The organism is Pseudonocardia sp. Ae717_Ps2 (assembly GCF_001932475.1).
Classification (GTDB): domain Bacteria; phylum Actinomycetota; class Actinomycetes; order Mycobacteriales; family Pseudonocardiaceae; genus Pseudonocardia.
Map to the genome: position 1 here is coordinate 5880933 of NZ_MCIS01000001.1, position 56726 is coordinate 5937658.

Consider the following 56726-nt stretch of genomic DNA (forward strand, 5'->3'; position numbering starts at 1 on the left):
TCATGCGCTACCGGGTACGCGAGGCGCCGTCGTCCTGACGGGGAACCCCGGAGGGGAGTACCCGATCACGCACGGCGACGTCTGGGGCAGGATGGTCCCGTGTCGCGTCCCTCCAACATGCTGGCGGACGGCGTCGTCGTCCTCAGCCCGCTCGGCTGGGACGACGTGACGGCCCACCTCGCGGGTGAGGACGCCGAGATCGTCCGCTGGCTTGGTGGCGCACCCGCGACCCCGGCGACCGCCCGCGCCCACGTCCGTCGTGCGATCGAACGCTGGGCCGACGACGGGCCGAAGCTGAGCTTCGGGATCCGGGTGGACGGCGGCGCCGTCCTCGCCGGGACCATCGACGTCGACCTCGACCCCGCGGGGGGCCGGGCCGGTCTGTCCTACGGCGTCTACGCGGCGTACCGCCGTCGCGGCCTCGCGACCCGCGCGGTCCGGCTCGCGGCCCGCTACCTGGGCGAACGTGGTGACGTGCGGTGGATCTCGATCGACGTCGACCCGCAGAACACCGCATCGGTCGGGGTCGCGCGGCGGGCCGGGTTCCGGTTCCTGCGCCACGTCGTCGACGACGAGGGATCCTTTGACCGCTACGAGCTCCTCGTCCGCGCGCCGGTGGTCCCGGCGCCGCCGCCGCGGCCGCGGCACAGCCGCCCCTGAGTCCGCACACGAGCGCCCGCCCGGTGCCCCGGTCGTCGGGGACACCGGACGGGCGTGGTCGCGGGTGCCGGTCGGGGGTCCGGCACCCGCGGACCGACGTCAGGAGCCGGTCGGCGCCTCGATGTGCATGACGGCCGGGACCTCGAACAGGGGCAGCGCGCCCGCGTCGTCGACCGACGGGAGGCCGGCGTCGCCCACCGAGGGGAGCTCGGGCAGGTCGTCCGTGGACGGCAGCTCGGGGGCGTCCTCGGCCGAGGGCAGCTCCGACGCGACGTCCGCGGCCTGCGGCGTGGCGGTGGGCAGGTCGTCGGTGCCGGGCAGCGACGGCGCGCTCGGCAGCGAGTCGGTCGAGGGCAGCTCCGGCAGACCGAGGGCATCGGCGTCCGGGACCTGCAGCTCGCCGAAGGGGAGGCTGTCCGCGGCGTCGGTCAGGGCGGAGGTGTCCGGGGCGGCCGGGAGCTCGGGCAGCTCGGGAAGTTCGGCGGCCGAGGCCTGGCCGACGAGACCGGCGCCGAGCGCGGCGATGCCGGCGCCGGTGAGGGACAGCCGCAGGGCGGTACGGGCGAGCGAGTTCATGCGCACGTCCTTCCAAGGGGGATCGGGGGAGCGGAGGGTCGACGGACGACCCTCGCCGGGGGACAACGAGATCCACATCAAGCGGTTGCGGTGCGCAGTCGATCGACGCTGATCTTCACCCGTACGAGTGGCAACCTGAGAGGGGTCTCGCACGTACGGGCGAGTGCTCGTCGCTCCTGAATGCCTCCGGTGGTCCACTCGCGGCGCTCGTACGCGGGGGAGCAGGATGAGTGCGTGCGCGCGCCGAGCCCCTCCGTCCGCCACTCCGTTCGTCCTTCGGTGCCCGTCGCGGGCGCGCTGGCCGGGGTCCTGGGCGGGGCGGGAGGCGCCGCCGCGGCCGTGATCGGCTGGCACTACTCGACGATCCTGCTGCACCCGTCGCCGCGCCCGGGGCTGCCCGAGCGGGTCGTCGCCACCGGGGACGGCACCGTCGAGCTGGCACGGACCCGGCTGTCCGCGCAGCCGGGTGTGTGGGGACTGCGCGGCCCGGCCGGGCTGGCCGTCGTCGGTCCGGTCCTCGACCGCGGGCGCCGCACGGTCGTCCGTGAGCTCCGCGCGGGCCCGGTCCCCGCGATCGGCCCCGCCGTGCTCGACGCCGGCCCGTTCGACCCGGACCCGTCCGCACGAGGGCTGCCCTTCGACGAGGTCGATGTGCCCACCGACCTCGGGCCGGCCCCGGCCTGGCGCATCCCCGCCCCGGCCGGAGGGCACCCGCACACCTGGGCGCTGTGCGTGCACGGCCGTGGCGGGACCCGACGCGAGGCACTGCGGATCCTGCCCGCGCTGCACGCGGCCGGCCTGACCCAGCTCGTCGTCAGCTACCGCGGGGACGGGACCGCCCCGGAGTCACCGGACGGGCGCTCGCACCTCGGCGACACCGAGTGGCGCGACGTCGACGCCGCCGCGGCCTACGCCCTGGTCCACGGCGCGCGCCGGCTGGTGCTGGTCGGCTGGTCGATGGGGGCCGCGGTGGGCGGGGCGTTCCTCGACCGGTCCCCGCACGCCGACCTCGTCGACGCCGTGGTCTGGGACGCGCCGCTGCTCGACTGGCGTCGCACGCTGCGCCGGCAGGCCCGCAACCGCGGTCTCCCCCCGACCCTGGCCGGGGTCGCGGCCCGGTTCACCGCACGCCGGATCGGGATCGACCTCGACTGGTTCGACCTGGTCCGGCGTCCGCCCGCGATCCGCCCCCCGACGCTCGTCCTGCACAGCGACGCCGACACCGCCGTCCCGGTCTCGTTGAGCCGGGACCTCGCCGCGACCGCCCCGGAGCACGGCTGGCCGGTCACCTACCGGGAGTTCTCCGGCACCGAGCACACCGGCAGCTGGAACGCCGATCCCGACGGCTACGAGGCCGCCGTGACCGGCTTCCTGCGGACGCTGCGCCCGTCCTGACCCGCCCGTTCCGGGACGGGCCCTGCGGTCAGTGGCCGTTCGTCTGCGACCTGCCCTGACCGATCGGCTTGCCGTGGATCTGGTCGTCGGACGGCGGGGTCGTCGGGACCGGGGTCCCGGGGTCCACCTCGCGCTCGCGCTTCAGGACCGTCGCCCAGCCCCACACCGCGGCCGCGGTCAGCAGCAGGACGGCCACGATCCACGGGGCCCGGCGCACCCGCACCGGGGTCGGCTCGACGATCTCGGCCAGCGCGTGGCGGGCGTCGTGCACCGAGCCGGACACCACGTCGGACAGGTCGGACAGACGCGTCGAGACCCCTCCGGCCACGGCGTCGGTGACCGCGCCACCGGTGATCCGGCCGGCGTCGGCGAAGGTGCGTACGGCCTCGGTCGCGTCCTTGCGGGCACGGGCCCGCTTCCTCTCGGCACTCATGTTCCGGACCTGCTTCCCACGGATGCGGCTGCTTACTGGCACGATGGTAGTCGTGACGGAACCAGAGAACGCCAAGACGACGGCCGCCCTGCACACCTCCGAGGGCGACATCCGCGTCGTGCTGTTCGGCGACCACGCGCCGAAGACGGTCGCGAACTTCGTCGGCCTCGCGGAGGGCAGCAAGGACTACACGGGCCCGAACGCCAGCGGCGGAGACTCCGGGCCGTTCTACGACGGTTCGATCTTCCACCGGGTGATCAGCGGCTTCATGATCCAGGGCGGCGACCCGACCGGTACCGGTCGCGGTGGCCCGGGCTACCAGTTCGGCGACGAGTTCCACCCGGACCTCAAGTTCGACCGGCCCTACCTGCTGGCCATGGCCAACGCCGGGCCGGGCACCAACGGCTCGCAGTTCTTCATCACGGTGGGCAACACCCCGCACCTGAACCGGCGCCACACCATCTTCGGTGAGGTCGCCGACGCCGAGTCGCGGGCCGTCGTGGACGCCATCGCCCAGACCACCACCGGCCAGGCCGACCGGCCGCTGACCGACGTGGTCATCGAGAAGATCGAGATCGAGCGGTCCTGACCCCGCAGGTCTCCGACCACCGAGTGGACCGGCCGTGGTGAACGGACGACCCGACAGCAGCGGATCCGGGGCATCCGGCGAGCCCGAGGGCGGGCCGGGATCCCCCGGCCCCGCGGGCACGCCGTACTACCCGGCGCCGCCCGGCTACCCGCAGCCCCAGTGGCCGCCGCCGGGCGGTCCCGGGCCGGCGCCGCACGGGCAGACGCCCTACGGGTCCGCGCCGTACGGACCTGCGCCGTACGGATCCGGGGAGACCGGCCCGGGCGGTGGGCCCGGCGCCCCGCCCGGCCCCGGCGGCGCGACGGTGTGCGTCCGGCACCCCGACCGCCCCACCGGGCTGGCCTGCTCGCGCTGCGACCGGCCCGCCTGCCCCGCCTGCCTGCAGCCGGCCCCGGTCGGTCAGCACTGCGTGGACTGCCTCGCCGAGGCCGCACGGACGACCCCGCGACGACGCACCGTCGCCGGGGCGAGCCGTACCGGGAAGCCGGTGGTCGTCCCCGGGCTGATCGTCGCGAACGTGGTGGTCTACGTGATCACCGCGGTCACGGCGGGCAGCGTGATGTCCAACTTCCGGTCGCCGCTGTTCGAGGCCGGCGGGCTCGTTCCGCTCCTGGTCGCCGACGGCGAGTACTGGCGGATCATCACCTCGGGCTTCCTGCACATCGGCCCGCTGCACCTGGCGTTCAACATGTACGCCCTGTGGATCATCGGCCGTGAGGTCGAGACGGTGCTGGGGCGGGCCCGGTTCGTCGCCGTCTACGGCGTGTCCATGCTCGGCGGCGCGGCCTCGGTCATGCTGTTCAGCGCTCCCAACGGGCTGACCGCGGGTGCCTCCGGTGCGGTCTTCGGGCTGATGGGGGCACTGTTCGTCCTGCTGCGGCGGTTGAAGCTGCCGACCGGGCAGGTCGTCGCCCTCATCGCGATCAACGCCGTGATCAGCTTCAGCATCCAGGGCATCTCCTGGCAGGGGCACCTCGGCGGGCTGGTCTTCGGCGCCGCGGTCACCGCGGCGCTGGTCCACCTCGGGACGGGGTCCCCGCAGCGCAGGCGGACCCAGGTGCTGGCGGTCTCCGGGCTGACCGCACTCGCGGTCGTGCTGATCGTGGTGCGCGCCGCGGGGCTGCTCGCGGTCGCCGGCGTCTGACCCCGACCCGCCGTCGCCAGGGGTGGGGCCCCGAGCTGCCGGCGCGGTCCGCACGCGGCGAGCGGCACCGTCGCGGGTCGTCCCCCGCCGCGGCGGTGCACCGGGCGAGCCGCGGTGTCCGTGGAGGCGCCGGGCGCGGGTCAGGGAACGGTCGGGCCGGCGTCGCCGGGGCGGTGTCCCGGACGCAGGGCGGACAGGTCGTCGAACACGTCGACCGGGTCCGCGCCCAGCTCGGCCCGGCCGAGGATGACGAGCCGCTCGTGGTCGTCGACGTCGCGCAGCTCCAGCTCCAGCAGCACCGACTCGCGGCCCAGCCTGCGGGTCCGCAGCAGGCGCAGGTCGTCCACCCGGCTCCAGGGCACGTGCCGGGTCCAGGTCAGCCTGCGGACCGTCAGCCCCTCGGGACCGGCTTCCAGCCGGGGCCGGGCACGGGTCCCCGAGGCCGCGGCCAGGGCGAGACCGAGCGCCGCGACACCCGCGACGAGCGCGCCGGCCGCCTCCGCCCCGGAGACGATCACCGCGACCGACCAGCCGGTCGCGGCGACCGCCAGCACCCAGAGTGCGACGACCGTGCCAACCGGCGTCGACCACCGAAGTCGATCACCCTGCGTGGTCATGCGACGTTGTCCACAGGCTCCATCCACATGGTGGACAACTCACATCCGTGTATTTCCGCTGGTCAACGCCACCGCATGGTCATGAGAAGGCCGATCACGATGAGTGAGAAACCGATGATGAAGTTCCAGTTCCCCAGCGCGAGCATGAACGGGATGGACGGACCCGCCAGATAGTTGATCACCAGCCAGGCGAGACCGAGGATCCACATCGCGACCATGACGGCGATGTAGGCGGGGTGCGTCGGCCCCGCGACCTTCTGCGGGGTGCGGCTGACCGGGGGAGGGGTGTAGGCCGCCTTCTTGCGGACCTTCGACTTCGGCATCTGACCTCATCGCCTGTCGGAGTCGGACACGGGTCCGGCCGGTGCGCCGGCCGGGGGCGGGACCTGCGACGGGGCGCCGTGGTCGGGGACGGGGCGACCCGGACAGATCCGCCACCACGGTAGCGCGGCCGCGTCGCCGTCCGGGGCATCCCGGGGGCACAGGCGTCACACGTCACGGGGACGTCGGGCGGTGCGGAGCGGCCGTCAGACCCCGGCGACCAGCCCGGCCATCTCGGCGGAGAGCCGAACGACCAGGTCCTCCGGTACGGAGTAGCCGGCCTGGCGCAGCCAGTTCGCCAACATCCGGTGTCCGCCCTCGGTCAGCACGGACTCCGGGTGGAACTGCACGCCGGAGATCGGGAGCTCCCGGTGCCGGACGGCCATGATCAGGCCGGTCTCGGTGTGCCCGGTCGCCTCCAGCTCCGACGGCAGACCGTCGGGCGGGATCGTCAGCGAGTGGTAGCGGGTGGCGGTGAACGGCGAGGGCAGCCCGGCGAGCACACCGGTGCCGTCGTGGAAGACCTCCGAGGTCTTGCCGTGCAGCAGCTCGGGCGCCCGCTCCACGACCCCGCCCCAGGCGGTGGCCAGTGCCTGGTGGCCGAGGCACACCCCCAGCAGCGGGGTGCCGCGCTCCGCGGCACGGTGGATGACCTCGACGCTGCGACCGGCCCGTTCCGGGGTGCCCGGACCGGGGCTGAGCAGGACGGCGCCGACGTCGTCGAGCTCGTCCAGCTCGACCTCGTCGTTGCGCCGGACCACCGGGTCGGCGCCGAGCTGGGCCAGGTAGTGGACCAGGTTGTAGACGAAGCTGTCGTAGTTGTCGACGACGAGGACGCGCACGGTTCCTCCCGGAAGGATGGTCAGTTGAACGGGAACCCGCTGTTGCCGCTGTTGTCCCCGTCGCTGCTGCTGCCACCGGAGTAGCGGCCCACGGTGAGGGTAACGGTCTGGCCGCTGGAGGCCTCGGATCCGCCGGACGGGCTCTGCTGCAGCACGACGCCGTTCTGGGAGGAGTCCGAGACGTCGACCTGACGGATCGACGGGCTCAGCCCCGCCTCCTGCAGCGTGCTGATCGCGCTGTCGACACGCTGGCCGACGACGTTGGGCACCTGGTTCTGGTTCCCGCGGCTGATCTGGATGGTGATGGTCTGGTCGGGTGCGACCCGGGTCCCGGCCGACGGGTTCGTGCCGACCGCCTGGCCGGCCGAACTGCTGCTGTCGACCTCGGTCGTGGAGATCGACTGGAAACCGGCGTTCTGCAGTGTCGTCCGGGCGGCGTCGGCCGACTGGCCCGCGACGTCGGGCACGGCGACCGTCTGCTGCCTGCGACCCACCACCAGCGACACCGCGGTGTTGCCCGAGACCTGCTGGCCCGGCCCCGGGTCGGAGGTGATCACCTTGCCGACCTGGCTGGAGTCACTGGTGTCGCGCTCGGTACGGCCGCCGACCTGCAGGCCGGCCGCCCGGAGCTTGGCCTCGGCCTCGTCCGGGGACAGGCCCTCGACGCTCGGCACCGTGACCTGCGCGGGCCCGCTGCCGACGTAGACCGTCACCCGGCTGTTCTCGGGGACCTGGTTGCCGCCGCCGGGGTCGGTCCGGACGACCTTGCCGACCTGCGCGACGTCCGACGGCTGGTCCTGCTGGGAGAACAGCAGTCCGGCCTGGGTGATGGTCTGCCGGGCCTGGTCCGGGGACTGGCCGAGTACGTCGGGCACCGAGACCTGGTCCGGGCCCGAGGAGGAGAACAACTGGAAGCCGACGAAGCCGAGCAGCCCGATCACCGCGAGCGCGACGACCCACAGGAGTGCCTTGCGGCCCCCTCCGCGACGCTCGTCGTCGCCGTAGTCGGGGTGGTGCGGCGGCATCGTGTGCCGGCCGGTGGCCGGGCCGCCCGCGTCGAGCCGGCGCGTCGCCATGGCCTGGGTCGCGCCGTCGTGGGCCATCATGTGCGTGCGCTCGTGCTCGCTCATGACCAGCGGCGCGTGCACCGGCTCGCCGTTGCGCACGCGGATCAGGTCCGCCCGCATCTCGGCGGCCGACTGGTAGCGGTTGGCCGGGTTCTTGCTGAGCGCCTTGAGCACCACCGCGTCGAGTGCCGGGGGCACCGACGGGTTCAGCTGGGACGGGGCCCGAGGGTCCTCCCGCACGTGCTGGTAGGCCACCGCGACCGGGGTGTCCCCGGTGAACGGCGGCTCGCCGGTCAGGAGCTCGAACAGCACACAGCCGGCGGCGTAGACGTCCGACCGGGCGTCCACGGCCTCGCCGCGGGCCTGCTCGGGGGACAGGTACTGCGCCGTGCCGATGACGGCCGCGGTCTGGGTGACGTTCTGGCCCTCGCCCAGTGCACGGGCGATGCCGAAGTCCATGACCTTGACCGCGCCGACGCCGTTGATCATCACGTTCGCGGGCTTCACGTCGCGGTGGATGATGTTGTGCCGGTGCGAGAAGTCGAGCGCGGCGCAGACGTCGGCCATCACCTCGACGACCCGCTGCTGGGTCATCGGGCCGGAGGTCTTGACGATCTCGCGCAGCGTCTGCCCGTCGACGAACTCCATGACGATGTAGGGCAGCGTCCCGAACTCGGACTCGACCTCGCCGGTGTCGTACACCGCGACGATCGCCGGGTGGTTCAGCGACGCCGAGTTCTGCGCCTCACGGCGGAAGCGGAGCTGGAACTGGGGGTCGCGGGCCAGGTCGGCCCGCAGGACCTTGACCGCCACGTCCCGGCCGAGCCGGGTGTCGAGGCCGCGGTGGACCTCGGACATGCCGCCGTAGCCGAGCGGGTCGCCCAGCTCGTAGCGCTCGGAGAGCAGTCGTGGTGTCGTCATCGGTTCAGGTTCCCGTACTCATCGAGTCCGTCGGAGGCGTGCTCATCATGCCGGTCGGCGCCCACTGCCGGTCCCGTACGGGCGGCATCTGCGCCGGAGCGGCCGTTCGGTGGGATCACCGGGACATCACCGGGCACCTCCGGTCGATCTTGGGCACGGGGGACGGCGAACGGCTCTGCCGGGACCGCCGGTCCCGTGGACCCGGCCGGGGGGCCGGCCGCGGTCGCCACGGTACCGGGCGCGACCCCCAGTGACCCGGGCCGCATGTCGTCGGGCGAGACACCCCTCAAGATCATCACTGCGAGCAGTACGGCGGCGAGCGTCAGGACCACGAACAGCACGGCCAGCCACGCCTTCGCCCGGCCGGACCGTTGCGGGCCCAGATCGAGCGGGCCGGACGGGTGCAGCTCGGGCATCCGGTCGGCGGAGGCGTTGCGGCGCACCGGTGGACGCGTCGGCGCCGAGCGCTGCTGCCCCGGGAACCCGGGCCCGGTGGGTGGCCCGCCCGGACGACGGCCGGCGGCCGGACCGCCGGCGTGCGGCCCGGTGTGCGGCGGACGCAGCGGGGCGCCGTAGGGCGGCGAGCCGGGGGGCACCGGGACCGGCCCGGATCCGGACGGCGTGCCGCCCGGGGTGCGCGGTCCCTGCGGCCGGCCCGGCCCGGCGCCGGGGTAGGGGCCGGTGACCGGGCGGGACACGCCCTGGTCCGGCCCGCTGCGGCGGGCGCCGTCGGGGCCGGGGTCGCCGGTGCGCGGGCCGCGGTCGGCGGTGTCGGGGCCGCCGGCGGACGGGCCGTCGCCGGTCCCCGGTCCGCTCTCCTGCAGGGAGTGGCGCGCGCCGCTGCCGTCGTCGCCGCGGAAGTCGGGCGCGTACCCGCCGGGGGCGGGGATGCCGGGCGGCGGCGGCCGGTGCCCACGCCGGACCGCGGCGACGGCGTCGGCGAACTCGGCGCCGTCGGTGTAGCGCTGCTCGGGGTCCTTGACCAGCACCGAGGAGATCAGCTCGCGGACCCGCTCGGGGATCTCGTCCGGCAGCGGCGGCGGGTCGTCGCGGACCTGCATCATCGCCACCGCGACGGCGCTCTCGGCGCGGAACGGCCGGACTCCGGCCAGGCACTCGTAGCCGACGATGCCCAGGGAGTACACGTCGCCGGACGGCCCGGCCTCCTCGCCGGAGGCCTGCTCCGGTGCGATGTAGTGGGCGGTGCCCATCACCATCCCGGAGCGGGTCACCGGGACGGCGTCGGCGGCCTTGGCGATGCCGAAGTCGGTCAGCTTCACGACGCCGTCGGTGCGCAGCAGGATGTTGCCGGGCTTGACGTCGCGGTGGACGAACCCGCGCTCGTGCGCGGCGAACAGTGCCCGGCCCGCCTGCTCGAGGATGTCGAGCGCCTCGTCGGCGGGGATGGGCCCGCGCCCGATCCGCGACGACAGCGGCTCGCCCCGGACGAGCTCCATCACCAGGTAGGCGGTGCGCCCGCCGCCGGTGGGGCTGTCGTCCTCGCCGTAGTCGTGCACGGCGGCGATCCCGGCGTGGTCCAGCGAGGCGACGGTACGGGCCTCGATGCGGAACCGGTGCAGGAACTCGGGGTCGTCGGAGAGCTCCGCCTTGAGGACCTTCACCGCGACGCTGCGCCCGAGCCGGGTGTCGGAGGCCTCCCAGACCTCGCCCATCCCGCCGACCGCGATCCGCCGGTCCAGCTGGTAGCGCTCGGAGATCAGCTGCCCGGCCGACAGGGCGCTCACGGGACCGCCGGGGACCTGCGCCGGGCCGGGTCCCGCGGGCTCACTGGGCGTCCCGCAGCGCCTCGGCGATCACGGCCCGCCCGATCGGGGCCGCGACGGAGCCACCGGTCGCCTCCAGCGCCCGGTCGCCGCCGTTCTCGACGAGCACCGCTACCGCGACCTTGGGGTTCTCCGCCGGGGCGAACGCCACGTACCAGGCGTGCGGCGGGGTGTTCTTCGGGTCGGTGCCGTGCTCGGCGGTACCGGTCTTCGACGCGATCTGGACGCCGGTGATCTTGCCGCCGCCCGAGGTCCGGTCCTCCGAGCCGACCATCAGGTCGGTCATGGTGCGGGCCACGTCGGCCGGCATCGACCGCGACATCCGGTCGGGCTCGGTGGTGTCGACGACATCCAGGGTCTGGCTCTGGATCTCCTTGACCAGGTGCGGGGCCATCGTCTGGCCGCCGTTGGCGATCGAGGCGCCGATCATCGCCAGCTGCATCGGGGTCAGCCGGACGTCGCGCTGCCCGATCGCGGACTGCTGGGTGGAGGGGGTGTCGGACATCGGGCCGACCTGCGACGCGGTGACCGGCATCGGGATCTGCAGGTCGGTGCGGCCGATGCCGAACGCCTCGGCCTGGGCACGGAGCTTGTCCGCGCCGAGCTCGCCGCCGAGCTGGGCGAACGCGGTGTTGCAGGAGCGCGCCAGCGCCTCGCGCAGCGACGCCGTCGCCCCGCCGCCGCAGGCCGAGCCGTTGTAGTTCTCCAGGGTCGTCGTGGAGTCGGCCAGCTGGATGCTGCGGGCGGCCGTGAGCTGGCTGTCCGGGGTGTAACCGTTCTGCAGGGCGGCCGCGGTGGTGACGAGCTTGAACGTCGAGCCGGGCGGCTCGATCTCGTTGATCGCCCGGTTGGTCCTCGGGTCCGGGTCCTCGGCGCCGTAGCGCTGCCAGGCCCGCTGCTGCTCGGCGGGGTCGGGCGAGGCCAGCGTGTTCGGGTCGAACGACGGAGTCGAGGCCATCGCCAGGATCTCGCCGGTCTGCGGCACCAGCGCGACGACGGCGCCGGTGTACCCGCGGGAGGCCAGCCCGTCGTAGGCGGCGCGCTGCACCTCGGGGTCGATGGTGGTCACCACGTTGCCGCCCGCCGGGTCCCGGCCGGTGATGAGGTCCGACAGCCTGCGCACGAACAGCCGGTCGTCGGTGCCGTTGAGCACCTCGTCGGCGGACCGCTCGAGCGCGGTCTTGCCGTACACGGTCGACAGGAAGCCGGTGACCGGCGCGAACATCTCGCCCTGCGGGTACTGGCGCGCGAAGCGCAGCCGCCCGTTCCCCTCGACGCTCTGCGCGAGGACCTGCCCGCCGGCGACGATCTGCCCGCGCTGACGCGAGTACTCGTCGATCTGCGAGCGCTGGTTGCGGGGGTCGTCCCGGTACTGGCCGGCCATGACGACCTGCACGTAGGTGATGTTGCCGAGCAGGACCACGATCATCACCATCACGGCGAGGGCCACGCGGCGGACCGGGCGGTTCACGTCTCGCTCCTCTGGGCGGCGTTGGCGGCGTTGGCGGCGTTGGCGGCACCGTCGGCGCGGTTGTCGTCACGGGTGTCGGACCGGCCCGCACCGGGACGCTGGACCAGTTCGGTGCTGGCCTCGGCGATCGGCGCCCGCGGCTTCGCGGGCCGGACGGGCAGCGGTGCCCTGGCCACGTGCGAGATCCGCAGCAGGATCGCCACCAGCACGTAGTTCGCCAGCAGCGACGAGCCACCGTAGGACAGGAACGGCAGCGTCAGGCCGGTCAGCGGGATCAGCTTCGTCACCCCGCCGATGACGACGAAGATCTGCAGCGCGACCGAGAACGACAGCCCGGTCGCGAGCAGCTTCCCGTAGGAGTCGCGCACGGCCAGTGCCGAGCGCAGTCCGCGGGTGATGAGCACCAGGTAGACGAGCATGATCGCGGCCAGCCCGATCAGCCCGAGCTCCTCGCCGAGCGAGGAGAAGATGAAGTCGGACTCGGCGAAGGGCACGATGTCCGGCCGGCCGGCACCCAGCCCGGTCCCGCCGACGCCGCCGGTGCCGAGCCCGAACAGCGCCTGCGCGAGCTGGTAGCCACCGCCGCTGAAGTCGGCGAACGGGTCCAGCCAGATCCGCACGCGGGTCTGCACGTGGCCGAACAGGTTGTAGGCGACGACGGCGCCGCCGGAGAACGCCAGCAGCCCGATCACCATCCACGACACGCGTTCGGTCGCGGTGTAGAGCAGCACCAGCACCAGGCCGAAGATCAACAGCGAGCTGCCGAGGTCGCGCTGCAGCACGAGCACGCCGACCGACAGCCCCCAGGCGACGAGCAGCGGCGCCAGGTCACGGGCACGGGGCAGCTCCATGCCCAGGAAGCGACGGCCTGCGGTGGAGAGCAGGTTGCGCTTCTGGACCAGGTAGGCCGCGAAGAAGATGATCAGCAGGATCTTGGAGAACTCGCCGGGCTGGATGCCGGGGCCGCCCGGGATGCGGATCCACAGCTTGGCGCCGTTGACCTCGGAGATCGACGACGGCAGCAGCGCCGGGATCGCCAGGAAGACCAGGCCGACGAAGCCCGCGGTGTAGCCGTAGCGGGCCAGGGTGCGGTGGTCCCGGACGAAGAACAGCACCAGCGCGAACAACGCCAGGCCGGCGACGGTCCAGGTGATCTGGGCGCTGATCAGCCCACTCGGCACCGGGCTCCCGGTGGCCTCGGCGCGGGCGGCCTTCGCCAGGTCGAGCCGGTGGATCATCACCAGGCCGATGCCGTTGAGCAGCGCGACCGACGGAAGGATCAGCGGATCGGCGTAGGGCGCCAGGAAGCGCACCGCCACGTGCGCCCCCGCGAACAGCACGAGGTACGCCAGGCCCACCCACAACAGGTCGGTCGTGAGCGACTGCTCCTGGTTCGCCTCGACCAGGACCAGCGCGCCGGTGGTGAGGACGGCGGCCAGGCCCAGCATCAACAGCTCGATGCCGCGGCCGGTGGGCGTGGTCGGCTCCGTGGCGGAGCTGCCCGTGGCCATCAGCCGTCGAGCCGGCAGTTCCGGCCCGGTTCCGGGGTCGCGGTCGGCAGCGGGGTCGTGGTCACCGGCGGGGCGCCGGGCACCTGGACGACCGGGGGCGGCTGCGGCGGGTTCAGTGTCGAGCAGAGCGGGAGCATGCGATCCCGGAGCCGGTCGACGGTCTGCCGGGCACCGGTCTCGCCGTCGTCGGAGACGATGCCGTCGGTGACCTGGCTGCGGACCGCCTGCGGCAGGTCGTCGAGGCCGATGTCGGTGGACTCGACCACCCGCTGCAATGGGACCCCGAGCACGTTGCCGCGCACGCCCTGGTAGATCGCGACCTGGTTCTGGTCGACGGCGACGTAGTACTGCTGCAGCACCAGGGCCCGGGCGACGAACACGCCCGCCACCAGTACCACGAGCACGCCCAGCAGGGCGAGCGCCGGACGCAGGCCGCGCCGGCGCCGCGGCTGCTCCGCGGCGGCGGGCTCCAGGCGCACCGGCTCGGTGCGGGGCAGCGTGGTGGCGGCGGCGCGCTGCGCCGAGGAGTGCGGGGTCCGCTCGTCGTGGCGGTAGTCGCCGTCGCCGGCGCGCGGGTTGCGGCCGGCGGAGCCCCCGATGATCGGGGCGTCGTCGGCGTAGTCGACGTCCACCACGTCGGCGACGATGCAGGTGATGTTGTCCGGCCCGCCGCCGCGCAGCGCCAGCTCGATCAGTCGGTCGGCGCACTCGCGCGGGTCGGCGTAGTCGGTCAGCGTGTCGTGCAGCGTCTCGTCGCTGACCGGGCCGGACAGGCCGTCGGAGCACAGCAGGAAGCGGTCACCGGCGCGGGCCTCGCGGATGGACAGCGACGGGTCGACGTCCTGCCCGGTGATGGCGCGCAGCAGCAGCGACCGCTGCGGGTGCGTGTGCGCCTCCTCCTCGGTGATCCGGCCCTCGTCGATCAGCGACTGGACGAACGTGTCGTCCTTGGTGATCTGGGTGAACTCGCCGTCACGCAGGAGGTAGCAGCGCGAGTCGCCGACGTGGACCATGCCCAGGCGCGAGCCCGCGAACAGGATCGCGGTCAGCGTGGTGCCCATGCCATCGAGGTCGGGGGCCTCGGCGACGTGGCGGGAGATCGCCTCGTTGCCGTCGTGGGTCGCGTCCCGCAGCTCGGCGAGCAGGTCGTCGCCGGGCACGTCGTCGTCGAGCGGCGCCAGTGCGGAGATCACCAGGGACGAGGCGACCTCGCCCGCGGCGTGGCCGCCCATGCCGTCGGCGAGGGCGAGCAGGCGGGGGCCCGCGTAGACGGCGTCCTGGTTGTTCTGCCGGACCAGTCCGCGGTCACTGCGGGCCGAGTAGCGCAGCACCAGTGTCACGGGGCGGCTCCGGCTTCGGTCGGGGCACGTCGGTCGGATCCCGCGCCGCGGGACCGGTCGGACGGCCGCGGCACCGGGGGAGCGGTCGGTCGCGTCGGGCTCACGGTCGGTACCTCATGGTCGGTCCGTGTCCGTCACGATCGCAGCTCGATCACCGTCTTGCCGATGCGGACCGGTGTCCCCAGCGGGACCCGGGTGGGCCCGGTGACCTTATTACGTTCCAGATAGGTGCCGTTCGTCGACCCGAGATCCTCGACGTACCAGTCGTCACCCTGCTGCGAGATGCGCGCGTGCCGGGTGGAGGCGTAGTCGTCGTCGAGCTTGAGGGTCGAGTCGTCGGCGCGGCCGATCAGGATCGGCCGGGAGTCGAGCGTGATGCGGCTGCCGGCCAGCGGACCCTGGGTGACGAGCAGCTGGCGGGCCACCTTGCCGCGGCCACCGCCGCGGACCCGGGTGGCCCGGCCCCCGCCGGCACGGCCGGGTGCGGCCGCCCGGAGACCGGACGCCGCGTAGAGGTCGGAGCGGACGACCTGGAGCGCGAGCAGGACGAACAGCCACAGGAGGGCCAGGAAGCCGCCCCGGGTCAGTTGCAGTACCAGTTCCGGCACGTCGTCCTACTCGCCCTTCTCGTGTTTCTGCACGTTCCGCCCGCCCGGTGGATCACCGGGCGGGCGGGGACGCACCGCTGTCGCTGCGCGGGTTCCGCTCCGCGGGTGGCTCAGCCCTGGGTGCGGAACACCAGGCTGGAGTGACCCACGCGGATCACGTCGCCGTCGGTCAGCTGGCAGGACTGCACCGGCGAGTTGTTCACCGTGGTGCCGTTGGTCGAGCCCAGGTCGTTCAGGGTCGCGACCTGGCCGTCCCAGGTGACCTCCAGGTGCCGGCGGGACACGCCGGTGTCCGGGAGCCGGAACTGGGAGTCCTGACCGCGGCCGATGACGTGGGTGCCCTCGGCCAGCTGGTAGTTGCGGTTCGAGCCGTCGTCCAGGATCAGCATGGCGGTCAGCTGCGCGGGAGCGCCCCAGCCGCCCTGGCCGCCGTAACCCTGGCCGTCGTAGCCCTGGTCGTAGCCACCCTGCTGCGGGTAGCCGGGCTGGGCGTAGCCCTGCTGCTGGCCGTAGCCGCCGTCGTAGCCCTGGTCGTAGCCACCCTGCTGCGGGTAGCCGGGCTGGGCGTAGCCCTGCGGCTGACCGTAGCCACCCTGCTGGGGCTGGCCGTAGCCGTCGTAGCCCTGCTCGTAGCCCTGCTGGGGGTAGCCGCCCTGCTGGGGCTGGCCGTAGCCCTGCTGGCCGTACTGGTCGTACCCGCCCTGCTGGGGCTGGCCGTAGCCCTGCTGGGGGTAGCCGCCCTGCTGCTGCCCGTACTGGTCGTAGCCGGGCTGCTGCTGGTCGTACCCGGGCTGCTGGCCGTAGCCCTGCTGGGGCTGCCCGTACTGGTCGTAGCCGGGCTGGCCGTAGCCGCCCTGCTGCTGCCCGTACTGGTCGTACCCGCCCTGCTGCTGCTGGCCGTAGCCGCCCTGCTGCTCCTGGTCGTACCCCTGAGGAGCGTAGGTCTGCTGGCCGTACCCGCCGGGTGCGCCCCGGTCGTATCCGTACTGCCCGTTCTCCTCGGGGTGGCCCGGTTGCTGGCTCATGGGTGCTTCTCCTGCGGTGCGTGCTCGGTTGGCGGCCCGACGGGAAGCGTCGGGGTCGACAGCGGAGCGGGTGCGGAATTGTCCCGTGTGCAGCGCCTCGGAGCGCTCCAGAAAGACTACGACCTCACCGTAGGTGTCCCAGCCCTGGTCGGTGAGTTCTTTCGCCACGTGCGACGAGAGGGATCGGACGACCCCGTCCTCGTCGCCCGCCATCCGGTCGAGATCGCTGGGGCTGAGCAGAACGGTGTACCGGTTGGGCGCCAGCTGGCGACCTCCGGCGAGCTGCTCGACGTTGTCCTCGGCTTCCCTCAGCAGTGCCTGTGCGACTTCCTGTGGGACGACACTGCCTCCGAAGACCCGCGCGAAGGCGTCGCCCACGAACCCCTGAAGTCGGCGCTCGAAGCGGTCCACGCGGCCCAAAAGATCTCCTCCATCCGCATCGGCGTGTCGGTGATGTGCGACCGATCGTATCTGTGTTATCCGCCGGGCCCGGCGGGGCCCGGCACGAGCGGGTGATCGGCCCCGCCGTGCCACCGGCGTGCTGCCCTCCGATGTACCCGGCCCGGCGCCGCCGCGCATCCCGTGTCCCGCCCGTCGCGACCCCCTCCGGCCGGTGGTCGACGTGCAGGGGACCCCCCTGCGAACGACCGCCGAGCAGGGTGCTAACTTTCTCGTGTCGCTCGGGCGAGTGGCGGAATGGCAGACGCGCACGGTTCAGGTCCGTGTGTCCGAAAGGACGTGAGGGTTCAACTCCCTCCTCGCCCACCACCTCCCCTCATCGGGGATTCTCCCCCTCCGGCGGTCACCACCGCCATCGCGAGATCGGTTCCGGGTGTCACCCGTTCCGGTCTCGCTTTTCTCTTTTCCGGGTTCCGGCCACGCTCCGTGCTCGGACGCTGTGCGCCGATCAGGCGTCCCGCAGCGCCGGGCGGTCGGGATGGTCGGCCATCACGAGGACATCGGCGTGCGAACCGGGGTCGCCCTCGCTCTCGTAGCGGGTGTACGCGGCGGCCGTCCACGCGTCGTCGGGGGCCAGCAGGCGCCGCAGCGCCGCCCCGCCGACGCGCAGGTGCACGGTCAGCTCGGCCGCCAGGCCCCGGCCCAGCAGCCGCCCGCCGGCGAGCAGCACCACCCCGTCCGGCCCGAGGGGCACCGGCTCGTCGCGGTAGGCGCGGTCTCGCACCGTGTCGCGCAGCCGGGGCAGCACCAGGCCGCTGCCCTCGGGTTCCATCGGGGCGAGGACCTCGCGGCGCAGCGCGGGCTCGTCGAGCCAGCCGTCGAGGAACATGTCCGGGTCGGTACGGCCGAGCTCCAGGCGGACCGAGGCCGGGCGCAGGAAGTCGTCGGCGTCCACCGCCAGGGCGGGGCGGCCGCCGGCGCGCAGCCGCTCCGCCACCGCCCCGGCCAGCTCCAGCGGGGCCGCTGGCGGGGCGCCGTCGACGAGCACGCGCACCCGGCCGGGCAGCTCCGTGGCGCGCTCGGCCAGGTGCGCCGCGAGTCCCGCCCGGTCGACGGGCCGGAACGCCCCTGCCATGTCGTCCTCCCGGTCCTGGCGTGCCCTCGGTCCCGCAGCGACACTAGGCGGATGGTCGGCGACGGCGCTGGAGCGGTGCTGCGCCGAGCGCTGCGGGTCCTCGAGGCGGTCGCCGAGGCGGGCGACGGGGTCAGCGCCAAGGCCCTCGCCCGTCGGCTGGAGCTGCCGTTGCCGACGACCTACCGGCTGCTCGGGACGCTCGTCGAGGAGGGCTACCTGGTCCGCCTGCACGCCGAGCGCGGGTACGGGCTGGGCTATCGCGTCGTCGGGCTCTACCGGGGGATGACCGACCCGATCGTGCCGCCCGCCCCGGCCCGTGAGGTGCTCGCCGAGCTGCACACCACGGCCCGCGCGGCGGTGGTGCTGGCCGTGCTGCGGTCCGACGACGTCGTCGTCGCCCACACCGAGACCTGCGCGGCGCACCCCGGACCGGGCGCGGTGACCGGGGAGCCGCTGCCCGCGCACGCGACGGCACCGGGCAAGGCCCTGCTCGCCGGGCTCGACGGCGGCCGGCTGGCCGACGTCCTCGGTCTCGGTCTCGGGCACGGGCCGCTGGCGCCGCTGACCCCGCACACGCTCACCGACCGGCGGCTGCTCGACCGCGACCTGCTGAGGGTCCGCTCGGCGGGGGTCGCGGTGGAGGTGGAGGAGCACGCCCGCGGCCGGGCCGGGCTCGCGGTGGCGGTGCCGCACCCGGGCGGCCGGGCCGCGCTGTCGGTCGTCGTCAGCCGGGCTGACTTCACCGGGCGCCGCTGGGAGCTCGAACGCGCGGTGCGCGAGGCCGCGGTGCCGCTGGCCCGGCACCTGTCCGCCGCGCCGGGGGTCGCCGCGTCCGGCTGAGCCCGCCAGGGTGGCCCGATGGGCGACGGGGTGCGATGGACCTTCCATCATCCGGAAGTGATGTCGGCGGACATGCGGACACGGCGATACGTTCGCCGGATGCCGGAGAAGACAGTGGAGTCGCTCGTCCGCACCGCCCCGCCCTTCCGGGCCGACCACGTCGGCTCACTGCTGCGGCCGCCCGCCCTGCTCGCGGCCCGGGAGCGGCACGCCGCGGGTGAGCTCGACGCCGCGGGCCTGCGTGCGGCCGAGGACGCGGCGATCACCGACGTCGTCGCGCTGCAGGAGTCGGTCGGCCTGCGGTCGGCCACCGACGGCGAGTTCCGCCGCACCTCCTGGCACATGGACTTCATCTACGCCCTCGGCGGCATCACGAAGACCTCCGGCCGGGTCGAGGTCGCGATGCGCAACGCGGCGGGCCGGAACAACTTCACCTCCGCCGGGATGACGGTCGACGGCCGGGTGCACCTCGACGAACCCGTCTTCGCCTCGGCGTTCGACTACCTCGCCACGCAGGTCACCACGGCGACCCCCAAGCTGACGATCCCCTCGCCGAGCATGGTCTACGCCCGCGGCGGCCGGGCGGTCATCTCCACCGACGTCTACCCCGACATCGAGGAGTTCTGGTCCGACCTGTCCGGCGCCTACGCCGACCAGCTCCGGGCGATGTACGAACGCGGGTGCCGCTACCTGCAGCTCGACGACACCGCGCTGGCCTACCTGAACGACCCGGCGCACCGTGAGGAGCTCGCCGCGAAGGGCGACGACCCGGACACCCAGCACCTGCGCTACATCCGCCAGATCAACGCCGCCATCGCCGACCGGCCCTCGGACATGTACGTCACCACCCACATGTGCCGGGGCAACTACCGGTCCTCGTGGGCCGCGGAGGGCGGCTACGACCACGTCGCCGAGGCGCTGTTCGGCACCCTCGGCGTCGACGGCTTCTTCTGCGAGTTCGACGACGAGCGCTCCGGTGGTTTCGCCCCGCTGCGGTTCGTCCCGAAGGGCAAGCAGGTGGTGCTCGGGCTGGTCACGACCAAGTCCGGGGCGTTGGAGGACCCGGACGCGCTCAAGCGCCGGATCGACGAGGCGGCGCGGTACGTGCCGCTGGACCAGCTGTGTCTGTCGCCGCAGTGCGGGTTCTCCTCCACCGTCGAGGGCAACGAGCTGACCGTCGACGACCAGAAGCGCAAGCTGGAGCTGATCGTCTCGGTGGCCGAGGACGTCTGGGGCCGCTGAGGGCCATACTCGCCCGGTGGCCTACGACGAGGGTCTCGCCGCCCGCCTCCGCGCCCTGCTCGCGGGGCGGTCGGTGACCGAGAAGAGGATGTTCGGCGGGTACGCCTTCCTGCTCGACGGGCACCTGACCGTGGCCGCGAGCGGGCGCGGCGGCCTGCTCGTACGGGTGGCCGCGGACCGCTCCGCGGAGCTGCTGGAGCGCCCGCGGACCGCACGCATGGTGATGGGCGGTCGCGAGATGGCCGGCTGGCTGTGGGTGACCGGCGAGCCCGACGTCGACGACCTCGACGGCCCGGAACTCGCCGGCTGGGTCGCCGAGGCGGTCGCGGTCGTGGAGACCCTGCCACCGAAGCGCGTCCGCTCGAAGCCCGTCCGATCGGAGCGTCGAGCCGCGGGGACATCCCCACCGGGGCGCCGGCGGGGCTAGCGTCCGTGGGGTGAGCACCGCTGCCGCGTCCCCGCTGTCCGACCGTGTCCTGGCGGGAACGGCGCCGGGCTCGCGGCTGCTCGACGTCGGCTGCGGGGCCGGACGGCTGCTCGTCGACGCGGCGGCGGCCGGGCTGGCCGTCACCGGCGTCGACACCGAACCCCGCGCGCTCGCCGCCGCCGAGCGAGCCGTTCCCGGGGCGATGCTGCAGGTCGCCGACGCCCACGAGCTGCCCTTCGCCGAGGACGCGTTCGACCTGGTCGCTCTGGTGCAGGTGCTGGAGCACCTCACGAACCCGGTGCTCGCGCTGCGCGAGGCGGGCCGGGTGTGCGCGCCGGGCGGTGCGGTGCGGGCCACGGTCTGGGGCACGCCCGACGAGTGCGACGCCGCGGTCATCGGGGCGGCGCTCGCCCCGCTCACCGGGGCCGCGCCCCCGCCGCCGCAGAACAACCCCGGACCGGATCGCAGCGGCGTCGGCGCGCCCCCGCTGACCGACCCCTCCCGGCTGGAACGGCTGGCCGGCCTCGCCGGGCTGGCGGTCCGGGAGATCGCCGTCGTGCGGGTCCCGGTGGTGCACGACGACGCCGACGACCTCGTCGCCGGCGTGCTCGCGTCCGGTCCGGGGCGCCACGCGGCGCGCCATGCCGGCCCCGCCGCCGTCCGCGCGGCCCTGCTCGACGCCCTGGCCCCGTTCACGCACGGCGCGGGCTACCGCCTCACCGACACCGTGCGCGTCCTGGACGCCGGCCCGCCCGCGGGATGATCCACGGTTCGCGCGCTGATCCGTTCCCCGCGCGTGCCGTGACGCGCGCGGACTGCGGATCAGCGCGCGAACTGCGGCGATGCGCGCGAACTCCGGCTCAGTGCGCGGACCCGGGGGCGTGCGCACGTCCGGGCCGCGTCCCTCGGGGAGGGGCGCGGCCCGGAGGTCGCGTGCGGTGGTCAGCGGCCGGCGGTCGCCGCCGTCCGGCCGGTCTCGTAGCGGATCTTCAGCAGGCCCTTGCAGTACTCCCCGTTGGTCTCGATCCCGACCCGCTGCAACCGCGCGCGGCGCAGGTGCAGCGGGACCTGCTCGACGGTCACGGCGGTGCCGTCGGAGTGGATCAGCAGCGGTGCGTCGTCGCCGGCGGGCAGGCCGATCGTCCGCCGGCGGGTCCGCATCCGGGTCAGCTCCTCGGTGTCGGCCTCGGTCCCGGCCAGCTCGCCGAGCGTCAGCCCGGCCAGCTCGTCGGGACTCCGGCCGGCGTCGACGAGCGGGCGGGCCACCCGGTCCTGGCCGGCCAGCGCGGCCTTGGCCAGGAACGTGTGCCGCAGCTCGTCCAGCTCGGCCGCGGCCTCCCCGTTGATCGAGCCCTCGAAGGACTTGACGAACCCGGCGTGCGCCGCGACCCCACCGTTGATCTCGTCGGAGGCGTGGTGGTCGGCCAGCGTCACCTCCGCCCTCGTCACTCCCGGTACCGCGGTCACCGCGTCGTAGGCGTCGGCGACCATCAGGAACGAGAAGTTCGGAGCGCAGAAGAACGTCGGCAGCCGGAGCCCGACGGTGACCTCACCGGCGGGCGAGACGGTCCACGACTCGACGAAGTCGAGCTCGGTGATCGGCTCGTCCAGCTCCGGGTCGAGCACCGTCCCCAGCGCGGACCACACGGCCTGCCGGAGCGGGCTCTCAGCAGGCCGCGGGGTCACGCCTGCGCCCCCGCCGTGTTGTCGACGAGCTCCTCGCCCGGCGCCATGGGTTCGTCGGCGGTGGTGTCGGGCAGCCGGCAGTCGGCCGGGACCTCGATGTCGTAGAGCTTCGCCGCGTTGAGGCCGAGGATCTTCTTCTTCGACGCGGTGGTGAGGCGCGGGTAGTCGGCGAACTGGTCGTCGTCGGGCATCTGCCAGTCGACCAGGCCCTCGACCTGCCACTTCGGCGTCCAGATGTTGTAGTCGCTGCCGAAGGTCATCTTGTCCTCGCCGACCCAGAACAGCAGCTCGCCCATCACCTTGGCGAAGAACTTCGGGCGGGCGTGCATCAGGCCGCCGACGACGACCGACAGGCCGGCGTAGACGTTGGGCTCCTGCACCGCCATGAAGCAGAAGTCCTCGATGCGCGGCAGGCCGACGTGCTCGACGATGAAGTTCAGGCCCTGGAAGTCGGTGGCCGCGTGGTCGACGTCGGCGACGTCGAACGCGTCCTTGTCCAGCGGCCAGATCGTCGGGCCCTTGTGGACGTGGATGTTCTTGATGCCCAGCTCCTGGGCCCGCTCCAGGAAGCGGTAGCACTCCGGGTCGGTGAGCTTGTAGCCGCGGGAGCTGCCGTTCCACTCCGCGGTGTAGAGCTTCACGCCCTTGTGCCGGTACTTCGCGCAGTCCGCCTCGAACTCCTTCATGCCCTCGTCGCCGTCACGCGGGTCGAAACGCCCGTTGACGATGATCCGGTCGCCCCACTTCTCCAGCAGCGCCGCGTTCTGGTCGGCGGTGTTGAAGCCGTTCTTGTACCACTCCTTGAGGTACGTCGACTGGAAGATCGAGTGGTCGACGTGGCCTTCGATGAAGACGTCGCGCTCGAAGTCGTCCTGCGAGACCTTGAGGTAGTGCTCCCAGTCCCAGTGGGTCTCGGGCGGGCCGAGCTGGTGGTAGCCGTAGAAGCAGTCGATCCAGCCCTTGGCGTACTGCTCGCGACCCTCGACCCAGTTCTCCCGGGAGGCGTCCCAGAAGTGGCTGTGGGAGTCGACGATGAAGTACTTCTCGCCGTCCTTTTCGTACATGTGGTTCCTCCTGCGTCAGCAGCTCTGCTGATCGGTGGTGGGTCAGGGAAAGAACGTTCGTCTTGTACGTACGTATGACTGACCAGTCAGGGAACGAGGATCGCCCGGCCGCGGACCTTGCCCGCGTCCAGGTCGTGCAGCGCCTCCAGTGCCTGGTCGAGCTTGTACTGGACGGTGTGCAGGGTGACCTTCCCGGCCTGGGCCAGGACCATGAGCTCGGCCAGGTCGTTGTAGGTGCCGACGATGTTGCCGATGACGTTCTTCTCGCCGGCGACGAAGTCCAGCGTGGGGGCGGACAGGGTGCCGCCGTAGCCGAGGACGAAGTTGTAGCCGGCCGGGCCGGTCATCGCCCAGGCGTCGTTCTCCGCGCCCTGCTCGGCGACGAAGTCGAAGACCACCGTGGCGCCGCCGCCGGTGAGCTCCTGGACGGCCTCGACCTGGTTGCCGTCGGCGACGACGGTCTCCTCGGCGCCGATCTGCTTCGCCAGCTCCAGCGCGTCCGGGTTCCGGTCCACGACGATGATCTTGGTGGCGGTCAGCGCGGCGAGTGCCTGGATGCCGATGTGGCCCAGCCCGCCCGCACCCTGCACGACCGCGGTGGTGCCCGGGTAGAGGAACGGCACCGCCTTGCGGACCGCGTGGTAGGCGGTGATGCCCGCGTCGGCGAGCGCGGCGACGTCGGCCGGGTTCGTCTCCGGGTTCAGCTTCACGCAGGACCGCGCGGTGGTGCGCAGGTACTCGGCCATGCCGCCGTCGTTGTTGGACAGGCCGGGGAAGAACGCGTCCCCGGTGCACTGCATGTCGCGCCCGTAGCGGCACATGGTGCACAGCCCGCACGACGGCTGCGGGTGCAGGATGACGGTGTCGCCGACCTTGACGTTGGTGACGCCGTCGCCGACCGCGTGCACCCAACCCGCGTTCTCGTGGCCGATCACGTAGGGCAGGTCGGGGTTCTGGATGTCGGCCCAGTCCCCGTCGATGATGTGGAGGTCGGTGCGGCACACGCCGGCACCGCCGATCTTGACGATGACGTCGAGCGGACCCTGGATCGTCGGTTCCTCGATCTCGTCGATCTGGGGGTCCTGCTTGTACGCGTGCACCCGCACGGCCTTCACTGGCGGTACCTCCGAGCCTCGGACGCGCGGCGTTGCGCGTCGTGGTGGTGGGACTAGGTGTGCCTGCTGTCACATCGATCTCAACCCCGTTGTGCGCGACGGACAAGGGGGTTCGTTCTCGCACAGCGAGAACCATGAGGAAACGGGCGTCGCTTTCCCTGGAGGTTACCGACGAGTAGGGTCGGCTCATGGCTGATGACGCGAGCTGGGTCGCCGGTGCGATGACGCAGGCGGTGCCGTGGGTGACCACCGCCGGGATCACCTTCGGGGCGATCACCACCGACCGGGTCGAGGCGTTCCTCCCCGACCGCTCCGACCAGCACAACCACGTCGGCGGGCCGCACGCCGCGGTGATGTTCGGACTGGGCGAGACCGCCTCCGGCGCGGTCGGCCTGGCCGCGTTCGCCTCGGCCGGGGACCGCGCCGTACCGCTGGTCGTGCGCTCGGAGATCCGCTACCTCAAGCTCGCCAAGGGCGACCTGCGGGCCGAGGCCGTGCTGACCCGCCCGGCCGGTGAGGTGCTCGCCGAGCTCGACGCCGGGACCCGCCCGGAGTTCACCGTCGACGTCACCATCACCGACGCCCAGGGCGTGCAGACCGGTGCCATGACGATCGTCTGGACGCTCAAGCCGAACAGGCGGTGAGCGCCCGTCCGGCCTAGCGTGGCCCGCATGGACGTGGTCATCGCCGGAGGACACGGACAGATCGCGCTGCGACTGTCCACCCTGCTCGCCGGGCAGGGGCACACGGTGCGCTCGATCGTGCGCAACCCCGACCACACCGACGAGGTGGCGGCCACCGGGGCGAGCCCGGTCGTGGCGGACCTGGAGAAGGTCTCCGCCGCGGACCTCGCGGGGCACCTGACCGGCGCCGACGCCGTCGTCTTCGCGGCGGGGGCCGGGCCGAACAGCGGTGTCGAGCGCAAGGAGACCGTGGACCGCGACGGGGCCACCCTGCTCGCCGACGCGGCTGCCGGGGCGGGCGTCCGCCGTTACCTGCTGATCTCCTCGTCCGGGGTGGACACCGAGCCCGACCCCGAGCGCGGCGAGGTCTGGGCCGCCTACATCCGGGCGAAGAAGGCCGCCGAGGACGCGATCCGCGGCGACGGGCGCCTCGACGCGACGATCCTGCGCCCCGGGAAGCTCACGAACGACCCGGGCACCGGGCGGGTCACCCTCGCCCCGCCGCCGGTCGAGTACGGCGAGGTGACCCGCGACGACTCCGCCGCGGCCGTCGCCGCGCTGCTTGCCGCACCGTGGACGGCGGGGCTCACCCTGGAGCTGCGCGGCGGCGACACCGAACTCGTCGACGCCGTCACCGCTCTGGGGTGACATGGGACCGGCCTCCTGCGGGAAGGTTGGTGCCATGAGCGAGCACAGCTACGACGTCGTCGTGATCGGAGCGGGCCCGGTCGGTGAGAACGCCGCGGGCTACGCGGTGGACGCCGGCCTGTCCGCGGCGCTGGTGGAGGCCGAGCTGGTCGGCGGGGAGTGCTCGTACTGGGCCTGCATCCCGTCGAAGGCACTGCTGCGCACCCCGCAGGCCGTCGCCGACGCCCGGCGGCTGCCCGGGGTGCGGGCCGAGTTCGACCCGGCGAAGGTCCTCGAACGCCGCACGAGCTTCACCTCCGACTGGGACGACGCCGGCCAGGTGCAGTGGGCCGAGGGAGCCGGGGTCACCGTGCTGCGTGGCCGGGGGCGGCTGGCCGGGACCAGGCGCGTCCTCGTGACCGCGGCCGACGGCACCGAGACCGAGGTGACCGCGCGCCACGCCGTCGTCGTCGCGACCGGCAGCGTGCCGGTCGTCCCGCACGTCGCGGGGCTGGACACGGTCGAGTACTGGGGCTCGCGCGAGGCGACCTCGGTGAAGGAGGTCCCGCGCCGGCTCGGGGTGCTCGGCGGCGGTGTCGTCGGCTGCGAGATGGCATTGGCCCACGCCCGGCTGGGCGCCCGGGTCACGCTGTTCAACCACGGCGACCGGGTGCTGCCCGGCGCCGAGCCGCAGGCCTCCGAACGGGTCGCGGCCGGGCTGCGGGAGGCAGGCGTCGACCTGCGGCTGGGCACCGGCCTGGACGAGGTGCGCCGGGCCGGGGACGCGACGGTGCTGCGCGGCGGCGGGGACGAGGTCGAGGTGGACCGGCTGCTCGTCGCGACCGGGCGCCGTCCGGCGACCGACGGGCTGGACCTGGACTCGGTCGGGGTGGGCCTCGGGCGGCGCGGCGAGATCGTCGTCGACGACTCGGGGCTGGCCGCCGGGGACTGGCTCTACGCCGTCGGCGACGTCAACGGGCGGGCCCCGCTCACCCACCAGGGCAAGTACCAGGCCCGGATCGCCGCGCACGCGATCGCCGCGCGCGCCGCGGGCCGTCCGCTCGACGACGCCGCCTGGGGCGAGGACGCGGCGACCGCCGACCACCACGCGGTGCCCCAGGTCGTGTTCACCGACCCCGAGGTCGCCTGGGTCGGCCGGACGGCGGCGGTCGCCCGCGCCGAGGGACTCGACGTGCGGGTGGTCGACATGGACATCGCCGTCGCCGGGTCCTCGCTCACCGCGGACGACTGGTCCGGCCGGGTGATCGCCGTCGTCGACCCGCAGCGCGAGGTGCTGCTCGGGGTCACCTTCGTCGGGCCCGGGGTCGCCGAGCTGCTGCACGCGGCGACGATCGCGGTGGTCGGCGAGGTGCCGCTGTCCCGGCTGTGGCACGCCGTGCCCGCGTTCCCCACGATCAGCGAGGTGTGGCTGCGGCTGCTGGAGAACTACCGCGCGTAGCGCGCTCGACCCGCGGGCCCGGTGTCGACCGGGCCCGCAGGAGCGGGTTCAGGAGCGCACGCCCAGGTGGTCGAGCAGACGGACCTCGAGGCGGTCCAGGTCGGCCGACACCGTGCGGAAGGCGGCCTTGCGGCGGGCGGCGGGCATGTTCTCCGCGGCCCGGACGGCGGCGGCGAGGTCGTGCAGCCGCGGCTCGGTCTCGTCGGCGAACCGCTTCGCGGCCTGGTCGCGGTCGACGGTCCCGTCCTCGCGCAGCTCGGTGATGGTGCGCGCGATCCGGGACAGCCGCGCGTGCAGCCGGCCGCCGGGGCCGGAGTAGCCGCCCAGCTCGTCCGGGGACACGCCGAGGCGCCGGGAGCGGTGGTCGTCGAGGCGGTGACGCAGCGACCCGGCCGCGGCCATCGCGTACGGCGCCAGCAGCGGCGCGAGGACCTTGGCCATGCCCAGGTAGCGCTGGACCTTCTTGGCGTTCCACTCGCGGGCCCTGCGCTCGCGCTCGGCCTGCTTCGCGGCCAGCGTCTCGCTCTTGAGCCTGCCCTTCTCCGCGGCGTGCGAGGCCTTGGCCTCGGCCTTGCGGGCGCTCGCGTCGGCCTTCGCGGCCGCCTTGGCGACCTTCCGGTCGGCCGAGCGGGCCTTGAGGTCGGCCGAGCTCAGCAGGCTGTTCGCGGTGGCGGTGCCCTCGCCGACGGCGCGACGCGTGCTGCGCGCGGCCCTGCGGCCGGCCTTCTCCGCCCGTCGTGACGCCGCCTCGGCCTTCTTGCGGGCCTTCACCGCGCGCCGGTGCAGCTTCTCGGCGGCCTTGTCGGCGGTCTCGCGGGTGTACTCGAGGGTCTGGACCGTGGCCGACTGCACCCGTTCCGACGCGTCGACCGCCGCCTCCCTGGTCGCCGCCGCGGCGCGCTCGCCCGTGCTCGGCTTCCTGCGCAGCAGTCCCATGTCGTGTCCTCCCGGGTCGGCTCGGCAGATGATCGCCGTGTCGACGCAGCCTAGGGCCCCGCCCACCGCCCGCGCAGGACCGACACCACCCGGCCGGGGGAACGGCGCGTCACGCGGATCCGGTCCTGTCGGGGGTGGTCTCTACCCTCGGGAGCCGTGAGCACTTCGACCGGACCCCGTACCGCGCCCCGTGTCCTGCTGGACGCGGCGGCGCTGAGCGGGTGCCGTCGTCGGGTGCACCTGGACCACGACCTGTCGGCGTCGGAGCGGCCGCGGGCGCTGCCGGATCCGGCGATCGAGCAGCGCCGGGCCGACGCGGCGGCGCACCGGGAGCGGATCGGCGAGCTGCTCGCGCGCACCTGGGGTGCGGACTGGGCGAGCACCTGGCCGGACGGCGCGGCCGGGCCCGCCGGGGCAGGCGCTGGACCGCGGGCGGCCCGCGCGGAGCGCACGGCCGAACTCGTCGCGGCCGGTGCGCCGCTGGTCTGGGGCGCGGTCCTGCCCGTCGACGGCGACCGGCGCGGCACCGCGGAGCTGCTCGTGCGCGCGCCCACCGGGGGCTACGTACCGCTGCTCGTCGTGCGCCGCCGGATCACCGATCCGGGGGAGGGGGCGCGCACCACCGCCGTCACCGACCCGTGGCCGCAGCGCGCCCGGCACGACCCGGACCGCAAGGTCCGCTCCCAGCCGCGCGACCTGCTGGCCCTGGCCCAGCTGACCCGGCTGCTGGAGGCCGCGGGCTGGGCGCCGCCGGAGTCGGCCCCGCGGCTCGGCGGCGTGATCGGGCTCGACGCGGACGTGGTCGTCTGGCACGACCTGCGGGCCGGGCACTGGCCCGGCGGCCGGTCCACGCTGGAGGAGTACGACGCCCGGTTCGCCGACCGCGCCGCCGTCGCCCGGTCCGCCGCGACCGGCGGCCCCGCGCTCGCGGCGCCGTCGCGGATCACCGAGTGCCGCCGCTGCCCCTGGTGGCCGACGTGCGAGGCCGAGCTGGAGGAGGTCGACGACGTCAGCCTGGTCGCCCACGGCGAGACGGCGCGGCTGCTGCGGGAGTCGGGCGTCGCGACCGTCGCGGGGCTGGCCGCGCTGGACCCGGCGGCCCCGCCCGCCGAGCTGACCGGTCCGCTGCCCGGGCCGCCGTTCTCCGACCTCGTCGCGCTGGCCCGCGCGCGCCGGCGGGGTCTCGCCGTCGCCCGCCGGGTGCCGCGGGTGCCGGTCACCCGCGCCGACGTCGAGGTCGACGTCGACATGGAGAGCTTCGGCGAGTCCGGCGCCTACCTGTGGGGTGCGCTGCTGACGCTGCCCGGCGGTGCCCGCGACGGCGACCCGGAGCCCGGCTACCGGGCGTTCGCGACCTGGGACCCGCTCCCCACCCGCGACGAGGGCCGCTCGTTCGGCGAGTTCTGGACCTGGTTCACCGGTGTGCGTGCGACCGCGCTCGCGTCCGGGCGCACGTTCGCCGCGTACTGCTACAACGAGCAGGCCGAGAACCGCTGGATGTTCGCCTCGGCGCAGCGGTTCGCCGGGATGCCCGGGGTGCCGACCGAGGCCGAGGTGCGCGCGTTCGTCGCGGACCCGTGCTGGGTGGACCTCTACGGCGTGGTCTCCACCTGGTTCCTGTGCGCGCAGGGCAAGGGGCTGAAGAAGATCGCCCCCGCCGCCGGGTTCTCGTGGCGGGACCCGGAGGCGGGCGGGGAGAACTCCATGCGCTGGTACCGCGCCGCCGTCGCGCTCGACGGCGGGGAGCCCGACCCGGTCCAGCGGGAGCGGCTGCTCGGCTACAACACCGACGACGTGCTGGCCACCCACGCGCTGCGGGAGTGGATGTCCTCGGACCGGGTGCTGGAGGTCCCACTGGTGAGCGAGCTGCGCGACGCCACCGGGTGAGCGCGTCCGTGTGAGGATGCGAGGCGTGGCGCCTCGTGGATACGACCGGATCGGGCCGCACGGCGCGGTCAGCAGCACCCACCATCTCGGCACGGCCGCCGCGGCCACGGTGCTGGCGCGGGGCGGGAACGCCTTCGACGCCGCCGTCGCCTGCGGGTTCGTGCTGCAGGTGGTCGAGCCGCACCTGTGCGGGCCGGGTGGTGAGCTGCCCGCCGTGTTCGTCACCGCGACCGACCCGGTCCCGCGGGTGCTGTGCGCCCAGGGCGTCGCCCCGGCCGCCGCGACCGCGCAGCGGGTGCGCGATCTGGGCTGCGCGATCGTCCCCGGCACCGGCCTGCTCCCGGCGACGGTCCCCGGGGCCTGGGACGGCTGGCTGACCCTGCTCCGCGACCACGGCACCTGGGAGCTCGCGGACGTCCTCGCCCCGGCGCTGGACTACGCCGCGGGTGGGTTCCCGCTGGTCCCGCGGGTGCCCGCGGCCATCGGCACGGTCGCAGACCACTTCAGGGCGCACTGGCCGTCGTCGGCGGCGACCTGGCTGCCCGACGGTCGGGTCCCCGCCGTGGGCGAGCGGGTGCGGTTGCCCGTGCTGGCCGCGACCTGGCGCCGGCTGCTCGACGAGGCCGTCGGCCCGAGCCGGGAGGCACGCATCGACGCCGCCCGTGACGCGTGGTACCGCGGGTTCGTCGCCGAGGAGATCGGCCGGTTCGCCGCGACCCCGGTCCGGGACGAGACCGGGCGCGACCACACCGGTCTGCTCACCGCCGACGACCTGGCCGGCTGGTCGGCGCACTACGAGGACGCGCTCGTCGCCGACGCCGGGTCCGGCTGGTCGGTCGCGAAGTGCGGCCCGTGGTCGCAGGGGCCGGTCCTGCTGCAGCAGCTGCGGCTGCTCGCCGGGCTGGACCTCGAACTGCCCGGTGGTGTCGCGACCCTCGACACGGTGCACGCCGCCGCCGAGGCCGCGAAGCTCGCCTTCGCCGACCGGGAGGCCTGGTACGGCGACGGCGTGCCCCCCGACCTGCTCGCCGACCTGCTCTCCGACGACTACACCGACGCCCGGCGGGGCCTGATCGGACCGGCGTCGGACGGCGGGCTGCGGCCCGGCTCGCCGGGTGGGCGCACCCCTCGGATCGGCGACTACGCGGCGATCCCGGGCGCCGGGCGCGGTTCCGGGACGGAGGGTCCGGGCACCGGCGAGCCGACGGTGTCGCGGGACGGCGTCGCCCGCGGGGACACGGTGCACGTCGACGTCGTCGACGCCGCCGGGAACATGATCTCGGTGACGCCGTCGGGGGGCTGGCTGCAGTCGTCGCCGACGATCCCGGAGCTCGGGTTCTGCCTCGGCACCCGCGGCCAGATGTTCTGGCTGGAGGAGGGGCTCGCCAGCACGCTCGCGCCCGGGCGGATGCCGCGCACGACGCTGTCGCCGTCGCTGGCGCTGCGCGACGGCGAGCCCGCGCTGGCCTTCGGGACGCCCGGCGGGGACCAGCAGGACCAGTGGCAGCTCGCGTTCCTGCTCGCGCTCGTGCACGGCGGGCTGGACCTGCAGGCCGCGATCGACGCGCCGACCTGGCACTCGACGGCGTTCCCCGCGTCCTTCGCGCCCCGCGGTTGGGAGCCGCACGGGCTCGTCGTCGAGTCCCGGCTGGGGCCCGACACCCTCGCCGGGCTGACCCGCCGCGGGCACGCCGTGGACGACGCGGGCGCCTGGTCCCTGGGCCGGATGTGCGCGGTCGGGACCGGAGCCGCAGTCCCCGGGGGCGGCGGGCCCGGGACACTGCACGCCGCGGTCGACCCGCGGTCGGGGGTGGGCGCGGCGATCGCGTTGTGAGACGGGTACCGCACGAGGAGTGCCGGGCACCGCACTAGGCTGGCCGCCCGGGGCGGAGAGGAGAGCCGATGGCGTCGCGCAGGGGCACTGCCCGACCGGACGCCGTCGACCTGATCCTCGATCAGTGGGCGCGGCACGATCCGGAGCTGGACCCGTCGGCGATGGCGGTGTTCGGGCGGCTGCACCGCTGCTTCCTGCGCTACCAGTCCCAGCTCACGCCGGTCTTCGAGCGGTACGGGATCTCGATGGCCGCGTTCGACGTGCTGGCCGCCCTGCGCCGGTCCGGCGAGCCGTACCGTCAGACCATGCGTGACCTGGGCGGGGTCACCCTGGTGACCGCGGGCGGGTTGACCCAGCGGGTCGACCGACTCGAGGCGTCGGGGCTGGTGCGGCGTGAACGCGACGCCGTCGACGGCCGGGTCGTGCACGCGCAGCTCACCCCGAGCGGCCTGGACCTGGTGGACCAGGTCACCAGGGCGCACTTCGCCAACGAGCGGGAGATGCTGGCCGGGCTCGACGAGGCCGAGCAGCGCAGGCTCGCCCGGTTGCTGCGCAGGCTGGAGCAGTCGCTCGACGAGGCCGCGGTCCGCGCCTCGGAATGAGCCGCGACGCGGACCGGGTGACCTCGGTCAGCGCGGGGCGGCCCAGCCGATCGGGTCCTCGGCGGTGCTCCAGTAGACGCTCTTGGTGGTGGTGTAGCTGCGCCACCCCAGCCGGCCCTTCTCCACCCCGAGGCCGCTGTCCTTGATTCCGGCGAACGGCGTCGCGATGCTGAACTGCTTGTAGGTGTTGATCCACACGGTTCCGGCGCGGACCCGTCGGGCGATCCGCCACGCCCGGCGGGCGTCGGCCGTCCAGATGCCGCAGGCCAGGCCGTACACGGTGTCCTCGGCCCGGCGGACGAGGTCGTCCTCGTCGTCGTAGGGCAGGACGACCGCGACCGGGCCGAACACCTCGTCGCGGCAGATCTCGGAGTCCGGGTCGACCCGGTCGAGGATGGTCGGCAGGTAGTAGGCGCCGTCGGCGAGCCCGGGGTCGTCGGGCACCCGGCCGCCGGTGACCACCCGGGCCCCTCCGGCGACGGCGCGGTCGACCATCGCGGCCACCCGGTCGCGGTGGTCGTGGTGCACGAGCGGGCCGAGGTGGCTGCGCGGGTCGGTGCCGGGGCCGACCCGCAGGGCCCGGGTGGCGGCGGCGAGCCGGTCGACGATCTCCCGGTGGCGGTCGCGCGGGACGAACACCCGGGAACCGGCGACGCAGCTCTGTCCGCTCGAGGAGAAGATGCCGTACAGCACGCCGGCGACGGCGTGGTCGAGGTCGGCGTCCGGGCAGACGATGGTGGGGGACTTGCCCCCCAGCTCCAGCGACACCGGGACCAGCCGGTGCCCGGCGGTCGCGGCGATCCGACGGCCGGTGTCGGTGCCTCCGGTGAACGAGACCATGCGCACGTCCGGGTGCTGGACGAGGGCGTTCCCGGCCTCGGTGCCGCTGCCGGGCAGCACCGACACCAGCGCGGTGGGCAGGCGCTGCTCGAGCAGGACGCGGTGCACGATCCGGCCCACGGCGAGCGACACCAGGGGTGCCCACAGTGCGGGCTTGAGCAGGACGGCGTTGCCCGCGGCCAGGGCGGGCGCCAGCTTCTGGGCGTCGCTGGCGACCGGTGAGTTCCACGGCGTGATCGCCGCGACGACGCCGACGGGTTCGTGCAGCGTCATGGTGACGTGCTCGCCACGGGGGGTGGGCAGCTCGCCGTCGGCGGTCTCGCAGGTCGCGGCGACGTAGCGCCAGGTCCCGACGGCGCTCGCGACCAGCGCACGGGTCTCGGCGAGGGTCTTGCCGGTGTCGAGGGTCTGCAGCCGGGCGAGCGCCTCGGCCTCGGCCTCGATCCCGTCGGCGATGCGGTGCAGCAGCCGGGCCCGCAGATGGGGGAGCAGGTCCCGCCAGGACGGGTCGTCGGCGGCGGTCCGCGCGGCCCGCACCGCGTCGTCCACATCGGACCGGGTTGCGGTGTGCAGCAGGGCGACGGCCCGGCCGGTGGCCGGATCGACGCACTCGCGCACCGGGCCCGAGCCGACGCGCCACCGACCGGCCGCGAGGAGCTCGTCGGGGGGCACCGCGATGCTCGGTGGTGGGGTCCGGAGCGATGTCGAGGTCATCGTCGGAGCATGCCTGATTGTTAAGCCCTGAACAATAGAGAGCTTCTGACCTGGCTCGACGCACGTTACGAGCAAGAAACTTGCAGTCTTCCCCTTGTGGTGCGACCCACGCCGCGCTAACAATTTCCCCGGCACACCTTTTAGGGCTAAAGAAAGTGAGGCCGTCATGACCGCCCCCTCCACCACCACCGACCTCGAGCAGCTGCTCGACAGCTGCATCGCCGGCGCCGCGTCCCGGCACGAGGACTGGGACACCCTGGGCTTTCAGGCCGCCGCCGGCGGTGACGAGTTCCGCCGGGCCCAGATCCGCTACATCGGCTCCGGCGCCACCGGCAACCACGAGACCGACTCGCGGATCCTGCCCGCCGAGCACTTCACCTTCTCCAACATGCGGCTGCCCGCCGGGGCGATCGGGCCGGAGCACACCCACCACGACGTCGAGGAGGTCTTCTACGTCCTGGAGGGCGAGCTCGAGGTCACCGTGCACGACGTCGAGGACGGCACCCGCACCGCCAGCCGTGTCCTCGGCTACCGCGACCTGATCCGGGTCCCGGCCGCGGTCCCCCGCAGCCTGCGCAACATCGGCTCCGAGGACGCGCTGTTCTGCGTCGTCATCGGCTCGCCGAAGCCGCAGCTGCCGACCTACCCCCCGACCTCGCCGATGCACGGCGTCCGTCGCTGACCGCTCCGCCCGCCGCGAGGAGACCGCCATGCCCGAGACCAGGACGCTGCGTGCCGAACAGCTGACCCGGCTCGCCGACGACGTCGTCGAGGTGCGGCTCGTCGATCCGTCCGGAGCGGAGCTGCCGTCGTGGGAGCCCGGCTCCCACCTCGCGCTCGACCTCCCGGCCGGGCTCACCCGCCAGTATTCGCTGTGCGGGTCGCCCACCGACCGGCGGAGCTGGACGGTCGCCGTGCACCGGGCACCGGACAGCCGCGGGGGCAGCGCCTGGGTCCACGGCTCGCTGCGGCCCGGCGACCTGCTCACCGTCAGCGGTCCGCACCAGGAGTTCCCGCTCGTCGACGGGTCCGAGCACCTGCTGGTCGCAGGCGGTATCGGGATCACCCCGATCCTGTCGATGGCCCGGGCGTTGCAGGCCCGGGGCGCGGACTGGTCCCTGCTCTACTGCGGCCGCACCGCCGCCGCGCTCGCCTACCTCGACGAGCTCACCGCGCTCGACCCGGACGGCACCAGGGTCCGGGTCCACCTCGACGACGAGCACGGCGGCCCGGCCGACCTCGTCACCGCACTGGCGGCGCGGCCCACCGCGGTGGTGCACTGCTGCGGCCCGGGCCCGATGCTCGACGCCGTCCTGGCCGCCGCACCTGGCCGAGCCCACGTCGAACGGTTCCGGGCCCCGCCGCCCGACCCACGCGACACCGTGGCCGACGCCGGGTTCGACGTGCACTGCGAGACCAGTGACGTCCGCCTGCGCGTCGAGCCGGGCACATCGGTGCTCGCCGCGCTCACGGGCGCCGGGATCACGGTCCCGTCCTCCTGCGAGGAGGGCATCTGCGGCACCTGCGAGGTCAAGGTCCTCGCCGGCGAGCCGGAGCACCGCGACCTCGTTCTCTCCGACGACGAACGCGCAGTCGGGGGCTCGATGCTCGTCTGCGTCTCCCGCGCGCGCAGCGCCCGGCTCGTCCTCGACCTCTGAGCGCCCCGCGAGCACCCGCGGACCCGGAGCCGAACGCACCCGGCCCGTCCACACGCACCCCTCACCACCACCACCACCACCACCGGAGGCGACCGTGTCGTACCTGCAGATCCACCAGTCCCGCCACCGCCCGCCGACGAGCTACGAGACCGCGTTCGCCGCAGAGCTGGAACGGGTCTACACCGCCGGTGCGACCGAGCCCGGCGCCGTCGCCGCGGGCCTGAACACCGGCGGCACCCGGCCCCCGGGCGGCGGGGACTGGACCGCGGTGTCGGTCGTCGCCGAACTGGCCCGCCTCGGCGCCGACGACGGCCCGGCCACGCCGCCTGCCCTCGACCCCAGCGGGGCCGGCCGCGCCCCGGTCTCCTCGGCCGCCGAGCTCGTGGCTCGCGGCCTGCCCGACCAGTGGTACGCACTGTGCCCGTCGTCGGCGGTCCCGGCCGGAGAGCTGGTCCGCCTGCACCGGGCCGGGGTCGACCTGCTGCTCTGGCGCGACGCCGGGGGCGAGGTGCACGTCCAGCAGGACCGGTGCCCGCACCGCAACGCGCCGCTCTCGCGCGGGGTGCACCTCGGCGATCGGATCGCCTGCAACTACCACGGCGTGCAGATCGACACCGGCGGCACCGTGGTCTCGGTGCCGGGCAGCCCCGGCTGCGCCCTGGAGGGCCGGCGCGCGGTCGCGACGTTCCCGGCGCAGGAGCGGGCCGGCGCGGTGTTCGCCTGGATCACCGACGACGACACCCCGCCCACCCCGCTGCGGCTGCCCGAGCAGATCGACTCCGCGGAGTGGTCGAGCTTCTGCTGCTACGTCGAGTGGGACGCGCCCTACGGGCTCTCGCTGGACAACCTGATGGACCCGATGCACGGCGCCTTCCTGCACCGGGAGTCGCACTCGATGTTCGGCGGGCGGCGGGAGGCGGTGTTCCAGGTCCGGGACACCCCGACCGGGTTCGTCTTCGCCAAGACCGACCAGAAGTCGGTGAACTTCGACTGGTCGGAGTGGATCGAGGACGGCTACCAGGCCGTGCGGCTCGACATCCCCTACCCGCCGTCGGCGGGTCCCGGCGGCCCGTTCGCGATCATCGGGATGGTCACCCCGATCGACGCCGACCGGCACGCCGGGTTCTTCTGGCGTTGCCGGCGGGTGCAGGGCTGGGAGCGGGACTCCTGGCGCTTCCTCTACCGCACCGTGCTGGAGGAGCGGCACTGGGCGGTGCTCGAGCAGGACCGGATCATGCTGGAGGACATGCCCGCCGACGCCACCGAGCGCGAGGGCCTCTACCAGCACGACATCGCCCTGGTCCGGGTGCGGCGCCTGCTGCGCAACCGTGCCGAGCGGGTGCTGCGCGAGCGCGGTGCCGCCGCGGCGTCCCGTCCGGCCGCGACCGCGGGAGCCACCCGATGACCGGCGCCACCGCCGCCCCGGGAGCGGTCGTGCAGCTGCGGTCGCTGCGCTCGGCGACGCTGCGCACACCCGCCCTGCGCGAGTCCGCGGACTTCTACGCCCAGGTGTGGGGTCTGGAGACCACCGACACCGACACCGGCGCGGTGTGGCTGCGCGGCACCGGACCGGAGCACCACATCCTGCAGCTCGTCGACGGCGACTCCGCCGGCCTGGACAAGATCGCGTTCGCGGTCGGGACCTCGGCCGAGGTCGACGCCGCGGCCCGGGAGCTGGAACGGCGCGGGATCCCCGTCGTCGCCGGGCCGGGACCCCTCGACCAGGCGGGCGGCGGCTACGGTCTGCGGCTGGTCGACCCCGAGGGGCGGCTGGTGGAACTGTCCTGCGACACCCACGCCGTCGTTCCCGGTGATCCCGAGGGCCGCGCGGCCCGGCCGCGCAAGCTCGCCCACGTGGTGCTCAACACGGTCGACATCGACGCGGCCTGTTCCTTCTACACCGGCGTGCTCGGCATGCGGATCTCCGACTGGTCGGAGCACCAGATGGCGTTCCTGCGGTGCGGTGTCGGGCCGACCGCCGACCATCACGTCATCGCGTTCAACCAGGCCGCGTGGACCTCGATCAACCACGTCGCCTACGAGATGGGGTCGATCGACCACTTCATGCGCGGGGTCGGCCGGTTGCGCCACCACGAGCTGCTGCCGCTGTGGGGCCCCGGCCGGCACGGACCGGGCAACAACACGTTCTCCTACTTCGCCGACCCGGCCGGGCTGGTGTGCGAGTACACCTCGGAGGTCGACCAGGTCGTGGAGGACGCCTGGCTCTGCCGGGTCTGGCGGCGCACCCCGGAGCTGTCGGACCTGTGGGGCACCGCGGGTCCCCCGTCGGTCGACGTCCGCACCAGGATGGCGGGAACCCCCGACCCGGGCTGGATCGCCCGCAACGCGTCCGCGGGGGTGCGGTCGTGAAGGTCGCCGTGCTCGGCTGCGGTGCGATCGGCGAGGTCGTGGCCCGTGAGCTCGCCGCGGGCGCCGTCGCCGGCGCCGACCTGCTCGGGGTCGTGCACCAGGACCCGACCGACCCGCCCGGACTGCCGGTGCTCGACGCCGACGGGCTCGACGCCGCGGACCTCGTCGTGGAGTGCGCCGGACACGGTGCCCTCGCCGCGACCGGTCCCCGGGTCATCGGATCCGGCACCGACCTGCTGGTCGTGTCGGTGGGCGCCCTCACCGACGACGGGCTGCTGGCGGTCCTGTCCGCAGGCCCCGGCCGGGTCCACCTGTGCAGCGGCGCGATCGGCGGGCTGGACCTGCTGCGCGCCGCCGCGCTGATGGAGGGCGGCCCGGAGCGCGTCGTCGTCACGACGACGAAGTCCAGCTCCGCACTGCTGCCCGACCGGCCGACCCCGGACGGCCCGGTCGAGCTGTTCCGCGGGACCGCCCGCGAGGTGGCGGCCCGGTTCCCGCGCTCGACCAACGTCGTCGCCGCGGTCGCGCTGGCCGTCGGCTCCTGGGACCGGGTCACCGCGTCGGTCGTCGCCGACCCCGCCGCGACCCGCACCCGGCACGAGATCACCGCGTCCGGCCCGTCCGGGGACTACCGGATCGAGATCGCCAACCGGCCCTCCGAGCGCACCCCCACCACCAGCGCGATCACCCCCTACGCGGTGCTGCGTGCCGTCGCCGACCTCGCCGGTTCCCCGGCGGTGCTCCGATGACCGGACCGCTGCCGACCGCCGTCCGCTCCGCGGGCTCCGGGGACCCGGTGCTGCTCCTGCACGGGATCGGGGGAGCGGCGGCGTCGTTCGACCCGCAGCTGGCCGGCCCGCTCGCGGACCGGTACCGGCTGCTCGCCTGGGACGCCCCGGGCTACGGCGACTCGCCCGACCCGGTGGTCCTGCCCGGGACGGACCCGATGGACCTGCTGGCCGACAGCGCCCTCGCCGTGCTGGAGCGGGCCGGGGGCCCGGCGCACGTCGTCGGGGTGTCCTGGGGCGGGGTGATCGCCACCCGGATGGCGCTGCGCCGCCCGGAGCTGCTCCGCTCGCTCACCCTCGCCGACTCGACCCGCGGCTCCGGCCGCACGGCCGCCGGCCGGTCGGGGATGACGCGCCGGGTCGAGGAGCTCGCGACGCTCGGGGCCCGCGCGTTCGCCGCGCTGCGTGCCCCGCGCCTGGTCGGACCGGACGCCGATCCGCAGGTCCTCGCTCGGGTCACCGGGATCATGTCCGGGGTGCGCACCGCCGGCTACACGCTGGCCGCGGCCGCGATGGCCGCCACCGACCACTCGGCGCAGCTGTCCCGGATCGACCTGCCGGCACTCGTCGTCGTCGGCGAGCACGACGTCGTGACCGGTGTCGCGGAGAGCCGGGCCCTGGCCGAGGGCATCACCGGCGCCGGGTTCGCCGTCGTCGCCGGGGCGGGACACGCCGCGAACCAGGAACGACCGGCCGCGTTCGACCGGATCCTCGGCGGGTTCCTCGCCGGGGTGCGACCGGCCACGGCGGTGGCCCGGTGAACGCCCCGTTCGGGGACCTGAGCGGCCGGGTCGTCGTCGTCACCGGCGGCGGGCGCGGGCTCGGCCTGGCCATCGCCGGTGAGCTCGCGGACGCCGGGGCGCACCTGGTCCTGGCCGAGCGGGACGCCCGGCTGGCCGCCGAGGCGACCGCGCAGCTCACCGCAGCCGGGGCCCGGGTGCTGCGCCACGACACCGACGTCGCCGACGAGACCTCGGTGGCCGGGCTCGCCGCCGCCGTCGACGGGCTCGGCGGGGCGTGGGGCCTGGTCAACAACGCCGCACTCGCCGACGGCGTCGGCGGCAGGCACTTCGCGGACCTGCCCGCTGAGGACTTCGACCGGGTGCTGCGGGTCAACGTGCGCGGCCCCTACCTGGTGTCCCGCGCGCTGTATCCGGCGATGCGGGCGGCCGGCGGCGGCCGGATCGTGCACATCGCCTCCGACGTCGCGTTCTACGGCCCGCCACGGCTGCTGCACTACGTGGCGTCGAAGAACGCCGTCGTCGGGATGACCAGGGCGATGGCCCGCGACGCCGGCCCGGACGGGATCACCGTCAACGCCGTCGCACCCGGGATCACCGAGACCGAGGCGACCCGGGCCGTCCCGGCCGAACGCCACGAGCTGTTCCGGATCAACCGGGCGCTCACCCGCACCCAGCAGCCCGACGACGTCACCGGCGCCGTGCGGTTCCTGCTCTCCGACTCCGCCGCCTACGTCACCGGGCAGACCCTGCTCGTCGACGGCGGGTTCATCTGTCGCTGAACCGCGACGACGCCGAAGGAGTGATCATGGACCTCGGGCTGAAGGGCCGCACGGTGATCGTCACCGGGGCGAGCTCCGGCGTCGGGTTGGCCGTCGCCGCACTGCTGCGGGCCGAGGGCGCGCACGTCGCGGCCTGCGCCCGCGACGCCGACCGGCTGCACGCCGCGCTCGCGGCGCTGCCCGGACCGGGCCGGGTGTACGCGGCCCCCGCGGACGTCCTCGACGCCGGCGCGGTGCACGACTTCGTCGCCGCCGCGGCCGCCGACCTGGGAGGCGTCGACGCCGTCGTCGCGAACGCCGGCCGCTCGCTGATGGCCCGCGTCCTCGACGTCACCGGCACCCAGTGGGACGAGGAGGTCCGGCTCAAGCTCGCCGGCCTGCTCCATCCCGTCCGTGCGGCGCTGCCGTGGCTGCGGCGCAGCGACGCCGGCTCGGTCGTCGCGGTCAACGCGATCCTGGCCCGCCAGCCCGAACCACGGCTGGCGGCGACCTCGGCCGCCCGGGCTGCCCTGCTCAACCTCGCGACCACGCTGGCGACCGAGCTGGCACCCGACCGGATCCGGGTCAACTCGGTCTGTCTGGGGCTGATCGACACCGGCCAGTGGCGCCGCCGGTACGACGGCTCCGGATCGGACCTGGACTTCGACACCTGGGCCGGCGAGCTGGCCGCGGACCGCGGCATCCCGCTCGGCCGGCTGGGCACCGCCGAGGAGGTCGCCTTCCCGATCGTCTCCCTGCTGTCCCCCCGCAGCTCCTACGTCACCGGCGCGACGCTCGACGTCGGCGGCGGCGTCGCACGTTACGTCTGACCGGTCGCTCACCACCGCGTCTCCCACCACCGCCTCCTGGAGGAACCATGGCCCGCCCGAACGGCGGCGACCTGCTCGTCGCCCTGCTGCGCGACCACGGCGTGTCCTGCGCCTTCGGCGTCATCAGCGTGCACAACCTGCCCCTCGTCGAGGCCCTCGACGCCGCCGGGATGTTCGTGCCCGTCCGGCACGAGGCCGCCGCGGTGAACGCCGCCGACGGCCACGCCCGCGCCGGCGGCGGCCTCGGCGTCGCCATCACCAGCACCGGGACCGGGGCCGGGAACGCCGCCGGCTCGCTGATCGAGGCCCTCGCCGCAGGCAGCCGGGTCCTGCACATCACCGGCCAGATCGACAGCGGGTACCTGGGCCAGGGGCGTGGTGTCATCCACGAGACCCCCGACCAGGCGGGCATGCTGGCCGCGGTTTCCGCGCACGCCGCCACCATCCGCACCGCCGACTCCGCCGGCCCGGTGCTGCGCGACGCCGTCGCGCGCACGCTCAGCCCACCGCAGGGACCGTCCAGTGTGGAGTGGCCGATCGACCTGCAGTACGCCACCCAGCGCGACACCCGGCCCGTCGTGGTCCGTCCGGCCCGCCCGGCGCCCGCGGACCCGGTCTCGCTCGACCACGCCGTCGAGTTGGTGCGCCGCTCCCGACGGCCGCTGATCTGGGCCGGTGGCGGTGCCCGCGACGCCGGACCGCAGCTGCAGGCGCTCGTCGAACGACTCGGCGCACCGCTGCTGACCAGCAACGCCGGTCGCGGCACCGTCCCCGAGACCCACGAGCTCGTCGTCGGCAACTACGGGACCGCGCCGGCCGCCCGCGACCTGGTGACCGGGGCCGACCTGCTCATCGGCATCGGCTCGCACTACCGGTCCAACGAGACCGCCCAGTTCACCCTGCCGCTGCCCGCCACCGCGGTGCAGATCGATGTCGACCCGCGGGCGATCGGACGCAGTTACCCGGCGACTGCCGGGGTCGTCGGCGACGCGGCCCAGGTGCTCGAGGGCCTGCTGGAGCGTCTCGGCGCGCACACCGCCGAACCGGGGTGGTCCGACCGCGCCCGGGCCACCCGCGACGCGGTGCGCGCCGCCCACCGTGCCGCGGTCGCGCCGTACGACGTGCTCTGCGACGCCGTCCGGGAGCGGCTGCCGGACCGGTCGGTCATCGCCCGCGACGTCACCGTCCCCTCCAGCACGTGGGGCAACCGGCTGCTGTCCGTTGTCGACCCGGCCACGAACGTCTTCCCACTCGGCGGTGGCATCGGGCAGGGTCTGGCGATGGGGATCGGGGCGGCACTGGCCCGACCGGACGTCCCGACCCTGGTCATGGCCGGGGACGGCGGACTCTCGGTGCACCTGGGCGAGATCGCCACGCTCGCCCAGACACGACCCTGGCTGGTGCTGCTCGTGTTCAACGACGGCGGCTACGGCGTGCTGCGGTCCATGCAGGACGCGACGGGGTCGCCGCGGGCGGGAGTGGACCTCTACACGCCCGACTTCGCCACCGTGGCCCGCTCGGTCGGGCTGGAGCACCGGCTGGTCACCGACGTCGCGGCGTTCGACGAGGCGCTCGCGAAGGCGCTGGCCACCCACGAGCCGTCGGTCGTCGAGGTGGATCTCACCGCGATCGGGCCGATGACGGTGCCGTTCGTGCCGCCGGTGCACGTGCCCGGGGGCGACGATGAGTGACCACGGCCCCGGGCACCACCACGCACACGGTCCGGCCAACCGCGGGCGCGTCGTGCACACCACCTCCGCACCGTTGTTCGTGACCGGTGAGGACACCGCACCCGAGGCGGTCGTGGTCGTGCACGGCGAACCCGGCATCGACGCCGGGCTGGAGGCCGACATCCGCACGCTCGCCGCCGGCGGGCGCCTGGTCGTCGTGCCGTACCTGTACTTCCGTGACGGCGGCCCGGACTACCCGCAGTACGACCTCGCCGAGGCGGCGTTCGCCCGGCTCGACCCGACGGACGTCGACGCCGACGTCGACGGCGCCGTCGACCACCTCACCGGCCGGCTCGGTTTCGACCGGTCCGCGCTCCGGCTCGCCGCCACCGGCGGTGGACGCCCGGGTGCGGCCCGCGCGGCCCACCGGCTCGGCCTGCCCGACCCCCTCCCGCTCGACCGTCCCCACCACGCGGATCAGACAAGGACACTCCGATGACCTCTGCAAGGCACTCGATCGGAGCCGAGCCCACAGCGACGACGCTGATGGCCCGGTTGGAGCGGATCCCGCACTCCCGCTGGCACGTCAAGGTCCGCCTGATCATCGGGGTGGTGACCTTCTTCGAGGCGTTCGACCAGCTGCTGGTGGCCTACACTCTGCCGTCGATCCGCCAGGAATGGGCGCTCGGCACCGGGCAGATGACCCTGGCGGTGACCGCCGGATCGGTCGGCATGCTCGTCGGCGCACTGGTGTCGGGCTGGTCGGCCGACACACTCGGCCGGGTCCGCACGATCCGGATCGCGCTGCTGCTGACCGTGGTGGCCAGCATCGGGCTCTTCCTGAGCCCGTCGTTCGGCGTGTTCGTGCTGCTGCGCTTCGTGCAGGGTCTCGGCATCGGCGGTGAGGTCCCGGTCGCGGCGGCCTACATCGGCGAACTCGCCCGCGCCCACGGCCGTGGCCGGTTCGTGCTCCTCTACGAGCTGGTCTTCCCGGCCGGGACGCTGTTCGCGGCGCTGCTGGCGACCTGGATGGTCCCCTCGCTGGGCTGGCGCTCGGTCTACCTGGTCGGCGCGATCCCGGTGGTGATGCTGATCCTGATCCGCCGGAACGTCCCGGAGTCGCCGCGCTGGCTCGCCGCCCGCGGCCGCTACGCCGAGGCCGACGTCGAGCTGGTCCGGATCGAGCAGGCGGTCGAGCGCTCCACCCGGTCGCCGCTGCCCGCGCCGGCCGCGGCGGCGGTCACGGTGAGCGAGGCACCGGCCGGCACCTCCGAGCGGCTCCGGGAGCTGGTCCTGGGCCGCTACCGCGGCCGGCTCGTGCTGGTCTGCGGGCTCTGGTTCACCGCGTTCTTCGTCAACTACGGGCTGACGTCCTGGCTGCCGACGATCTACACCGGTACCTACGGCGTCCCGCTCGGCACGGCCCTGCAACTGTCGCTGCTGGCCACCGCGGCCGGGTTCTGCGGATGCGTGCTCGCCGCGCTGGGCGTCGACCGGATCGGCCGTCGCGCGGTGCTGTTCACGGGGATGCTGCTCGCCTCGGCCGCGCTCGTGCTGCTCGCGGTGCTCGGCGCCACCGACGTCGGTCAGGTGGCCCTGCTCACCACCGTCGCCGCGCTGTTCAGCTTCGCCGCCAACATCACCCTCTACCTGTACTCGCCGGAGCTGTTCCCGACCCGGTCGCGGGCACTGGGGACCAGCATCGGGGCCGCGTTCAACCGGATCGGGGTGATCCTCGGTCCGATCGTCGTGGCGGCCGCGGTCGTCGGCGGAAGCCTCACCACCGCGTTCGCGGTGCTGGGTGGGGTGGCCGCGGTCGGAGCGGTGCTGGCGCTGTTCGGTCCGGAGACCCGCAACCGGCAGCTGGAGGAGGTCTCCCCCTGACCCACGCGACGTCCCGGCCCTCCACAGGGAGGACCGGGACGTCGTTCCACGTGGAACGCCGGCGGTCGGGTCAGTGACGCGGCTCGGAGCGCCCGGCCATCCCGATCTGCCTGCCGTGCCGTCCGTTCGCCAGGGCGTCCTCGTCACCACGCCCGGTGTCCAGCGGCAGCGGGAACCGGACGTCGGAGTGGGTCACCCGGTCCGGCTCCAGCGCGACCACCGTCGCGACCGGGGCGTAGCCGCTGGTCGCGAGGGTGTAGCTGCCCGCGGGCAGGCCCTCGAAGGCGAAGGTCCCGTCCGGGCCGGACAGCCGCGACCCCACGACGGCGCCCTCGGCGTCGATCAGCGTGGCCAGCGCGTGCGCCACCGGGTGCCCGTCGGGCGCCGCGGTGACCCGGCCGGTGAGCCGGGAGCGCTGCGGCAGCCGCAGGTCCTGGACCGCCGTGCCGGAGCTCGGCACCTCGACGCCGACCGCCACCGGGTCGACGCCCTCGCCGGCCGCGGTGAGCGTGTAGCGCCCGGCCGGGACGCCGTCGAGCGCCCAGCGTCCGCCCTCACCGGACCGGCCGGCCGCGGCGACGTCGCCGCCGTGGTCGATCAGCGAGACGGTGACCCCGGGCAGCGGGGTGCCCGCGGCGTCGAGCACGGTGCCGCGGATGCCGCTGCTGACCGACAGCCGCACGTCGTGGCGGACCGGTTCGGTGCCGACCGAGACCGTGGCGGCGTGCGGCGGCAGCGCCGCGGAGGCCGCCACGACCAGGAAGCGCCCGGGCTCGTCGACGACGACGCGGTAGTGGCCATCGCCGTCGGTGGTGGTGCGACCGACCTGGTCGCCGGACAGCCGGGTGACGGTGACGACCGCCCCGGGGACCGGCGCGCCGGTGCTGCCCTGGACCCGTCCGGTGACGGCCGGGCCGTCGCCACCGGTGGAGTGCAGGTGGTCCAGGCCCGCGGCCGCGGCGGCGTCACCGACGGTGCCGTTGTGCGGCCTCGGCCGGGCCTGGGGTGCCGGGTGCGGCGGCTCCTGCCGGGCGACGACGGGCATCGGCGTGGTGGGCGGCGCGACGTCCGCTCCGCGCCCGCCGCCGTCGCCCCGGGTGGCGGGAGCGGGTGCCGGCGCGACCGTCGCGAGTGCCTCGGTCGGGACCGACGCGGCGGCACCACCCTCACCGGCGGCCTCGGCCAGGGCGGCCTGGGCACCGGACATGGTGCGCAGCGGCAGCTCCCTGATGAACAGCACCAGCACGAAGGCCACCGCGATCACGCAGGCCGCGATGAGGAACGCCAGCGTCATCGCGCTGGTGAAGCCCTCCTGGAACGGCGCCGCCAGCCGCGGGTCGATCCGCTGCAGGAACGAGGAGTCGGCGAGCACCGAGCTGGACAGGCCGCCGGCCTGGCCGGACTGGAGCGCCCCGACGACCTGCGCGTTGGCCGGGTCGGCCGCGACGGCGGGGTCGGTCAGCGCGGCCCGGAACGAGCTCGTGCCGAGCGCGGACCGGAGGGCGTCGGCGATCTTGTCGCCGGCGGTGGAGAACACCACCGACAGGAAGATCGCGGTGCCGAGCGTGCCGCCCATCTGCCGGAAGAACGTCACCGACGAGGTCGTGACGCCCATGTCGCGGGCGGGCATCGCGTTCTGCACGGCCAGCACCAGGGTCTGCATGCACAGACCGAGGCCGAGGCCCAGCAGTGCCATGGTCAGGTCGAGCTGCCAGATCGGGATCGACGGCGTGACGGTCTGCCACAGCAGCACCATCGCGATCGTGATGAACGCGGTGCCGATCACCGGGAAGATCTTGTAGCGGCCGGTGCGCGAGGTGAGCTGACCGGAGAGGATCGACGCGACCATGATCCCGCCGACCAGCGGCAGCATCATGAACCCGGCCTCGATCGGCGTCGCGCCGTGCACGATCTGCAGGAACTGCGGCAGCAGTGCGATGCCGCCGAACATCGCCATGCCGATGAGCAGGTTCAGCACCGCGGACAGCGAGAAGATGCCGGTGCGGAACAGGCGCAGCGGGATCAGCGCGGCGTCGCCGTAGGCCCGTTCGGCCAGCAGGAACAGCAGCAGGCCGACGACACCGATGACGTAGCAGACGATCGACGAGGTGGAGTCCCAGCCCCACTCGCGCCCCTGCTCGGCGACGATCAGCACCGGCACCAGGCACAGGGTCAGCGCCAGGGCGCCGGGCCAGTCGATCCGGGCCGGCCGCGGGACGTGCGGGATGTTCAGCACCCGCTGCACGACGACCAGCGCGACGAGTCCGATGGGCACGTTGACCAGGAAGATCCAGCGCCACCCGTCGAGCCCCGCGATCGAGTCCACACCGGACAGCAGGCCGCCGATGACCGGGCCGATCACGCTCGAGGTGCCGAACACGGCGAGGAAGAAGCCCTGGTAGCGGGCCCGCTCACGCGGCGGGACGATGTCGCCCAGGATGGTCAGCGCCAGCGACATCAGACCGCCCGCGCCGAGACCCTGCAGCGCGCGGAACGCGGCCAGGGAGTACATCGACCAGGCGAAGGTGCAGGCGATCGAGCCGATCAGGAAGATCGAGATCGCGGTCATGAACAGCGGCTTGCGGCCGAAGATGTCGGAGAGCTTGCCGTAGAGCGGGGTGGTGATCGTGCTGGTGATGAGGAAGGCCGTCGTCGCCCACGCCTGCAGGTTGAGACCCGACAGGTCGTCGGCGATGGTGCGGATCGCGGTCGAGACGACCGTCTGGTCCAGGGCGGCCAGGAACATGCCCAGCATCAGTCCACCCAGGACGGTCAGGATCTGCCGGTGCGTCAGCTCGCCGTCGCCGTCGCCGTCGCCGGTGGTGGTGGCGGGGCGCTGCGCACTGGCGGCAGCGGTGGACATTCTCAGGACTCCTGTGCTTCGAAGGTCTGGTAGTCGTCGAGGAAACGGCCGAGCAGGACGGTGAGGGCCTGGCGGTCGTCGGGGCTCCACGCGGCCAGGACGGTGGCGATGACCTCGGCGCGACGACGTCGCTCGGTCTCGATCACCCGGATGCCCTCCGGGGTCGCGGCGAGCAGCGAGGCGCGACCGTCGCCGGGGTCGGCACGGCGCTCGACGAGCCCGGACTTGACCAACGACGACACCTGGCGGCTGATCGTGGAGGGATCGGAGTGGAAGGTGGCGGCGACCTCGCCGGCTCGTTGCGGGCCGACGAAGTGCAGGTGGGTCAGCACGTGGTAGCCGGCCATGTCGACGATCATCTCCGGCCGGTGCCGCTCGGCGGACCGCTTCACCTGGCGGACCAGCAGGAACAGCTCCCGGACGATCGAGTCGGCGAGTTCCAGGTCGGCATCGGCGGGTTCGGCGGCGGCAGCCTGTGCGGTGCTCATCGCGGACCCCCTCTCGGTAGTGCGTGTACCACGCAACTAGTTGACTCGCGCAAGCATGCGCCGATGCGTTGCGCAATGCAAAGTAATTGGCCGTGAGCTGCGCCACCTGGTCCGCCACCTGACCACGGAGCGGATCGCGATCACTCCACAGCGGATCCGAGCGGTTCACGCGAAGGGGTGGCGCACTCCTCTGTAGAGGTGCGCTGTCCCACCTCGAACGTCATCGACGGGACGACCCGGCTGCCGCTGACGTGGTGACGTGCCACTACCGTGCGGTGCACTCACGCATCGCGCCCGGAGGGACACCGCCCGTGCCGCTCGCCCGTCACCTCGCCGGACCGGCCCTGCTGGTCGCGGCCGCCGCCCTGCTCGCGGGGTGCGCCCAGCCGGGGCAGCTCGGCCACGGGTCCGACGCCGCCCACTCCGACGACGGGACGAGGGTGGAGATCGTCCCCGTCGACCCGGGACCGCCACCGACCACCGCGGTGGCCGTACCGGGGAACGGCGAGTGGCCGGCGCGTCCGATCACCGGTGCGACCGATCCCCAGGGGCGGATCGAACGGCCCGTGGAGATCTCGACCCCGGGCCCCGCGGACATGCTCGTCCGCGAGGAGAGCCTGCTCCCCGGCGAGTCCACCGGCTGGATCCGCCACCCCGGGACGATGCTGACGGCGGTCCGCGGCGGGACGGTCACGGTCGTGCGGGCGGGCCGGTGCGAGCCCCAGACCTTCGGGACCGGCGAGGCGTTCTTCCTGGGGGACGGCGAGCCGTCGGTGGTCCGCAACGACGGTGGCGTCACCGTCCAGCTCCTGCGCTCGGGCCTGCTCGCCCCCGGCGCCCCCGAACGCGAGCCCGTCCGGCCCGCCTGCTGACTCCCACCATCTCGGAGTGGCGGGCGCGTGAGGGCTCGGATCTGTCGGTGCCCTGTGGGAACATCGTCGGTGGTACGGGGGCAGGGGAGCGGACACCTTGACGACGAAGACGGTCATCGCGGCGGACTACCGTGAATGGCAGGTGAGCCGGCGGATCGAGTGGACCACGCCGGCGGTCGGTGACGAGTTCGAGCACGACGTCGACGCGGGCAACGGCGCGGTCGTGCTGATCCTCGGCACGCTGGCGTTCTTCTGGCTGGTCCTCATCGTCTGGGTGCCCGACGGGGTGGTCTTCCCCTGGTTCTACTGGCTCGTCGTCATCGTCGGACTGGGCTTCTTCCCGTTCCGCTGGCTGCTGCGCAGGCCGTTCACGATCACCGCGAAGACCCAGGGCGGCTACGACCTGCCCCCGGAGAAGTGGACGGGCATGGTGCGCGGGCTCGCCACCGCGCGCGAGGAGACCAAGGTGGTCGTGCGCAGCCTGAAGAACCGCTCGACGCCCGGCCACGCGGACAGCCCGCTGCAGCCGATCAACTAGGAGTCGCGGTGCCCGAACTGCCCGAGGTGGAGGCCCTGGCCCACCACCTGCGTGAGCACGCCGTGTACCGCCCGGTGGCCAGGGTGGACCTGGCCTCGATGAGCGCGCTGAAGACGTTCGACCCGCCGGTGTCGGCGCTGGTGGGCCGGGTGGTGACCGGGGCGTCGCGGTTCGGGAAGTTCCTGTCGCTCGACTTCGCCGACCGGCCCGACGCCGGCCCGTTGCACCTGGTCACGCACCTGTCCCGGGCCGGCTGGCTGCGCTGGCACACCACCGCGGGCGTCACTCCGCCCAGGCCGGGTCGCGGCCCGTTGCAGCTGCGGGTGCACCTCGACCAGGTCGGCGGGCCGGGCTTCGACCTCACCGAGCAGGGCACCCAGAAGCGGCTCGCCGTGTACCTGGTGGGCGACCCGGCGCAGGTCCCTGGCATCGCGAAGCTGGGCCCGGACGCACTGGAGCTGAGCCGGCCGGGCCTCGACGAGCTGCTCGACGGCGACAACCGCAGGCTCAAGACCCTGCTGACCGACCAGTCGACGCTCGCCGGCATCGGCAACGCCTACTCCGACGAGATCCTGCACAGCGCGCGCCTGTCGCCCTACGCCACCGCGTCCCGGCTCGACGCCGCCGCTCGGGACTCCCTGTTCGAGTCGCTGCACGCCGTGCTGTCCGACGCGGTGTCCCGCTCGGTCGGCCAGGGCGCCGCCGAGCTCAAGGGGGAGAAGCGCTCCGGGCTGCGCGTGCACGCCCGCACCGGGCTGCCCTGCCCGGTCTGCGGCGACACCGTGCGCGAGGTGTCGTTCGCGGAGAGATCATTCCAGTACTGTCCGACCTGCCAGACCGGGGGGAAACCGCTCGCCGACCGCCGCCTGTCCCGGTTGGTGCGCTAGTGGCGGGCGCGGGAACGGGGGTACTCGCAGTCGTGGACGGATCCACCACGCTCACCCCCTCCATGGCGCTGCTGCTCGTGGTGGCGGTCGTCGTCGCCGTCGTCGCGGTGTTCTTCTTCCTGTGGCAGCGCAACCGGCGCAACACGATGGTGTCGCCGCTGGCCAAGGCCACGTTCTCCGCGCTGCACACGGTCGCGCTGGCCGCGCCGGTGCTGCGGGAGGGGCTGTCGTCGCGCTCGGCGTCGCAGGCCCTGCCCTACCTGCGCCAGCTGCTGGAGACCACGGCGATGGCCATGACCGACTCGCGCGGCACGGTCCTGGGCTGGGACGGCAGCGCCGACCAGCACCAGCAGGACGTGCAGACGCTCGCGGACACGGTCGTCCGGACCGGCCGCATGGAGCTGATGAGCCACACCGCCATCAAGTGCAACCAGCCGGGCTGCGAGGTGCGCGGGATCGTCGTCGTCCCGCTGGAGAGCGACGGGAACATCATCGGCACGCTGGCCGCGCTCACCCCCTCGACGGCCGGCCCCCCGGTTCTGCGGGCCACCGGCGAGGTCGCGCGCTACGTCTCCAGCCAGCTGGAGCTCGCCGAGCTCGACGACTCCCGCGCCCGGCTCAACCGGGCCGAGGTCCGCGCCCTGCGCGCCCAGATCTCGCCGCACTTCGTCTACAACGCACTGACCACGATCGCCTCGTTCATCCGCACCGATCCGGCCCGGGCCCGCGAGCTGCTCATCGAGTTCGCGGACTTCACCCGCTACTCGTTCCGCTCGGCAGGCGAGTACACGACGCTGCTCGACGAGCTGAACAACATCGAGCGCTACGTGCGGCTGGAGAAGGCCCGCTTCGGCAACCGGCTCAACATCAAGCTCCAGATCGACCAGGAGGTGCAGAACGTCGTCCTGCCCTTCCTCGCGCTGCAGCCCCTGGTGGAGAACGCTGTCCGGCACGGGCTGTCCGGCAAGCCCAACGGCGGCACCGTCACCATCCGCGCGGAGAACGCCGGCTCGGAGTGCGTGATCGTCGTCGAGGACGACGGCGTCGGCATGGACCCGGCCCGGCTCAACGAGGACCTCGACGACGCCCATCTCTCCGGCGCGCACGTCGGCCTCGGCAACGTCGACGACCGCATGCGCTTGGCCTTCGGCGACAACTTCGGCCTCGTCGTCGACACCAACATCGGCGCCGGAATGAAGATCACGCTGCGGGTGCCGAAGTTCCGGGCGGGCATCCGGGCCTGACCCGGGGGCGTCCGTGGGCGCCCTCCGGCGCCCTGCTGGGCCGTACGGGTGAACCAGGCGAGAGCGAGATGTGCCGATCCGGTCACACCACGTCACCCTGTGCGCGCGCGTACGGTGGGACGGCATGGACGTCCTGCGCATTCCCGCGGCGGTGACCTCGCGTCTGCCCGGCAGGCTGGGGGAGTCGGTCGGCCCCCCTGTGGTGTCGGTCGTGCGGCTGCAGGGCGTCATCAGTGCCCAGGCCGCGCCGGTGCCGCGCCAGGTGCTCAGCATCTCCTCGCTGGAGAAGGTGCTGGAGCGGGCCTTCGCGCCCGAGCGGCTCGCCGCCGTCGCGCTGGTGATCAACTCCCCGGGCGGCTCGCCCACCCAGTCCGAGCTGATCGGGAACCGCATCCGCGCACTGGCGGCGGAGAAGGACGTGCCGGTGCTGGCGTTCTGCGAGGACGTCGCCGCGTCCGGCGGCTACTGGCTGGCCTGCGCTGCCGACGAGATCTACGCCTGCTCCACCTCGGTCGTCGGCTCGATCGGCGTGATCAGCGCCGGTTTCGGGCTCGACGGCCTGATCGAGCGGTGGGGCGTGACCCGGCGGCTGCACACCGCGGGCGGGTCGAAGTCGCGGCTGGACCCGTTCCTGCCCGAGCGGCCCGAGGACGTCGCCTGGCTCACCGGCCTGCAGGAACAGCTGCACGAGCGGTTCACCGGATGGGTGCGCGAGCGGCGCGGCGACCGGCTCGCGACCGACACCGAGCTGTTCGACGGCGAGGTGTGGCTGGGCGAGCGGGCCCGCGCGTTGGGCCTGGTGGACGGCATCGGCAGCGCCCACGAGGTCCTGACCGAACGCTTCCCCGACGCCGAGCAGCGCCCGGTGGAGCAGCGCAGGCCGTTGCTCGCCCGCCTCGGTGCGGGCGGATCCGCGGCCCGGGCAGGCCTCGCCGGCGGTGTCGCGGAGGCCGGGCACGAGCTGCTCTCCGCCCTCGAGACACGGGCGGCGTGGGCCCGTTACGGGCTGTGACACCGGTGACCGTGTGTACCACGGCCGAGCTGCACCCCGTGTCCGGACGGTCACCGATCCGGTTCGTGCCCTGGCATCACGCGCGTCGGCACGTCACCATGGTCGCGGCGCCGGGCGATCATCGAGCGGATGGGCTTCCCGGCGCAGGCTGAGGAAGCAGGATGAGGAGATCGTGGACAGCAACGACACCACTCGCGGACTGGTCGTTCTCGCGGTGGACGACGAGCAGCCCGCGCTCGAGGAGATGGCCTTCCTGCTCGACGAGGACCCGCGCGTCGCGACGGTCCTCAAGGCCGGCGAGTCCACCGAGGCACTGCGCATCCTGAACGGCCGCCGGGCCGGGGCGGCCGCGGGTCCCGGTGCGGGGGGCGGCGCGGACGTCGCCGAGCAGACCGACATCGACGCGGTGTTCCTCGACATCCGCATGCCCGGCCTCGACGGCCTGGAGCTGGCCCGGGTGCTGCAGAACATGGCCGTGCAGCCGGCGATCGTCTTCGTCACCGCGCACGACGACCGTGCGGTCGACGCCTACGACGTGGGTGCCATCGACTACCTGCTCAAGCCGCTGCGCACCGAGCGCCTCTCCGCCGCACTCGACCGGATCCTGTCGACCCGTCGCAGCGGACCGGTCGAGACCGTCCGCGAGGAGAGCGGTGGCGACGACGAGGTCATCCCCGTCGAGCTGGCCGGCACCACGAAGCTGGTACCGCGGTCCGCCGTGCGCTACGTCGAGGCCCAGGGCGACTACGCCCGGCTGCACACCACCGAGGGCAGCCACCTCGTCCGGATCCCGCTGTCGGTGCTCGAGGACCGCTGGCGCGACGCCGGCTTCGTGCGCATCCACCGCTCGTTCCTGGTGGCGCTGCCGCTGGTCACCGAGCTGCGGCTGGCCGGGTCCGGCTACGTCGTGCGCATCGGCTCCGGCCCGGAGACCGCGGAGCTGCCGGTCAGCCGTCGGCACACCCGTGAACTGAAGGACCGCCTCGTCCGCGCGACCAAGCAGGCGTGGAGCCAGAGGTGAACAGGTCCACCGGCGGCGTCTCGCCGTCGGTGCGTCCGCAGTCCGACCGGGCCGCGGACGATCGCGACGGGTCCGACCGGCCCGGCACCGGACCCGACGCGACGGTCGCCGGCCCCCGCGCGGACCAGGGCGCCCCCGCCCCCGCGCCCGAGGCCCGGCCGGATCCCGCTCGGTCGCGCCCGTACCCGGACGGCGCCGTCGCCGGTCTCGACGCCTGGAACCCGGCGCTCGAACACCGCAACCGCCGGGTCGCCCTCGCACCGGAGCCGGCCGGGAACGCCATCCCGGCCCAGCCGCGCGGCTCGTACGCGTCCGGTCCGCACCCGCGGCCGGCCGATGGGTACCGGCCCGATGGTGGCCCCGGGCCGCGTCCGGCCTCCCGGCCGACCCCCCGCCCGGAACCGACCGCCACCCCCGGATCCGAGGGGGCCGTTCCGCGTGCCGCCGGTCCCGCTCCGGCCGCGCCCGGGCCCACCGGCGGTCCGACCTCCGGCGGCCCGGTCTCCGGCGCTCCGAGGCCCGGCGCTCCGAGGCCCGGCGCCTCGACGCCCACGGCCTCGACGCCCACGGCCTCGACGCCCACGGCCTCGACGTCCAGCGCCTCGTCATCCAGTGGCGGCGCGCCCCGTGACACCGCTCCCGACGACCGCGTCCCCAGTCACCGGGGCCCGGTCACCCCGGGTCCCGGCAACCCGGGATCCGGCGACCGGACCTCCCGCGACCGGGAGGCGACCGCCGCGACCGGGGGCCGCGCCGCTCGCCGTGCCCGTCGCGCGGCGGAGGAACCCGCCGACGCCGGCGGCGCCGGCTGGCTCCAGGCCGAGATCGCCCGTCGTGTCGCGGACCGGGCCGGGGGGACCGGCCGGCACGCCCGCGTCGACCCGTCCCCGACGCCGCACCGGGACCGTGGGCAGGCCGACCCCGACGACGCGCCGGCGCCCTATCCCGACCACGACGACCCGCCCCGCGGCGCCGCCGCTCGTGGCGTCGCGACCGGGGCCGGGACCGCCACGCCGCCTGCCGTACCCACCGCGCCGCAGCCTGCCCCGACTCCGCCAGCCCCGAGCCCGCGCGGTGCGACCCCGCATGACGCGACGCCGCGCGACGGCGGCTACGCCCCGGACGACGGCGCCCCGGACGACGGCGACCCCGAGGACCGTGACCTCGACGCGCGCGAGACCTACGGCCCGCCGGTCCACCCCACCCGCGCCCGCCCGGCTCGGCCGCGCGCCAACCTCGTGCCGGACCCGTACGCCCCGGAGGGTGTGCGCCCCGGCCCCGGCTGGCCGCCGGCCCCCGCCGCGACCCCGGCACCGGACGTCGCCGACAGCGGTGCGCCGACCCCGGCTCCGGACGTCACCGACAGCGGGAAGCAGTGGCCCCCGACCGGCGGCGGCTCCGGCCTTCCCCAGCGCGTCCCGGGCGCGACGTCGTGGTCGAGCACCTGGTCCCCCGACCGCAGCGCGCTCCTGGCGGGCACCCCCGACACCGCGAGAGCTGCCGACACCGCGAGTGCTGCCGACACGGCGGACGCGACCGGCGCGACAGGCGCGACCGGGGCAACGGACGGCGCGACCGTCGCCGACACGGCCCGGGACACGGACACGGCGGACCCGCGCGGCACGGACGGCACCGGGCTCCCGGCCCGCCCCGGCAGCGCGGACGAGCGCGCAGACGGGACCGAGGACGCGACCGGGGACACGACCGTCGCCGCACCGGCCGACCGGCCGGGTCCCGAGGGATCCACCGAGACCCGCCCGGTCCCCACCCGCTGGTCCGCGGCGGGACGACGCGATCCCGTCGCCCCGACGCCGTTCCGCCCGGACCCCGCCGACCGGTTCGGCCCCGCGGCCGGCCGCACCGACCACGGCGACCACGGCACCGACTACCGCGCCGACTACCGCACCGACGACGAGCTGGACGACGACGACCTCCCGGACGAGGACGAGCTCGACGAGGAGCTCGACGAGCTGCGCGGCGGCCCCCTCGAACGCACCGAGGTCATCTGGCGCGCCCCCGAGGTCGACGTCGCCCCGGCTCCCGAGCCGTCGGTCGAGCCCGGTCCCCAGCCGTTCGCCCCGGTCGCCGCGGCGCCCTACACCGGCGCCCGCCCCCGCCCGTTCTCCGCCGAGCCCACCGACCCGCCGGCGGCCGCCGAGGAGCCCGGCGACGACGAGCTCGGCGCCGGGCGCGTCCGCATCGTGCTCTCCGAGCGCCGCTCGACCGCGCAGTCCTCGCGCGGGCTGTCCGACGTGCAGGACCCGGGCGCCGTCGGCACCCTGCTGCGCAACTCCCTGGTCCGCACCCAGCTGCTGCTCGCGCTGCGGGTCAGCGTCGTCGCGCTGATCGGGCTGGGTGTACTGCCCGCCCTGTTCATCGCGGTCCCGGTCCTCGGCCAGATCGAGGTGCTGGGCATCCGGCTGCCGTGGCTGCTGCTCGGCGTGCTCGTCTACCCGTTCCTGCTGGGCCTGGGCTGGTGGTACGTGAGCTCCGCGGAGGCGGCGGAACAGGACTTCGCCGACGACGTGGCCGATCGATGAGCCTGACCGCGATCCTGTCGCTGGTCGCGATCGTCCTGGTGGCGGTCGCGTCCTCCGTGATCGGCTCCATCGCCCACCGGACCAGGCTGACCTCGGACTTCCTCGTCGCGTCCCGGTCGGTGCCGTCGCGGCTCAACGCCGGCGCGATCTCCGGCGAGTACCTGTCGGCGGCCTCGTTCCTCGGCATCGCGGGGCTGATCCTCGTCCAGGGTGTCGACGCGCTCTGGTACGCCGTCGGCTACACCGCCGGTTACCTGTTCCTGCTCCTGTTCGTCGCCGCGCCGCTACGCCGATCGGGCGCCTACACCGTCCCCGACTTCGCCGATGCCCGGCTCGCCTCGCCGATGCTGCGCAAGGTCTGCGCGGCCGTCGTCATCGTCATCTGCTGGCTCTACCTGCTGCCGCAGCTGCAGGGCGCCGGGCTGACCGTCGGCATCGTCACCGGCCTGCCCGACTGGATCGGCTCCGGCGCGGCCGGGGTGATCGTGGTCGCCACCGTCGCGCTCGGCGGGATGCGCTCGGTGACGTTCGTGCAGGCGTTCCAGTACTGGTTCAAGCTGACCGCGCTCGCCGTGCCGGCCGTGATCGGCCTGGCCGTCTGGCTCGGCGACGGCCACACCTTCGCCCGCGACGAGCCGCCGGAGTTCCGCGAGCCCACGACCGTCTCGGTCGCCACCCCGGTGACGCTCGAGGCGCGGCTGGCCGTCGACGTCGTCGCCCGCGGCACCGTCGACGGGCAGCCGGTCGACGGCCCGCTGCGCTGGGT

At 74.2% G+C, this 56726-nt stretch carries 54 protein-coding genes and 1 tRNA gene (2 of these 55 cut by a window edge); 35 read left to right on the forward strand and 20 right to left on the reverse strand.

The window, feature by feature from the left end; all coding sequences use genetic code 11:
• Window positions 1–38 carry the final stretch of a dihydrofolate reductase family protein gene (locus Ae717Ps2_RS27165; protein WP_083695427.1) on the forward strand. The gene continues 727 nt to the left of window position 1, outside the view, so only the last 38 of its 765 coding nucleotides appear in the window; its start codon lies beyond the left edge, outside the window; its stop codon occupies window positions 36–38.
• A 61-nt stretch (window positions 39–99) separates the two neighbouring features.
• The gene (locus tag Ae717Ps2_RS27170) at window positions 100–660 is read left to right on the forward strand and encodes a GNAT family N-acetyltransferase (RefSeq protein ID WP_083702511.1); all 561 of its coding nucleotides are present in this window, start codon (window positions 100–102) and stop codon (window positions 658–660) included.
• 99 nt (window positions 661–759) lie between these two features.
• On the opposite strand, the gene Ae717Ps2_RS27175 is transcribed toward Ae717Ps2_RS27170, so the two are convergent.
• Complete coding sequence (locus Ae717Ps2_RS27175) at window positions 760–1236, reverse strand: hypothetical protein (protein ID WP_020625150.1); 477 nt, start codon at window positions 1234–1236, stop codon at window positions 760–762.
• 279 nt (window positions 1237–1515) lie between these two features.
• Between Ae717Ps2_RS27175 and Ae717Ps2_RS27180 the strand changes: the two genes are divergently transcribed.
• Window positions 1516–2631, forward strand: a complete 1116-nt coding sequence (locus Ae717Ps2_RS27180; RefSeq protein ID WP_075334035.1) for a S9 family peptidase — start codon at window positions 1516–1518, stop codon at window positions 2629–2631.
• A gap of 28 nt (window positions 2632–2659) precedes the next feature.
• Here Ae717Ps2_RS27180 and Ae717Ps2_RS27185 read toward each other — a convergent pair whose 3' ends face one another.
• A complete protein-coding gene (locus Ae717Ps2_RS27185; RefSeq protein ID WP_075334036.1) occupies window positions 2660–3064 on the reverse strand; it encodes a hypothetical protein in 405 nt (134 codons plus the stop codon).
• Between the two features lie 43 nt (window positions 3065–3107).
• Between Ae717Ps2_RS27185 and Ae717Ps2_RS27190 the strand changes: the two genes are divergently transcribed.
• Window positions 3108–3653 (forward strand): peptidylprolyl isomerase, encoded by a 546-nt coding sequence (locus Ae717Ps2_RS27190; RefSeq protein ID WP_075309249.1) that lies wholly within the window; start codon window positions 3108–3110, stop codon window positions 3651–3653.
• A gap of 37 nt (window positions 3654–3690) precedes the next feature.
• Entirely contained in the window at window positions 3691–4797 is a 1107-nt protein-coding gene (locus tag Ae717Ps2_RS27195) for a rhomboid family intramembrane serine protease (protein ID WP_233147689.1), read from the forward strand.
• 140 nt (window positions 4798–4937) lie between these two features.
• On the opposite strand, the gene Ae717Ps2_RS27200 is transcribed toward Ae717Ps2_RS27195, so the two are convergent.
• The 10 genes from Ae717Ps2_RS27200 to Ae717Ps2_RS27245 all read right to left on the reverse strand — a co-directional run bounded on the left by Ae717Ps2_RS27200 (window position 4938) and on the right by Ae717Ps2_RS27245 (window position 16724).
• Window positions 4938–5414, reverse strand: coding sequence for a PH domain-containing protein (locus Ae717Ps2_RS27200; RefSeq protein WP_075309245.1), 477 nt, complete (start codon window positions 5412–5414; stop codon window positions 4938–4940).
• A gap of 62 nt (window positions 5415–5476) precedes the next feature.
• On the reverse strand, window positions 5477–5737 hold the full coding sequence (gene crgA / locus Ae717Ps2_RS27205; protein ID WP_020626195.1) for a cell division protein CrgA: 261 nt from the start codon (window positions 5735–5737) through the stop codon (window positions 5477–5479).
• Between the two features lie 204 nt (window positions 5738–5941).
• Window positions 5942–6577, reverse strand: a complete 636-nt coding sequence (locus Ae717Ps2_RS27210; protein WP_075309243.1) for an aminodeoxychorismate/anthranilate synthase component II — start codon at window positions 6575–6577, stop codon at window positions 5942–5944.
• A 20-nt stretch (window positions 6578–6597) separates the two neighbouring features.
• The gene (gene pknB / locus Ae717Ps2_RS27215) at window positions 6598–8565 is read right to left on the reverse strand and encodes a Stk1 family PASTA domain-containing Ser/Thr kinase (RefSeq protein ID WP_075309241.1); all 1968 of its coding nucleotides are present in this window, start codon (window positions 8563–8565) and stop codon (window positions 6598–6600) included.
• Window positions 8562–10310 (reverse strand): protein kinase, encoded by a 1749-nt coding sequence (locus Ae717Ps2_RS40555; RefSeq protein ID WP_369804860.1) that lies wholly within the window; start codon window positions 10308–10310, stop codon window positions 8562–8564. Before Ae717Ps2_RS40555 ends, pknB begins: the two co-directional genes overlap by 4 nt.
• 40 nt (window positions 10311–10350) lie before the next feature.
• Entirely contained in the window at window positions 10351–11820 is a 1470-nt protein-coding gene (locus Ae717Ps2_RS27225; RefSeq protein ID WP_075309239.1) for a penicillin-binding protein 2, read from the reverse strand.
• Window positions 11817–13331, reverse strand: coding sequence for an FtsW/RodA/SpoVE family cell cycle protein (locus Ae717Ps2_RS27230; RefSeq protein WP_020622683.1), 1515 nt, complete (start codon window positions 13329–13331; stop codon window positions 11817–11819). Before Ae717Ps2_RS27230 ends, Ae717Ps2_RS27225 begins: the two co-directional genes overlap by 4 nt.
• A complete protein-coding gene (locus Ae717Ps2_RS27235) occupies window positions 13331–14671 on the reverse strand; it encodes a PP2C family serine/threonine-protein phosphatase (RefSeq protein WP_075334037.1) in 1341 nt (446 codons plus the stop codon). Before Ae717Ps2_RS27235 ends, Ae717Ps2_RS27230 begins: the two co-directional genes overlap by 1 nt.
• Window positions 14672–14805: 134 nt before the next feature.
• Complete coding sequence (locus Ae717Ps2_RS27240) at window positions 14806–15279, reverse strand: FHA domain-containing protein (protein WP_075309237.1); 474 nt, start codon at window positions 15277–15279, stop codon at window positions 14806–14808.
• A gap of 110 nt (window positions 15280–15389) precedes the next feature.
• On the reverse strand, window positions 15390–16724 hold the full coding sequence (locus Ae717Ps2_RS27245) for a DUF3662 and FHA domain-containing protein (RefSeq protein ID WP_075334038.1): 1335 nt from the start codon (window positions 16722–16724) through the stop codon (window positions 15390–15392).
• Between the two features lie 262 nt (window positions 16725–16986).
• Here Ae717Ps2_RS27245 and Ae717Ps2_RS27250 point away from each other — a divergent pair.
• Window positions 16987–17072 (forward strand) — tRNA-Leu (locus Ae717Ps2_RS27250).
• Window positions 17073–17211: 139 nt separating this feature from the next.
• On the opposite strand, the gene Ae717Ps2_RS27255 is transcribed toward Ae717Ps2_RS27250, so the two are convergent.
• Window positions 17212–17838, reverse strand: a complete 627-nt coding sequence (locus Ae717Ps2_RS27255; protein ID WP_075309235.1) for a uridine kinase — start codon at window positions 17836–17838, stop codon at window positions 17212–17214.
• Window positions 17839–17889: 51 nt separating this feature from the next.
• Between Ae717Ps2_RS27255 and Ae717Ps2_RS27260 the strand changes: the two genes are divergently transcribed.
• The 4 genes from Ae717Ps2_RS27260 (at window position 17890) to Ae717Ps2_RS27275 (ending at window position 21110) form a co-directional block, all read left to right on the forward strand.
• Window positions 17890–18678 carry an IclR family transcriptional regulator gene (locus Ae717Ps2_RS27260; protein ID WP_075334039.1) on the forward strand — a complete coding sequence of 263 codons (789 nt, stop codon included), beginning with the start codon at window positions 17890–17892 and terminating at the stop codon, window positions 18676–18678.
• Between the two features lie 99 nt (window positions 18679–18777).
• Window positions 18778–19920 carry a 5-methyltetrahydropteroyltriglutamate--homocysteine S-methyltransferase gene (locus Ae717Ps2_RS27265; RefSeq protein WP_075309234.1) on the forward strand — a complete coding sequence of 381 codons (1143 nt, stop codon included), beginning with the start codon at window positions 18778–18780 and terminating at the stop codon, window positions 19918–19920.
• 16 nt (window positions 19921–19936) lie between these two features.
• Window positions 19937–20347, forward strand: coding sequence for a TfoX/Sxy family protein (locus Ae717Ps2_RS27270; protein WP_083695432.1), 411 nt, complete (start codon window positions 19937–19939; stop codon window positions 20345–20347).
• Between the two features lie 10 nt (window positions 20348–20357).
• Window positions 20358–21110, forward strand: a complete 753-nt coding sequence (locus tag Ae717Ps2_RS27275) for a class I SAM-dependent methyltransferase (protein WP_075309233.1) — start codon at window positions 20358–20360, stop codon at window positions 21108–21110.
• Window positions 21111–21289: 179 nt separating this feature from the next.
• Here the strand turns inward: Ae717Ps2_RS27275 and Ae717Ps2_RS27280 are convergent, their stop codons facing one another.
• The 3 genes from Ae717Ps2_RS27280 to Ae717Ps2_RS27290 all read right to left on the reverse strand — a co-directional run bounded on the left by Ae717Ps2_RS27280 (window position 21290) and on the right by Ae717Ps2_RS27290 (window position 24212).
• The gene (locus Ae717Ps2_RS27280; RefSeq protein WP_075309232.1) at window positions 21290–22033 is read right to left on the reverse strand and encodes an iron-sulfur cluster assembly protein; all 744 of its coding nucleotides are present in this window, start codon (window positions 22031–22033) and stop codon (window positions 21290–21292) included.
• Entirely contained in the window at window positions 22030–23097 is a 1068-nt protein-coding gene (locus tag Ae717Ps2_RS27285; protein ID WP_020625500.1) for an amidohydrolase family protein, read from the reverse strand. Before Ae717Ps2_RS27285 ends, Ae717Ps2_RS27280 begins: the two co-directional genes overlap by 4 nt.
• A gap of 86 nt (window positions 23098–23183) precedes the next feature.
• Entirely contained in the window at window positions 23184–24212 is a 1029-nt protein-coding gene (locus Ae717Ps2_RS27290; protein ID WP_075334040.1) for an NAD(P)-dependent alcohol dehydrogenase, read from the reverse strand.
• Window positions 24213–24400: 188 nt separating this feature from the next.
• On the opposite strand from Ae717Ps2_RS27290, the gene Ae717Ps2_RS27295 reads away from it, so the two are divergent.
• The 3 genes from Ae717Ps2_RS27295 to Ae717Ps2_RS27305 are packed head-to-tail and all read left to right on the forward strand — an operon-like array spanning window position 24401 to window position 26981.
• A complete protein-coding gene (locus Ae717Ps2_RS27295; RefSeq protein ID WP_075334041.1) occupies window positions 24401–24856 on the forward strand; it encodes a DUF4442 domain-containing protein in 456 nt (151 codons plus the stop codon).
• A gap of 27 nt (window positions 24857–24883) precedes the next feature.
• Window positions 24884–25543 carry an NAD(P)H-binding protein gene (locus tag Ae717Ps2_RS27300; RefSeq protein ID WP_075309229.1) on the forward strand — a complete coding sequence of 220 codons (660 nt, stop codon included), beginning with the start codon at window positions 24884–24886 and terminating at the stop codon, window positions 25541–25543.
• 34 nt (window positions 25544–25577) lie between these two features.
• Window positions 25578–26981, forward strand: coding sequence for an NAD(P)/FAD-dependent oxidoreductase (locus tag Ae717Ps2_RS27305; RefSeq protein WP_075312589.1), 1404 nt, complete (start codon window positions 25578–25580; stop codon window positions 26979–26981).
• A gap of 48 nt (window positions 26982–27029) precedes the next feature.
• On the opposite strand, the gene Ae717Ps2_RS39410 is transcribed toward Ae717Ps2_RS27305, so the two are convergent.
• On the reverse strand, window positions 27030–27917 hold the full coding sequence (locus tag Ae717Ps2_RS39410) for a DUF6474 family protein (protein WP_083702514.1): 888 nt from the start codon (window positions 27915–27917) through the stop codon (window positions 27030–27032).
• 156 nt (window positions 27918–28073) lie between these two features.
• Between Ae717Ps2_RS39410 and Ae717Ps2_RS27315 the strand changes: the two genes are divergently transcribed.
• From Ae717Ps2_RS27315 to Ae717Ps2_RS27325, 3 genes are all read left to right on the forward strand, one after another.
• Entirely contained in the window at window positions 28074–29804 is a 1731-nt protein-coding gene (locus tag Ae717Ps2_RS27315; RefSeq protein ID WP_075334042.1) for a TM0106 family RecB-like putative nuclease, read from the forward strand.
• Between the two features lie 25 nt (window positions 29805–29829).
• The gene (locus Ae717Ps2_RS27320) at window positions 29830–31638 is read left to right on the forward strand and encodes a gamma-glutamyltransferase family protein (protein WP_233147690.1); all 1809 of its coding nucleotides are present in this window, start codon (window positions 29830–29832) and stop codon (window positions 31636–31638) included.
• Between the two features lie 68 nt (window positions 31639–31706).
• On the forward strand, window positions 31707–32240 hold the full coding sequence (locus Ae717Ps2_RS27325) for a MarR family winged helix-turn-helix transcriptional regulator (RefSeq protein WP_020622104.1): 534 nt from the start codon (window positions 31707–31709) through the stop codon (window positions 32238–32240).
• A 27-nt stretch (window positions 32241–32267) separates the two neighbouring features.
• Here Ae717Ps2_RS27325 and Ae717Ps2_RS27330 read toward each other — a convergent pair whose 3' ends face one another.
• Window positions 32268–33794 carry an aldehyde dehydrogenase family protein gene (locus Ae717Ps2_RS27330; RefSeq protein ID WP_075309223.1) on the reverse strand — a complete coding sequence of 509 codons (1527 nt, stop codon included), beginning with the start codon at window positions 33792–33794 and terminating at the stop codon, window positions 32268–32270.
• A 166-nt stretch (window positions 33795–33960) separates the two neighbouring features.
• On the opposite strand from Ae717Ps2_RS27330, the gene Ae717Ps2_RS27335 reads away from it, so the two are divergent.
• The 11 genes from Ae717Ps2_RS27335 to Ae717Ps2_RS27385 all read left to right on the forward strand — a co-directional run bounded on the left by Ae717Ps2_RS27335 (window position 33961) and on the right by Ae717Ps2_RS27385 (window position 44495).
• Window positions 33961–34476: a cupin domain-containing protein gene (locus Ae717Ps2_RS27335; RefSeq protein WP_075309221.1), complete on the forward strand. Its 516-nt coding sequence runs from the start codon at window positions 33961–33963 to the stop codon at window positions 34474–34476.
• 28 nt (window positions 34477–34504) lie between these two features.
• Window positions 34505–35452, forward strand: a complete 948-nt coding sequence (locus Ae717Ps2_RS27340) for a PDR/VanB family oxidoreductase (RefSeq protein WP_020622107.1) — start codon at window positions 34505–34507, stop codon at window positions 35450–35452.
• Window positions 35453–35546: 94 nt separating this feature from the next.
• Window positions 35547–36857, forward strand: a complete 1311-nt coding sequence (locus Ae717Ps2_RS27345; protein WP_020622108.1) for a recombinase-like helix-turn-helix domain-containing protein — start codon at window positions 35547–35549, stop codon at window positions 36855–36857.
• Window positions 36854–37822 carry a VOC family protein gene (locus tag Ae717Ps2_RS27350; protein ID WP_075309219.1) on the forward strand — a complete coding sequence of 323 codons (969 nt, stop codon included), beginning with the start codon at window positions 36854–36856 and terminating at the stop codon, window positions 37820–37822. The genes Ae717Ps2_RS27345 and Ae717Ps2_RS27350 overlap by 4 nt, the downstream gene beginning before the upstream one ends.
• Window positions 37819–38571 carry an aspartate dehydrogenase domain-containing protein gene (locus Ae717Ps2_RS27355; RefSeq protein ID WP_233147691.1) on the forward strand — a complete coding sequence of 251 codons (753 nt, stop codon included), beginning with the start codon at window positions 37819–37821 and terminating at the stop codon, window positions 38569–38571. The genes Ae717Ps2_RS27350 and Ae717Ps2_RS27355 overlap by 4 nt, the downstream gene beginning before the upstream one ends.
• On the forward strand, window positions 38568–39371 hold the full coding sequence (locus tag Ae717Ps2_RS27360) for an alpha/beta fold hydrolase (protein WP_075334043.1): 804 nt from the start codon (window positions 38568–38570) through the stop codon (window positions 39369–39371). Before Ae717Ps2_RS27355 ends, Ae717Ps2_RS27360 begins: the two co-directional genes overlap by 4 nt.
• The gene (locus Ae717Ps2_RS27365; RefSeq protein ID WP_233147692.1) at window positions 39368–40132 is read left to right on the forward strand and encodes an SDR family oxidoreductase; all 765 of its coding nucleotides are present in this window, start codon (window positions 39368–39370) and stop codon (window positions 40130–40132) included. Before Ae717Ps2_RS27360 ends, Ae717Ps2_RS27365 begins: the two co-directional genes overlap by 4 nt.
• Before the next feature lie 26 nt (window positions 40133–40158).
• On the forward strand, window positions 40159–40941 hold the full coding sequence (locus Ae717Ps2_RS27370; RefSeq protein WP_075309215.1) for an SDR family oxidoreductase: 783 nt from the start codon (window positions 40159–40161) through the stop codon (window positions 40939–40941).
• A 47-nt stretch (window positions 40942–40988) separates the two neighbouring features.
• Entirely contained in the window at window positions 40989–42632 is a 1644-nt protein-coding gene (locus Ae717Ps2_RS27375) for a thiamine pyrophosphate-binding protein (RefSeq protein WP_075334044.1), read from the forward strand.
• Complete coding sequence (locus Ae717Ps2_RS27380) at window positions 42625–43110, forward strand: hypothetical protein (protein ID WP_020627068.1); 486 nt, start codon at window positions 42625–42627, stop codon at window positions 43108–43110. Before Ae717Ps2_RS27375 ends, Ae717Ps2_RS27380 begins: the two co-directional genes overlap by 8 nt.
• Entirely contained in the window at window positions 43107–44495 is a 1389-nt protein-coding gene (locus tag Ae717Ps2_RS27385; RefSeq protein ID WP_083695435.1) for an MFS transporter, read from the forward strand. Before Ae717Ps2_RS27380 ends, Ae717Ps2_RS27385 begins: the two co-directional genes overlap by 4 nt.
• Before the next feature lie 70 nt (window positions 44496–44565).
• Here Ae717Ps2_RS27385 and Ae717Ps2_RS27390 read toward each other — a convergent pair whose 3' ends face one another.
• Together Ae717Ps2_RS27390 and Ae717Ps2_RS27395 are read right to left on the reverse strand one after the other, a co-directional pair.
• Window positions 44566–47358 (reverse strand): DHA2 family efflux MFS transporter permease subunit, encoded by a 2793-nt coding sequence (locus Ae717Ps2_RS27390; RefSeq protein ID WP_075334045.1) that lies wholly within the window; start codon window positions 47356–47358, stop codon window positions 44566–44568.
• A gap of 2 nt (window positions 47359–47360) precedes the next feature.
• Window positions 47361–47846 (reverse strand): MarR family winged helix-turn-helix transcriptional regulator, encoded by a 486-nt coding sequence (locus Ae717Ps2_RS27395; protein WP_020627065.1) that lies wholly within the window; start codon window positions 47844–47846, stop codon window positions 47361–47363.
• Window positions 47847–48157: 311 nt separating this feature from the next.
• On the opposite strand from Ae717Ps2_RS27395, the gene Ae717Ps2_RS27400 reads away from it, so the two are divergent.
• The 8 genes from Ae717Ps2_RS27400 to Ae717Ps2_RS27435 form a co-directional block, all read left to right on the forward strand.
• A complete protein-coding gene (locus tag Ae717Ps2_RS27400) occupies window positions 48158–48718 on the forward strand; it encodes a cupin domain-containing protein (RefSeq protein ID WP_075309207.1) in 561 nt (186 codons plus the stop codon).
• 97 nt (window positions 48719–48815) lie between these two features.
• Window positions 48816–49256 carry a hypothetical protein gene (locus tag Ae717Ps2_RS27405; protein ID WP_020627063.1) on the forward strand — a complete coding sequence of 147 codons (441 nt, stop codon included), beginning with the start codon at window positions 48816–48818 and terminating at the stop codon, window positions 49254–49256.
• A gap of 8 nt (window positions 49257–49264) precedes the next feature.
• Window positions 49265–50143, forward strand: a complete 879-nt coding sequence (locus tag Ae717Ps2_RS27410; RefSeq protein ID WP_075334047.1) for a DNA-formamidopyrimidine glycosylase family protein — start codon at window positions 49265–49267, stop codon at window positions 50141–50143.
• 32 nt (window positions 50144–50175) lie between these two features.
• Window positions 50176–51387: a sensor histidine kinase gene (locus tag Ae717Ps2_RS27415; protein ID WP_233147693.1), complete on the forward strand. Its 1212-nt coding sequence runs from the start codon at window positions 50176–50178 to the stop codon at window positions 51385–51387.
• 124 nt (window positions 51388–51511) lie between these two features.
• Window positions 51512–52399, forward strand: coding sequence for a S49 family peptidase (locus Ae717Ps2_RS27420; protein ID WP_075309201.1), 888 nt, complete (start codon window positions 51512–51514; stop codon window positions 52397–52399).
• A 172-nt stretch (window positions 52400–52571) separates the two neighbouring features.
• On the forward strand, window positions 52572–53420 hold the full coding sequence (locus tag Ae717Ps2_RS27425) for a LytTR family DNA-binding domain-containing protein (protein WP_020627059.1): 849 nt from the start codon (window positions 52572–52574) through the stop codon (window positions 53418–53420).
• Entirely contained in the window at window positions 53417–55960 is a 2544-nt protein-coding gene (locus tag Ae717Ps2_RS38515) for a hypothetical protein (protein WP_075334048.1), read from the forward strand. The genes Ae717Ps2_RS27425 and Ae717Ps2_RS38515 overlap by 4 nt, the downstream gene beginning before the upstream one ends.
• On the forward strand, window positions 55957–56726 hold the beginning of the coding sequence (locus Ae717Ps2_RS27435) for a cation acetate symporter (protein WP_075334049.1). It continues 988 nt past the right edge of the window; only the first 770 of its 1758 coding nucleotides appear in the window; it begins with the start codon at window positions 55957–55959; the stop codon falls past the right edge of the window. The genes Ae717Ps2_RS38515 and Ae717Ps2_RS27435 overlap by 4 nt, the downstream gene beginning before the upstream one ends.

Coding starts and splice junctions, on each gene's coding strand:
- Ae717Ps2_RS27265 (WP_075309234.1), top strand. CDS start 18,778: ATGCCGGAGAAGACAGTGGAGTCGCTCGTCCGCACCGCCCCGCCCTTC.
- Ae717Ps2_RS27390 (WP_075334045.1), bottom strand. CDS start 47,358: ATGTCCACCGCTGCCGCCAGTGCGCAGCGCCCCGCCACCACCACCGGC.
- Ae717Ps2_RS27300 (WP_075309229.1), top strand. CDS start 24,884: ATGGACGTGGTCATCGCCGGAGGACACGGACAGATCGCGCTGCGACTG.
- Ae717Ps2_RS27420 (WP_075309201.1), top strand. CDS start 51,512: ATGGACGTCCTGCGCATTCCCGCGGCGGTGACCTCGCGTCTGCCCGGC.
- Ae717Ps2_RS27230 (WP_020622683.1), bottom strand. CDS start 13,331: ATGGCCACGGGCAGCTCCGCCACGGAGCCGACCACGCCCACCGGCCGC.
- Ae717Ps2_RS27370 (WP_075309215.1), top strand. CDS start 40,159: ATGGACCTCGGGCTGAAGGGCCGCACGGTGATCGTCACCGGGGCGAGC.
- Ae717Ps2_RS27385 (WP_083695435.1), top strand. CDS start 43,107: ATGACCTCTGCAAGGCACTCGATCGGAGCCGAGCCCACAGCGACGACG.
- Ae717Ps2_RS27375 (WP_075334044.1), top strand. CDS start 40,989: ATGGCCCGCCCGAACGGCGGCGACCTGCTCGTCGCCCTGCTGCGCGAC.
- Ae717Ps2_RS27305 (WP_075312589.1), top strand. CDS start 25,578: ATGAGCGAGCACAGCTACGACGTCGTCGTGATCGGAGCGGGCCCGGTC.
- pknB (WP_075309241.1), bottom strand. CDS start 8,565: ATGACGACACCACGACTGCTCTCCGAGCGCTACGAGCTGGGCGACCCG.
- Ae717Ps2_RS27395 (WP_020627065.1), bottom strand. CDS start 47,846: ATGAGCACCGCACAGGCTGCCGCCGCCGAACCCGCCGATGCCGACCTG.
- Ae717Ps2_RS27185 (WP_075334036.1), bottom strand. CDS start 3,064: ATGAGTGCCGAGAGGAAGCGGGCCCGTGCCCGCAAGGACGCGACCGAG.
- Ae717Ps2_RS27190 (WP_075309249.1), top strand. CDS start 3,108: ATGGTAGTCGTGACGGAACCAGAGAACGCCAAGACGACGGCCGCCCTG.
- Ae717Ps2_RS27360 (WP_075334043.1), top strand. CDS start 38,568: ATGACCGGACCGCTGCCGACCGCCGTCCGCTCCGCGGGCTCCGGGGAC.
- crgA (WP_020626195.1), bottom strand. CDS start 5,737: ATGCCGAAGTCGAAGGTCCGCAAGAAGGCGGCCTACACCCCTCCCCCG.
- Ae717Ps2_RS27330 (WP_075309223.1), bottom strand. CDS start 33,794: ATGACCTCGACATCGCTCCGGACCCCACCACCGAGCATCGCGGTGCCC.
- Ae717Ps2_RS27175 (WP_020625150.1), bottom strand. CDS start 1,236: ATGAACTCGCTCGCCCGTACCGCCCTGCGGCTGTCCCTCACCGGCGCC.
- Ae717Ps2_RS27295 (WP_075334041.1), top strand. CDS start 24,401: ATGGCTGATGACGCGAGCTGGGTCGCCGGTGCGATGACGCAGGCGGTG.
- Ae717Ps2_RS27255 (WP_075309235.1), bottom strand. CDS start 17,838: ATGGCAGGGGCGTTCCGGCCCGTCGACCGGGCGGGACTCGCGGCGCAC.
- Ae717Ps2_RS27350 (WP_075309219.1), top strand. CDS start 36,854: ATGACCGGCGCCACCGCCGCCCCGGGAGCGGTCGTGCAGCTGCGGTCG.
- Ae717Ps2_RS27380 (WP_020627068.1), top strand. CDS start 42,625: ATGAGTGACCACGGCCCCGGGCACCACCACGCACACGGTCCGGCCAAC.
- Ae717Ps2_RS27340 (WP_020622107.1), top strand. CDS start 34,505: ATGCCCGAGACCAGGACGCTGCGTGCCGAACAGCTGACCCGGCTCGCC.
- Ae717Ps2_RS27335 (WP_075309221.1), top strand. CDS start 33,961: ATGACCGCCCCCTCCACCACCACCGACCTCGAGCAGCTGCTCGACAGC.
- Ae717Ps2_RS27285 (WP_020625500.1), bottom strand. CDS start 23,097: ATGTACGAAAAGGACGGCGAGAAGTACTTCATCGTCGACTCCCACAGC.
- Ae717Ps2_RS27325 (WP_020622104.1), top strand. CDS start 31,707: ATGGCGTCGCGCAGGGGCACTGCCCGACCGGACGCCGTCGACCTGATC.
- Ae717Ps2_RS27260 (WP_075334039.1), top strand. CDS start 17,890: ATGGTCGGCGACGGCGCTGGAGCGGTGCTGCGCCGAGCGCTGCGGGTC.
- Ae717Ps2_RS39410 (WP_083702514.1), bottom strand. CDS start 27,917: ATGGGACTGCTGCGCAGGAAGCCGAGCACGGGCGAGCGCGCCGCGGCG.
- Ae717Ps2_RS27200 (WP_075309245.1), bottom strand. CDS start 5,414: ATGACCACGCAGGGTGATCGACTTCGGTGGTCGACGCCGGTTGGCACG.